Source organism: Nocardia sp. 852002-51101_SCH5132738 (assembly GCF_001665695.1).
Taxonomy (GTDB): Bacteria; Actinomycetota; Actinomycetes; order Mycobacteriales; family Mycobacteriaceae; genus Nocardia; species Nocardia nova.
This window is the reverse complement of sequence record NZ_LZML01000210.1, coordinates 56,984-108,175: the sequence shown is the minus strand read 5'-3', so window position 1 is coordinate 108,175 and position 51,192 is coordinate 56,984. Positions and strand designations below refer to the sequence as shown.

The 51,192-nt window shown below is 68.1% G+C and carries 54 protein-coding genes and 1 pseudogene (1 of these 55 running past the window's edge); 31 read left to right on the top strand and 24 right to left on the bottom strand.

The genetic code is table 11. The features are described 5' to 3' along the window. The 3 genes from A5789_RS33450 to A5789_RS33440 all read left to right on the top strand — a co-directional run. Nucleotides 1-894, top strand: an 894-nt coding sequence (locus A5789_RS33450) for a methylmalonyl-CoA mutase family protein (protein ID WP_231956671.1), incomplete at its 5' end; no start/stop codon positions are given. A gap of 84 nt (nt 895-978) precedes the next feature. Next, the gene (locus tag A5789_RS33445) at nt 979-2,064 is read left to right on the top strand and encodes an amidohydrolase (RefSeq protein WP_064905662.1); all 1,086 of its coding nucleotides are present in this window, start codon (nt 979-981) and stop codon (nt 2,062-2,064) included. A gap of 93 nt (nt 2,065-2,157) precedes the next feature. Then, complete coding sequence (locus A5789_RS33440) at nt 2,158-3,672, top strand: NAD(P)/FAD-dependent oxidoreductase (RefSeq protein ID WP_063015865.1); 1,515 nt, start codon at nt 2,158-2,160, stop codon at nt 3,670-3,672. Here the strand turns inward: A5789_RS33440 and A5789_RS33435 are convergent. The 3 genes from A5789_RS33435 to A5789_RS33425 are packed head-to-tail and all read right to left on the bottom strand — an operon-like array spanning nt 3,645 to nt 8,078. Continuing rightward, on the bottom strand, nt 3,645-4,418 hold the full coding sequence (locus A5789_RS33435; protein ID WP_064905664.1) for a helical backbone metal receptor: 774 nt from the start codon (nt 4,416-4,418) through the stop codon (nt 3,645-3,647). The two genes, A5789_RS33440 and A5789_RS33435, sit on opposite strands and share 28 nt — an antisense overlap. 16 nt (nt 4,419-4,434) lie before the next feature. Continuing rightward, on the bottom strand, nt 4,435-5,223 hold the full coding sequence (locus A5789_RS33430; protein WP_063015867.1) for an SWIM zinc finger family protein: 789 nt from the start codon (nt 5,221-5,223) through the stop codon (nt 4,435-4,437). After that, nucleotides 5,220-8,078: a DEAD/DEAH box helicase gene (locus A5789_RS33425; protein WP_064923017.1), complete on the bottom strand. Its 2,859-nt coding sequence runs from the start codon at nt 8,076-8,078 to the stop codon at nt 5,220-5,222. Before A5789_RS33425 ends, A5789_RS33430 begins: the two co-directional genes overlap by 4 nt. Before the next feature lie 188 nt (nt 8,079-8,266). Here A5789_RS33425 and A5789_RS33420 point away from each other — a divergent pair, with 188 nt between their 5' ends. Beyond that, nucleotides 8,267-8,968, top strand: a complete 702-nt coding sequence (locus tag A5789_RS33420) for an HNH endonuclease family protein (RefSeq protein WP_063015869.1) — start codon at nt 8,267-8,269, stop codon at nt 8,966-8,968. Between the two features lie 53 nt (nt 8,969-9,021). Here the strand turns inward: A5789_RS33420 and A5789_RS33415 are convergent, their stop codons facing one another. Further along, entirely contained in the window at nt 9,022-9,690 is a 669-nt protein-coding gene (locus A5789_RS33415) for a TetR/AcrR family transcriptional regulator (protein WP_064905668.1), read from the bottom strand. 217 nt (nt 9,691-9,907) lie between these two features. Here A5789_RS33415 and A5789_RS33410 point away from each other — a divergent pair, with 217 nt between their 5' ends. The 5 genes from A5789_RS33410 to atzF are packed head-to-tail and all read left to right on the top strand — an operon-like array spanning nt 9,908 to nt 16,457. Beyond that, on the top strand, nt 9,908-11,431 hold the full coding sequence (locus A5789_RS33410; RefSeq protein ID WP_063015871.1) for an amino acid permease: 1,524 nt from the start codon (nt 9,908-9,910) through the stop codon (nt 11,429-11,431). A gap of 32 nt (nt 11,432-11,463) precedes the next feature. Then, entirely contained in the window at nt 11,464-12,216 is a 753-nt protein-coding gene (locus tag A5789_RS33405) for a DUF1989 domain-containing protein (protein ID WP_064905670.1), read from the top strand. Beyond that, on the top strand, nt 12,213-12,833 hold the full coding sequence (locus A5789_RS33400; RefSeq protein ID WP_030513661.1) for an urea amidolyase associated protein UAAP2: 621 nt from the start codon (nt 12,213-12,215) through the stop codon (nt 12,831-12,833). Before A5789_RS33405 ends, A5789_RS33400 begins: the two co-directional genes overlap by 4 nt. Next, nucleotides 12,830-14,851: a 5-oxoprolinase/urea amidolyase family protein gene (locus tag A5789_RS33395; RefSeq protein ID WP_082941128.1), complete on the top strand. Its 2,022-nt coding sequence runs from the start codon at nt 12,830-12,832 to the stop codon at nt 14,849-14,851. Before A5789_RS33400 ends, A5789_RS33395 begins: the two co-directional genes overlap by 4 nt. Before the next feature lie 10 nt (nt 14,852-14,861). After that, a complete protein-coding gene (gene atzF, locus A5789_RS33390; protein WP_064905672.1) occupies nt 14,862-16,457 on the top strand; it encodes an allophanate hydrolase in 1,596 nt (531 codons plus the stop codon). On the opposite strand, the gene A5789_RS33385 is transcribed toward atzF, so the two are convergent. The 3 genes and pseudogenes from A5789_RS33385 to A5789_RS33375 all read right to left on the bottom strand — a co-directional run. Then, nucleotides 16,458-17,273, bottom strand: a complete 816-nt coding sequence (locus tag A5789_RS33385; protein WP_063015879.1) for a sulfurtransferase — start codon at nt 17,271-17,273, stop codon at nt 16,458-16,460. A 62-nt stretch (nt 17,274-17,335) separates the two neighbouring features. Next, nucleotides 17,336-18,547, bottom strand: a complete 1,212-nt coding sequence (locus A5789_RS33380; protein WP_064905747.1) for a benzoate/H(+) symporter BenE family transporter — start codon at nt 18,545-18,547, stop codon at nt 17,336-17,338. A gap of 188 nt (nt 18,548-18,735) precedes the next feature. Next, nucleotides 18,736-19,218: pseudogene (locus A5789_RS33375) on the bottom strand (Lrp/AsnC family transcriptional regulator); the annotation flags it as partial. A gap of 186 nt (nt 19,219-19,404) precedes the next feature. Between A5789_RS33375 and pdhA the strand changes: the two are divergent. Genes pdhA through A5789_RS33360 form a run of 3 tightly spaced genes read left to right on the top strand, consistent with a single transcriptional unit; the run spans nt 19,405 to nt 22,955 of the window. Continuing rightward, the gene (pdhA, locus tag A5789_RS33370) at nt 19,405-20,535 is read left to right on the top strand and encodes a pyruvate dehydrogenase (acetyl-transferring) E1 component subunit alpha (RefSeq protein ID WP_064905674.1); all 1,131 of its coding nucleotides are present in this window, start codon (nt 19,405-19,407) and stop codon (nt 20,533-20,535) included. Beyond that, on the top strand, nt 20,532-21,512 hold the full coding sequence (locus A5789_RS33365) for an alpha-ketoacid dehydrogenase subunit beta (RefSeq protein ID WP_064905676.1): 981 nt from the start codon (nt 20,532-20,534) through the stop codon (nt 21,510-21,512). The genes pdhA and A5789_RS33365 overlap by 4 nt, the downstream gene beginning before the upstream one ends. A gap of 24 nt (nt 21,513-21,536) precedes the next feature. Further along, nucleotides 21,537-22,955, top strand: a complete 1,419-nt coding sequence (locus tag A5789_RS33360) for a dihydrolipoamide acetyltransferase family protein (RefSeq protein ID WP_064905678.1) — start codon at nt 21,537-21,539, stop codon at nt 22,953-22,955. A gap of 21 nt (nt 22,956-22,976) precedes the next feature. On the opposite strand, the gene A5789_RS33355 is transcribed toward A5789_RS33360, so the two are convergent. Next, a complete protein-coding gene (locus A5789_RS33355) occupies nt 22,977-23,438 on the bottom strand; it encodes a thioesterase family protein (RefSeq protein WP_082857200.1) in 462 nt (153 codons plus the stop codon). Nucleotides 23,439-23,792: 354 nt separating this feature from the next. Here A5789_RS33355 and A5789_RS33350 point away from each other — a divergent pair, with 354 nt between their 5' ends. The 7 genes from A5789_RS33350 (at nt 23,793) to A5789_RS33320 (ending at nt 29,119) form a co-directional block, all read left to right on the top strand. After that, nucleotides 23,793-25,133, top strand: a complete 1,341-nt coding sequence (locus tag A5789_RS33350) for an MFS transporter (RefSeq protein ID WP_064905749.1) — start codon at nt 23,793-23,795, stop codon at nt 25,131-25,133. 9 nt (nt 25,134-25,142) lie between these two features. Further along, the gene (locus A5789_RS33345; protein ID WP_064905680.1) at nt 25,143-25,718 is read left to right on the top strand and encodes a TetR/AcrR family transcriptional regulator; all 576 of its coding nucleotides are present in this window, start codon (nt 25,143-25,145) and stop codon (nt 25,716-25,718) included. Nucleotides 25,719-25,789: 71 nt separating this feature from the next. Then, nucleotides 25,790-26,578, top strand: coding sequence for an oxidoreductase (locus A5789_RS33340; protein ID WP_064905682.1), 789 nt, complete (start codon nt 25,790-25,792; stop codon nt 26,576-26,578). Nucleotides 26,579-26,774: 196 nt separating this feature from the next. Then, entirely contained in the window at nt 26,775-27,095 is a 321-nt protein-coding gene (locus A5789_RS33335; protein ID WP_063015962.1) for a hypothetical protein, read from the top strand. A 5-nt stretch (nt 27,096-27,100) separates the two neighbouring features. Beyond that, on the top strand, nt 27,101-28,522 hold the full coding sequence (locus tag A5789_RS33330; RefSeq protein ID WP_063910849.1) for a hypothetical protein: 1,422 nt from the start codon (nt 27,101-27,103) through the stop codon (nt 28,520-28,522). After that, nucleotides 28,523-28,825, top strand: coding sequence for a hypothetical protein (locus A5789_RS33325; RefSeq protein ID WP_063015960.1), 303 nt, complete (start codon nt 28,523-28,525; stop codon nt 28,823-28,825). Nucleotides 28,826-28,909: 84 nt separating this feature from the next. Further along, nucleotides 28,910-29,119, top strand: a complete 210-nt coding sequence (locus A5789_RS33320; RefSeq protein WP_063015959.1) for a hypothetical protein — start codon at nt 28,910-28,912, stop codon at nt 29,117-29,119. A 69-nt stretch (nt 29,120-29,188) separates the two neighbouring features. Here the strand turns inward: A5789_RS33320 and A5789_RS33315 are convergent, their stop codons facing one another. Beyond that, entirely contained in the window at nt 29,189-30,625 is a 1,437-nt protein-coding gene (locus A5789_RS33315) for an MFS transporter (RefSeq protein ID WP_063015958.1), read from the bottom strand. 59 nt (nt 30,626-30,684) lie between these two features. On the opposite strand from A5789_RS33315, the gene A5789_RS33310 reads away from it, so the two are divergent. Continuing rightward, the gene (locus A5789_RS33310; RefSeq protein ID WP_063015957.1) at nt 30,685-31,191 is read left to right on the top strand and encodes a MarR family winged helix-turn-helix transcriptional regulator; all 507 of its coding nucleotides are present in this window, start codon (nt 30,685-30,687) and stop codon (nt 31,189-31,191) included. 6 nt (nt 31,192-31,197) lie between these two features. Here A5789_RS33310 and A5789_RS33305 read toward each other — a convergent pair whose 3' ends face one another. The 4 genes from A5789_RS33305 to A5789_RS33290 all read right to left on the bottom strand — a co-directional run bounded on the left by A5789_RS33305 (nt 31,198) and on the right by A5789_RS33290 (nt 34,546). Continuing rightward, a complete protein-coding gene (locus A5789_RS33305; protein ID WP_063015956.1) occupies nt 31,198-31,515 on the bottom strand; it encodes a hypothetical protein in 318 nt (105 codons plus the stop codon). A 185-nt stretch (nt 31,516-31,700) separates the two neighbouring features. Continuing rightward, nucleotides 31,701-33,113, bottom strand: a complete 1,413-nt coding sequence (locus A5789_RS33300) for an NAD(P)(+) transhydrogenase (Re/Si-specific) subunit beta (RefSeq protein WP_063015955.1) — start codon at nt 33,111-33,113, stop codon at nt 31,701-31,703. 3 nt (nt 33,114-33,116) lie between these two features. Beyond that, nucleotides 33,117-33,458 (bottom strand): NAD(P) transhydrogenase subunit alpha, encoded by a 342-nt coding sequence (locus tag A5789_RS33295; protein ID WP_063011164.1) that lies wholly within the window; start codon nt 33,456-33,458, stop codon nt 33,117-33,119. Further along, on the bottom strand, nt 33,458-34,546 hold the full coding sequence (locus A5789_RS33290) for a Re/Si-specific NAD(P)(+) transhydrogenase subunit alpha (protein ID WP_064905752.1): 1,089 nt from the start codon (nt 34,544-34,546) through the stop codon (nt 33,458-33,460). The genes A5789_RS33295 and A5789_RS33290 overlap by 1 nt, the downstream gene beginning before the upstream one ends. A gap of 326 nt (nt 34,547-34,872) precedes the next feature. Here A5789_RS33290 and A5789_RS33285 point away from each other — a divergent pair, with 326 nt between their 5' ends. From A5789_RS33285 to A5789_RS33275, 3 genes are read left to right on the top strand one after another with little or no spacing between them, the layout of a single operon-like run. Beyond that, the gene (locus A5789_RS33285) at nt 34,873-35,343 is read left to right on the top strand and encodes an HIT family protein (protein WP_064905684.1); all 471 of its coding nucleotides are present in this window, start codon (nt 34,873-34,875) and stop codon (nt 35,341-35,343) included. Further along, on the top strand, nt 35,340-36,179 hold the full coding sequence (locus A5789_RS33280) for a maleylpyruvate isomerase family mycothiol-dependent enzyme (RefSeq protein ID WP_063015954.1): 840 nt from the start codon (nt 35,340-35,342) through the stop codon (nt 36,177-36,179). The genes A5789_RS33285 and A5789_RS33280 overlap by 4 nt, the downstream gene beginning before the upstream one ends. Nucleotides 36,180-36,185: 6 nt before the next feature. Beyond that, nucleotides 36,186-36,836: a Type 1 glutamine amidotransferase-like domain-containing protein gene (locus tag A5789_RS33275; protein ID WP_064905686.1), complete on the top strand. Its 651-nt coding sequence runs from the start codon at nt 36,186-36,188 to the stop codon at nt 36,834-36,836. A 27-nt stretch (nt 36,837-36,863) separates the two neighbouring features. Here A5789_RS33275 and A5789_RS33270 read toward each other — a convergent pair whose 3' ends face one another. Further along, nucleotides 36,864-37,196: a helix-turn-helix domain-containing protein gene (locus A5789_RS33270; RefSeq protein ID WP_030513638.1), complete on the bottom strand. Its 333-nt coding sequence runs from the start codon at nt 37,194-37,196 to the stop codon at nt 36,864-36,866. Nucleotides 37,197-37,254: 58 nt separating this feature from the next. Between A5789_RS33270 and A5789_RS33265 the strand changes: the two genes are divergently transcribed. Both A5789_RS33265 and A5789_RS33260 read left to right on the top strand, forming a co-directional pair. Further along, a complete protein-coding gene (locus tag A5789_RS33265) occupies nt 37,255-37,590 on the top strand; it encodes a hypothetical protein (RefSeq protein ID WP_227462898.1) in 336 nt (111 codons plus the stop codon). Nucleotides 37,591-37,597: 7 nt separating this feature from the next. After that, complete coding sequence (locus A5789_RS33260) at nt 37,598-38,242, top strand: cysteine hydrolase (RefSeq protein WP_030513636.1); 645 nt, start codon at nt 37,598-37,600, stop codon at nt 38,240-38,242. 12 nt (nt 38,243-38,254) lie between these two features. Here the strand turns inward: A5789_RS33260 and A5789_RS33255 are convergent, their stop codons facing one another. Then, nucleotides 38,255-38,842 carry a TetR/AcrR family transcriptional regulator gene (locus tag A5789_RS33255; protein ID WP_063015951.1) on the bottom strand — a complete coding sequence of 196 codons (588 nt, stop codon included), beginning with the start codon at nt 38,840-38,842 and terminating at the stop codon, nt 38,255-38,257. Between the two features lie 158 nt (nt 38,843-39,000). On the opposite strand from A5789_RS33255, the gene A5789_RS33250 reads away from it, so the two are divergent. Next, nucleotides 39,001-40,464, top strand: coding sequence for an MFS transporter (locus A5789_RS33250; protein ID WP_218400007.1), 1,464 nt, complete (start codon nt 39,001-39,003; stop codon nt 40,462-40,464). A gap of 47 nt (nt 40,465-40,511) precedes the next feature. Here A5789_RS33250 and A5789_RS33245 read toward each other — a convergent pair whose 3' ends face one another. Further along, on the bottom strand, nt 40,512-40,832 hold the full coding sequence (locus tag A5789_RS33245; protein WP_030513633.1) for a co-chaperone GroES: 321 nt from the start codon (nt 40,830-40,832) through the stop codon (nt 40,512-40,514). A 50-nt stretch (nt 40,833-40,882) separates the two neighbouring features. On the opposite strand from A5789_RS33245, the gene A5789_RS33240 reads away from it, so the two are divergent. Both A5789_RS33240 and A5789_RS33235 read left to right on the top strand, forming a co-directional pair. Beyond that, nucleotides 40,883-42,241, top strand: a complete 1,359-nt coding sequence (locus A5789_RS33240; RefSeq protein WP_064905688.1) for an FAD-binding oxidoreductase — start codon at nt 40,883-40,885, stop codon at nt 42,239-42,241. Nucleotides 42,242-42,378: 137 nt separating this feature from the next. Next, on the top strand, nt 42,379-42,669 hold the full coding sequence (locus A5789_RS33235) for a GNAT family N-acetyltransferase (RefSeq protein WP_064905690.1): 291 nt from the start codon (nt 42,379-42,381) through the stop codon (nt 42,667-42,669). 30 nt (nt 42,670-42,699) lie between these two features. Here A5789_RS33235 and A5789_RS33230 read toward each other — a convergent pair whose 3' ends face one another. From A5789_RS33230 to A5789_RS33220, 3 genes are all read right to left on the bottom strand, one after another. Then, nucleotides 42,700-43,008 (bottom strand): hypothetical protein, encoded by a 309-nt coding sequence (locus A5789_RS33230; RefSeq protein WP_030513629.1) that lies wholly within the window; start codon nt 43,006-43,008, stop codon nt 42,700-42,702. A gap of 301 nt (nt 43,009-43,309) precedes the next feature. Continuing rightward, nucleotides 43,310-44,467 carry an acyl-CoA dehydrogenase gene (locus tag A5789_RS33225; RefSeq protein WP_063015949.1) on the bottom strand — a complete coding sequence of 386 codons (1,158 nt, stop codon included), beginning with the start codon at nt 44,465-44,467 and terminating at the stop codon, nt 43,310-43,312. Between the two features lie 182 nt (nt 44,468-44,649). Next, entirely contained in the window at nt 44,650-45,330 is a 681-nt protein-coding gene (locus A5789_RS33220; protein WP_063015948.1) for a TetR family transcriptional regulator, read from the bottom strand. A 107-nt stretch (nt 45,331-45,437) separates the two neighbouring features. Here A5789_RS33220 and A5789_RS33215 point away from each other — a divergent pair, with 107 nt between their 5' ends. Both A5789_RS33215 and A5789_RS33210 read left to right on the top strand, forming a co-directional pair. Further along, nucleotides 45,438-45,890 (top strand): helix-turn-helix domain-containing protein, encoded by a 453-nt coding sequence (locus A5789_RS33215; RefSeq protein ID WP_063015971.1) that lies wholly within the window; start codon nt 45,438-45,440, stop codon nt 45,888-45,890. A 1-nt stretch (nt 45,891) separates the two neighbouring features. Next, on the top strand, nt 45,892-46,458 hold the full coding sequence (locus A5789_RS33210; RefSeq protein ID WP_063015947.1) for a PIN domain-containing protein: 567 nt from the start codon (nt 45,892-45,894) through the stop codon (nt 46,456-46,458). Nucleotides 46,459-46,465: 7 nt separating this feature from the next. Here the strand turns inward: A5789_RS33210 and purE are convergent, their stop codons facing one another. Further along, the gene (purE, locus tag A5789_RS33205; protein ID WP_063015946.1) at nt 46,466-46,969 is read right to left on the bottom strand and encodes a 5-(carboxyamino)imidazole ribonucleotide mutase; all 504 of its coding nucleotides are present in this window, start codon (nt 46,967-46,969) and stop codon (nt 46,466-46,468) included. Beyond that, nucleotides 46,962-48,164 (bottom strand): 5-(carboxyamino)imidazole ribonucleotide synthase, encoded by a 1,203-nt coding sequence (locus A5789_RS33200; protein WP_064905756.1) that lies wholly within the window; start codon nt 48,162-48,164, stop codon nt 46,962-46,964. The genes purE and A5789_RS33200 overlap by 8 nt, the downstream gene beginning before the upstream one ends. A gap of 151 nt (nt 48,165-48,315) precedes the next feature. On the opposite strand from A5789_RS33200, the gene A5789_RS33195 reads away from it, so the two are divergent. Continuing rightward, nucleotides 48,316-48,861 (top strand): GtrA family protein, encoded by a 546-nt coding sequence (locus A5789_RS33195; RefSeq protein ID WP_063011191.1) that lies wholly within the window; start codon nt 48,316-48,318, stop codon nt 48,859-48,861. A 9-nt stretch (nt 48,862-48,870) separates the two neighbouring features. Here the strand turns inward: A5789_RS33195 and A5789_RS33190 are convergent, their stop codons facing one another. The 3 genes from A5789_RS33190 to A5789_RS33180 all read right to left on the bottom strand — a co-directional run. Beyond that, on the bottom strand, nt 48,871-50,181 hold the full coding sequence (locus tag A5789_RS33190; RefSeq protein WP_064905692.1) for a HAMP domain-containing sensor histidine kinase: 1,311 nt from the start codon (nt 50,179-50,181) through the stop codon (nt 48,871-48,873). A 6-nt stretch (nt 50,182-50,187) separates the two neighbouring features. Further along, nucleotides 50,188-50,865, bottom strand: coding sequence for a response regulator transcription factor (locus A5789_RS33185; protein WP_030513615.1), 678 nt, complete (start codon nt 50,863-50,865; stop codon nt 50,188-50,190). A gap of 61 nt (nt 50,866-50,926) precedes the next feature. Then, nucleotides 50,927-51,192: the end of a PH domain-containing protein gene (locus tag A5789_RS33180; RefSeq protein WP_063015945.1), read on the bottom strand. 283 nt of this gene lie beyond the right edge of the window; only the last 266 of its 549 coding nucleotides appear in the window; the start codon falls outside the window, past its right edge — the gene reads right to left on this strand; its stop codon occupies nt 50,927-50,929.

Genomic DNA, 51,192 nt, shown 5'->3' with positions numbered 1-51,192 from the left:
CTGGCCAACGGATTCACCTATGTCGAGGCCTATCTGGCGCGTGGCATGGCCATCGACGATTTCGCACCGAATCTGTCGTTCTTCTTCTCCAACGGCATGGATCCGGAGTATTCGGTGATCGGGCGGGTGGCCCGGCGGATCTGGGCGATCACGATGCGCGACAAATACGGCGCCAACGACCGCTCGCAGAAGTTGAAGTACCACATTCAGACCTCCGGGCGTTCGCTGCACGCCCAGGAGATGAACTTCAACGATATCCGCACCACGCTGCAGGCCTTGATCGCCATCTACGACAACTGCAACAGCCTGCACACCAATGCCTACGACGAGGCGGTGACCACACCCACCGAGGAATCGGTGCGGCGCGCCCTGGCCATCCAGTTGATCATCAACAAGGAATGGGGCCTGGCGATGAACGAGAATCCGCTACAGGGCAGTTTCGTCATCGACGAACTGACCGATCTGGTGGAGGAGGCGGTGCTCGCCGAATTCGAGCGGATCAGCGAACGCGGCGGGGTGCTGGGCGCGATGGAGACCGGATATCAGCGCGGGCGCATCCAGGACGAATCGATGCGCTACGAACACCGCAAGCACGACGGCACGCTGCCCATCATCGGAGTGAACACGTTCCGCAATCCGAACGGGGAAACCCATCAAGTGCTGGAACTGGCCCGCGGTACCGAGGCCGAGAAACAATCGCAGCTGCGTCGCACCGAGGAATTCGTCACCGCGCATCGCGAGCCGGCGCAGGCCGCACTGGCCCGGCTCGAGGCCGCCGCACGCGGCGACGACAACGTCTTCGACGTGCTGATGGACGCCGCACGGGTCTGCACTCTGCAGCAGATCACCGACTGTTTCTTCACCGTCGGCGGGCAATACCGCCGCAATGTGTGACAAGGGTTCGGATGTGACCCGCCGGTGTGTACGGGCGTGTGACAATGCCGGAGAGCGGACAGTCGAACGCGACGGAAGGGCGCCATGGACCTCGCCGGTATCAGCGTTGTGGATGCGCACATCCATCAGTGGGATCCGCTGAACACCCCGCGGGATTTCAGCATGCTGGCGAAACTGTTCCGGTTCGTGCCCGTGCCGGTCGACAAGGCCGCTCGGCTCGCTCCCAAGCGGGACCGCGATTTCGTCGGCACTCCCGATGCGTATCTGCGGCCGTATCTGCCCGCGGATTACCGCGAGGACCTGGGCACGGTGCCGGTGGAGGCGCTGGTGCACATCGAGGTGGAGTGGGCCGGACGCGCGCCGGACGCCAAGGCGGACGAAACGCGGTGGGTGGCCAGCCTGCCGTTCGGGGTCGACACCCCGGCCCTGGGCGCGATCATCGGCAGCGGCGATCCGGCCGCGCCCGGATTCGCCGAACTCATCGACAAGCATCAGTCCGCGTCACCGCTGTTCCGCGGTATCCGCACCATGGTCGCTCACCATCCGGACCCCGGGGTGCGGTCGTTCTGCCGGGCCGAGGGCGCACTGACCGATTCGGCCTTCCTCGACGGCTTCGCGGTTCTGGCCGAACGCGGGCTGTCGTTCGAGGCCTGGGTCTACTCGCATCAGATCCCGCAGGTCACCGCCCTGGCCCGGCGCTATCCCGAGGTCACCATCGTGCTCAACCATCTCGGCACACCCGCGGGGATATTCGGCCCGGTCGGCAAGAGCACCGGCACCCAACCGGGCCGGCGCCGCGAACTGTTCGTACAGTGGCGCGACGATATCGCCACGCTCGCAACCCATCCGAATGTGATGGCGAAGGTCAGCGGGCTGGCCATGCCGATCCTCGGCCATCCGGTGCCGATGCGAGGCGTACCGACACCCGTCTCCGACCTACTGGACCGCACCGCGCCGCTGTTGCACCACGCCTTCGACGTCTTCGGTGCGCAGCGGCTGATCTGGGGTTCGAATTACCCTGTGGACAAACCGATTACGAGTATCGCCAACGGCGCGCAGGCGGTGATCGACGTACTGGCCGACCGCGGCGGCAGCGCCGAGGAGCTCGAGCAGGTCTTCCGCACCAACGCCCAGCGAACCTACGGCATCGACGCGGAACTGCTGGCCTGAGGCCGGACCATTGACATCCCGGCCACCGCGCGGTTAATTGGTGGCAGGTGCGGCCAGTCAGGTGCCCTGGCCGAGGACGGCACAGGAGCAGTCATGGCCATCGACCACGAAGTGATCATCGTCGGCGCCGGATTTTCCGGTATCGGGGTGGCCATCGCGTTACGGAAGGCCGGCTTCCGGGACTTCCTCATCGTCGACGACGCCGACGGCGTGGGCGGCACCTGGCATTGGAACACCTACCCCGGCATCGCCGTGGACATCCCCTCGTTCAGCTATCAGTATTCGTTCGAGCAGAGCACCCGGTGGTCGCGCGTCTACGCACCCGGCCGGGAATTGAAGGACTACGCCGAACACTGCGTGGACAAGTACGGGCTGCGACCGCGCATCCGGTTCAGCACCACCATCGCCGCCGCGGAATTCGACGAGGACGCCTCGGTGTGGACGCTGCGCACCAGCGACGGTGAGAGCTTGACCGCGCGCTACGTCGTCGGTGCGACCGGAGTGCTGACCCGGCCGAAACTGCCGGATATTCCTGGCGTGGAATCGTTTTCGGGCATCACCATGCACACCTCACGCTGGGACCACGACCGGGACCTGCGCGGAAAGCGCGTGGCGATCATCGGGACCGGAGCCTCCGCGGTGCAGGTCATTCCCTCGATCGCCCCGGAGGTCGCCGAGCTGACGGTATTCCAGCGCACGCCGATCTGGTGCCTGCCGCGGCCGGACGCCACGCTGCCCGCGCCCGCCCGCTGGGCACTGCGGTATCTGCCGGGCGGACAGGCGGTTTCGCGCCTGGCGAGCCAGGCGTTCGTCGAACTGACCTTCCCGTTGTCGGCGCACTACTATTCGAAGCTGCCCCTGGCCAAACTCGGCGAGCGCTCCGGACTGGCCCATCTGCGGCGCCAGGTGCACGACCCGGCGATCCGGGACAAACTCACCCCGCGGTATGCGCTCGGATGTAAGCGGCCCGGTTTCTCCAACGATTACCTGCCGACCTTCAATCGCGACAACGTGACGCTGGAAACCGATCCGATCGCCGAGATCACCCCCACCGGCGTGCGCACGGCGAACGGAACCGAATACCCGGCCGACGTGCTGATCCTCGCGACGGGCTTCAAGGTCATGGAATCGGGCAACATGCCGACCTTCGAGATGACCGGCGTCGGCGGCCGTGATCTCGAGAAGTGGTGGGACGAGAACCGCCTGCAGGCCTACGAGGGCGTCAGCGTGCCGGGCTTTCCGAACTTCTTCTCGATCATCGGGCCCTACGGATACAACGGCGCGTCGTATTTCACGCTGATCGAGATGCAGACCCAGCACATTGTGCGGCTGTTGCGGCACGCGCGGAGCAAGCGGGCCGGCCGCATCGAGGTCACCGCGGCGGCCAACGAGCGATACTTCCGGGAAATGCTCGAACGCCGCGACGGACAGGTGTTCTGGCAGGACAGCTGCGCGGTCTCGAACAGCTACTACTTCGACAAACACGGCGATGTGCCGCTGAAACCGATGAGCACCGTCGAAGCGGCCTGGCGCGCTGCGCATTTCGATCTGCGCGACTACAGCTTCGAACGGATCCCGGCTCAGCTGCCGACCACCCGGGCCAGCTGAGCGGTCAGCCGCTCGCGCGCCTCGACCAGCGACGGGCCGTACCAGGTGAGATCGCGGCCGCTCACCAGGGCGACCGGGATGCCCGGAAACGCCTCCGGGCCGTCGGTCGCGGTGAACACGTACGGCTCGTCCGGCAGCACCGCCAGCCGAACACCCTGTACCAGTTCGGATTCCGTCACCGTGGGATAGCGCTCGGGACCCGTGGCGTGCACCAGGTTCAGCCCCAGGCGTCCGGCCAGGTCCGCGGTGAACGTATCGCGACCGACCACCATCCACGGCTTGCGCCAGATCGGGATCACCGCATCGATCGGCGGATGCGGCGCGGGCGCGAACCAGACCGCGCGGGCCCGGGTCAGCCACGACGGCACCGCGCCGCCCAGGGCGATACCGAACAGTCGCGTCATCGAGGTGAACGCCTCGTCCACGGTGCGAATCCTGGTGACCCACACCGGAATTCCCGCCTCGCGCATCCGCTCGACATCGAGGCGGCGGTTCTCCTCCTGATTGCACACCACCAGATCCGGCGCCAGCTCGGCGATCCGGCGCAGATTCGGATTCTTCGTCCCCCGCACCCGTTCGACCGCCAGCTCCGGCGGATGGGTACACCAGTCGGTGGCGGCGAGCAGCAACTCCGGGCGGCTCGCCGCGATCGCTTCGGTCAGCGACGGAACCAGCGAGATCACCCGACGGACCGGACGCCGCAGCGCAACCGCGGCATTCAGATCGTCGACGAGATCTTCGGGCACGAGGCCAGCATAGGGGCTAGCCGGAGCTCTCGAGGGCGCGGTACAGGGCACGGAGTTCCCGCATACCGGCCTCGGCGACGGCTTCGTCCTCACTGGTCATCCGCAACGCCTGCCGCAGGGGAATCGGATCGAGGTCCTCGATCGCCGCACGGAACTGCGGTGCCGGCAGCTCGGGCAGCGCGACGTTCTCGCCGTAGAGGTCGTCGGAGATCGTCGGGCCGCTGTCCTCCTGCACCCCGCGAATCAGAGTGTCGAGATCGAGGCCACGCAGGGTCAGCATGATGGCCGGGGACTCGTCGAGGCGTTCGGCCACGATGTAGCACAGCGCGGCGACGTGCTTGCACGGCCAGCCGTCGTCCGGGCAGGTGCAGGAGAAATCGAGTTCGGCGGCGGTGCCGGGCAGCAACAGCGGACCGAGCTCCTGCGGCAGGGCGCCGGAGGCGAGCTGGGCGAGCATGCCCGGTGTGCCGCGGACCTGCTCGACCAGCTCGTCCAGCCGGTCGTCGCGCAACACCCGCAGCGTCAGCACAGAGGTGAACGGCCGCGGTTGACTGCCCTGGACCTCGGCGGCCACCGCCCCGGGCTCGATGTGGTAGCTGACCACCTGCCCCGAGCGGGCGTAGGTGCGCCCCCGGGAGAGCCGGCCCGCATCCGCGACCTCCTCCACAGCTTCCAGAAAGGCCCGGCCCCACCAGGTTCGCGCGAAAGACCCACGGCGGCTGCGTGGTTCGACGCCGCCGCGCACCGGGCGGCGCTTCCCGTAGACGCTGAAATCGGGGACCGGGAAATCGGGTGCCGGACTCATTCGCCGACCGCCTCGGCGCCGAGCGCGAACAGATCGCGCAATTCGTCGGTACTCAGTTCGGTGATCCAGTTCTCCCCGGTGCCGACGGTGAGATTCGCCAATTCCTGTTTGCCGGTGAGCATATCGTCGATGCGCTCCTCGATGGTGTCGACACAGACCAGTTTGCGCACCTGCACATCGCGGCGCTGACCGATGCGGAAGGCGCGGTCGGTGGCCTGATTCTCCACCGCCGGATTCCACCAGCGGTCCAGGTGCACCACGTGATTGGCGGCCGTGAGATTGAGGCCCGTACCACCGGCCTTCAGGGACAGAACCATGATGGGCGGTCCGTCGGACTCGGCGAAGCGTTCCACCATCCCGTCGCGGCGCTTCTTGGCGACACCGCCGTGCAGGAACGGGATCGCGGTGCCGAACCGCTCGCTCAGATACGGCGTGATCAGATCGCCGAATTCCCGGAACTGGGTGAACAGCAGCGCCCGCTCCCCCTCGGCCAGCACCGACTCCAGCACATCCTCGACCAGGGCCAGCTTGCCGGAGCGGTGGCGCCCCCGCCGCAGCAGCGCCGATCCGTCGCCGAGGTAGTGCGCGGGATGGTTGCACACCTGTTTCAGCCTGGTGAGCGCGGCCAGGACTGCACCCCGGCGAGCCATGTTCACCGCGCTGGAGCCGGTACCCCGGGAAGCCTTTAGCTGCGCGAGCATGTCGTCGACCACCGCCTGATACAGCGCGGCCTGCTCGACCGTGAGGTTGGCGCGCACCGTCATCTCGAACTTCTCCGGCAGATCCGAGATGACCGAGGGATCGGTTTTCACTCGGCGCAGGACGAACGGTGCGGTGACGGCGCGCAGGCGGCTGACGGCGTTCTCGTCGTGTTCGCGTTCGATCGGCACCGCGAAGCGGGCGTGGAATTCCGACGGTTTGCCCAGCACGTTCGGCGCCGCGAAATCGAGAATCGACCGCAATTCCTCGAGCCGGTTCTCCACCGGAGTGCCGGTCAGCGCCAGCCGATGCCGGGCCGGAATCGCGCGGGCGGCGCGAGCCTGACGGGTCGCGGCGTTCTTGATGTGCTGCGCCTCGTCGAGGACGACACGCTCCCAGGGCTGGCGCTTCAACTCCTCCACATCGCGCGCCAGCAGCGCGTAGGTGGTCAGCACCAGGTCGGAATCGGTCACGGCCGCGTCCAGCTCCGGACCGGAGCGTCGTGACGAGCCGTGATGCACCAGCACCCGCAGCCCGGGGGCGAAGCGTTCGGTTTCGCGTTGCCAATTGCCGACCACCGACATCGGGCACACCAGCAGAGTCGGCCCCGGGACGGAATCGGTTGCGGGACTTTCGTTCTCGTGCAGAAGTAGCGCGAGCACCTGCACCGTCTTGCCGAGGCCCATATCGTCGGCGAGGATGGCGCCGCAACCGAGACGATTCATCGTCGCGAGCCAAGACAGTCCGCGCAGCTGGTAGGGGCGCAGCTGCGCCTTCAAGCCGGCGGGCGGGTCGACCGGATCGCCGGAGTGGACACCGTCGAACAGTTCGCGAACCCAGCCGGTCGCCGTGACCTCCTCGATCGGCACCTGGCGCACCTGCGTGGCGGCGATCTCGCCCAGAAGCTGGGTCAGGGTCGCCGGGCGTTCGTCGACCTTGCCCTCCAGATAGGCGGCCGCGGCGGCCAGGCTGCGCTGATCGGCCTGCACCCAGTGGCCGCGCAGCCGCACCAGATCCGATTTGGCCTGGATGAGCCGGCTCATTTCCGCCGGCGTGAGGACGGTATCGCCCAGGGCCAGTTCCCAGCGGTAGGAGACCAATCCACTGAGTCCGACCGCGGTTTCGGTCGCGGCCGGGGACTGCACCCGCAGCCGCATACTCGGCGAGACGATGCGCCATGCGCGCGGCAGCATCAGATGCACACCGGCCGAACGCAATTCGTGCGCACCGTGGGCGACCAGCTCCTGCACGACCGGCGTCGGGAGCAGGAAATCCATTCCGTACGGATCGCGCGGGACCTGCTGCAGCCGCGGGTAGGCCTGGATCGCGGCCGCCACCTTCTCCCCGGCGAGCCGGATCAACGCCGGGTCGCCCTGGATCGGAACCGGTTGCGGCGCTTCGCCTTCCGAGCGGAGACAGACTTCGAGCCGCCACAGGGCGTCGACCGCCTGCGGGTCGTCGTCGGGATCGTCGTCCGGTTCGAGTAGGCGCAGCACCAGTTCGGGCTCGCCGGCGGTGAGGCTCGCGCGCCACTCGTCGAGCACCGAGGCCACCCGATGCGATCCCGATTCCAGCGGGACCTCCGCGACCAGCGCTGCCGTCAGCGGATGCGACGGTTCCCGGACACTCAGCTCGAGCCGGACGAGCGGGTCGGCGAGTTCGGCGACGAAATCCTCGAGGATCGAGGACGCGGACCGGGCATCGGGCACCCGCAGCGCGGGCGGCATCGCCGCGGCCAGTTCGGCCAGCCAGGCCCGTTGCCGCCGGCCGCCGACCAGCCGCCACCGCACCCACCACTCGCCGTCGGCGCGATGCAGTTCGGGCACGATCCGCCCCGCCCGGACCCAGCGCCGCAGTCCCCGGGCCGCATGCGCGAGAAACCGCAGATCCGCCGCCACCGCCGTGTCGGGCAGCGGCTGAGTGAGGACGCGGGCGGCCACCTCCGGCGCCAGGGCATGCCCTCGCACCTCGACGACCTCCGGCCCGGAATCTCCCGCCACCAGGACCCGCACCCGATGCCGAAACCGCGCAGTCCGCGCGACCGTCCCCAGCGGATCGGGCAGCTCACCCCCGGCGTCCGCGGCCGGCTGCGCCGCCGACCCGGGCAGGCGCCAGAGCACCAACCCCGATCCGGGCGACCACAAACCGTGCAGCATGTCCCCATCCAATCAGCCACCACCGACACGCCCGTCCGTGGCCGGTGCGGAGGCGAGCAGTGCACAGACCGCGCATGACGGTACTGCCCGGCTGTACCGCAGCGCGCCATCCGGACGTATCGAACGAACGCACCCCGTGCGTGACTTCCGGTGCGGAAGTTGTCGGGCGGGGTCGGTAGATCTGCGTTATGCGGTGGGGACGAGGTTTCGGATGGGCGGCGGGGATCGTCGTGCTGGTGACGGTGGCGGGGTGTGGGGTGATCGGAGGGCCCGAACCCGCGCCGGGGAGCCCGAGCCGGGCCCGGATCGAGCAGTTGCTGGGGGCGGTGGCCGTGGTGGCCCGGCGTCCGCACCCGGGCGGGTACGACCGGGACTGCGGGACGGGGCACGGATGCGTGTTCGGACCGGCATGGTCGGACGACCAGGACGGGCCGGGCGGGCACGACGGGTGCGATTCGCGCAACGGAGTGCTGGCACGGCAGCTGCGCGAGGTGCGATTCCGGCCGGGTACCGACGATTGTGTGGTGCTCGCGGGCACGCTGCGGGATCCGTACACCGGCCGCGCGATCACCTTCGACAAGGCGCGGGCCCGGGAGGTGCAGATCGACCACGTCTACCCGCTGGCCGCCGCCTGGGATCTGGGTGCGGCGGCCTGGTCGCCCGAACAGCGGATGCGCTTCGCCAACGACATCGAATTCAATCTGCTGGCCGTCGACGGCCCGGCCAATATGGACAAGGGCGACCGCACACCCGCCGACTGGCTTCCCCCCGCCGGCGCCTATCACTGCTTCTACGCCGGCAAATATCTCACCACCGCGGCGCAGTACCGATTGCCGATCACCGCCGCCGACCACGCCGCGCTCGCCCGCATCGCACGGCAATGCCCCTGATGCGACGATCGGCTCGGCCGATACTCGCGAACCGTTTGCCGGCCCGGTCGAACTTATTCGCCCGCATCCAGTCGCCGGAGCAGCCGCTGGGCGGCGGCGCGCAGCGCGGCCGGGTCGCCGGTGACACCGAGTACCCGCAGCGCGGCGTCGGGGATGGCGGTTTCCGCGTAGTCGGGGGCGGTGCCCTCGTCGGAGCGAATGTTGATAACCGTTTCCACCATCCGGAAGGGCAGGACATGCGCGCCGGGGACGCCGGCGGGTGCGGCCTCGATCGCCGCCGCCGCCAGTTCCTCGTAGTGGCGGCGCAACCGGGCTCGGCGGCTGCGGAAGTCGGCGAATCGGTCGCTGCGCAGTTCGGGCAGCAGATACAGCGCGCCGAGATTCCATTTGGCGGCGCACAGCTGGCGCACGTCGGCCCGGGCCAGTGCGTACAGCCGCACCGCGGCCGGATCGGGTTCGGCACGCAACCGCTCGGCCAATTCCAAAGGGCCGGTGATGGTTTCGGCGAGCAGCGCGTCCAGGATGTCGTCCTTGGCGGCGAAATGGTGATAGAGCGACGCCTGCCGGATACCGACCGCGTCGGCGATACCGCGCGTGGACGTGCTGCCGTACCCGTTGGCCGTGAACAATTCCGCTGCGGCGTCGAGGATCTCGGCGCGCGGTGTCCGCCCGCGACGGCTGCGCTGATCGACGCGAGGACGGCCCGGACCCAGGTGTGTCACCGTCTCATCCTGCCATCGCCACCGCCGCGCGGACCGGCTCTACGCCGCGCACCACGTCCCACCTGCGGTTGTGAAATATCTGTCACTCGACAGAAATACCGGCAACGCAGACGTTACGCGGGTTACCGCAAGCGATACACAGCCGTCACCGAAAGCGCGATCCGGCCCGCAAAACTGTCATCTGATAGATATTGGCCGCGACGCCGAAGGACAGCCCATGGCCATCACGCTCGATCCCCCCTCGCAATCCCCGATCGGTGACAGCGCCGATCTCGAACGTTTCGGATATCAGCCGGTGCTGCATCGCAAACTCGGCCGTTACGCCTCGTTCGCCGCGGGATTCTCCTTCGTCTCGATCCTCACCACCATCTTCCAATTCTTCGGATTCGGTTACGGTTTCGGCGGCGGCGCGTTCTTCTGGACCTGGCCGATCGTGTTCGCCGGCCAGTTCCTCGTCGCGCTGAATTTCGCGGAACTCGCCGCGCGCTATCCCATCTCGGGCTGCATCTACCAGTGGTCGCGCCGGCTCGCCGGTGAGGTGGTCGGCTGGTTCGCGGGCTGGATGATGATCATCGCCCAGATCGTCACCGCCGCCGCGGCCGCCATCGCGCTACAGGTGGTCCTGCCCTCGATCTGGAGCGGCTTCCAACTGGTCGGCACCGATACCGCCCTCACCTCCACCGACGGCGCGGCGAACGCGGTCCTGCTGGGCAGCGTGCTGCTCGTGATCACGACGGTGATCAATGTGATCGGCATCGATCTGATGGCCCGGATCAATTCGATCGGCGTCACCGTCGAAATCGTGGGTGTGCTCGCCGTCATCGCCCTGTTCTTCACCCATACCGAACGCGGCGCCGATGTGGTCCTGCAGACCGACCAGGCGGCGCCCGGCCCGTACTGGGCGGCGTTTCTGGTCTCCGGCTTGATGGCCGCCTACGTGATGGTCGGATTCGATTCCGCCGGAGAGCTTTCCGAGGAGACCAAGAATCCGCGCCGGGTCGCACCGCGCACCATCCTGCTGGCGCTCGCCGCCTCCGCCCTCGGCGGCGGCCTGCTCCTGCTGGGCGCGTTGATGGCCGCACCGAGCGTCAGCGACGGTCACCTGGCCACCGACGGACTGGCCTACGTGATCACCGCCAAACTCGACAGTCCGGCGGGCACCGTGCTGCTGAGCTGTGTCGCGGTGGCGATCACGGTGTGCACCTTGGCCATTCAGACCGCGGGTTCACGGCTGATCTTCTCGATGGCCCGCGACGGCCGCCTGCCGTTCGCGTCTCGGCTGGCCGCCGTGCACCCGCGCTTCGGCACCCCGATCCTGCCCGCGGTGATCATCGGCGTGCTCGCCGTGGCGCTGCTGGTGGTGAATCTCGGCAACGCCGCGCTGTTCGCGACGCTGGCCAGCGTCTGCATCGTGACGCTGTATGTGGCATATCTGCTGGTCACCGTGCCGCTGCTGATCCGGCGGCTGCGCGGGCTGCCCGCCGCCGAGCCCGGCCTGTTCTCGCTGGGTCGCTACGGCATCGCGGTGAACGTCGCCGCGGTGGTGTGGGGCATCGCGATGGCGGTGAATCTGGCCTGGCCGCGCGCCGAGGTGTACACGCCCGCCGGTGGCGGCTGGTGGATGCTCTGGGCCGCACCGCTGTTCCTGCTCCTGACCGTCGCGGTGGGCGCGGTCGTGCACCGCATCGTCACACCCCGCGCCGCGGCGGCCGAGGCCCGGCCCGCGCCGCAACCCGCCTGAGGAACCTTTCCATCCGACTGCGAGGAGACACCATGTCCGCAACCGCCTCCACCGTGGGCGCCCGCGACCACGCGCGAGCGCAAGCCGCGGCCGCCACCGTCGCCGGCCCCGACCTGCCGGACGGCCTCGACACCACGAAAGTGACCTTCGCCCAACGGGTTCCGGGCAACGGATACACCACCGCGGTGCTCGCCCGCGGCACCCGGCTCCGGCTGGCCGATCCGGACGGCGCCGCCGGTGCCCACCTGCTGCTCCTGCGGGCCGAGGCACCGTGGGAACGGTTGAACGTCGCCGACACGATCAAGGTTCCGTGGCAGGCCTACCCGGGCCCGGGCCATCCGCTGCTCTCGGATCAGGGGCGCGTCCTCGCCACGATCGTCGCCGACACGTCCGGCCGGCACGACACGCTGTGCGGCCCGACCCCCGAGGTACGGCGAACGCTGCGGGTCGCGGGAGCGAAACACGGTCTCACACCGCGCGATATCGGCCCTTCGGTCGCACTGTTCCGCGGTGTGCGGGTCGGCGCGGACGGCACCCTCACGGCCACCGGCAGCGCCGGCCCGGGCAGCTCGGTCGAATTGCTGATCCACCTGTCGCTGACGGTCCTGATCGCCAACGGCACGCATCCGCTCGACGACCGGCCCGCCACGCCGCTGGACGTCGTCGCCTGGCGCGGCGCCGGGGAGCCGGACGGCACCGAAGACACCGAGCCGGAATGTCGCCGGGCCGTGCAGAACACCGAACAGGCCTGGCTGGCCGCACACGATCCGGAGGCGATCGCATGACCACCGTGACCGAACGCACCGTCGTCCTGGACGAGACCGTGGCCGCCTGCGCGCCGTGGTCGACCGTGGTCCGGGCGGGCCAGCAGTGGCAGATCATCGACCTGTACGGAAACCAGGCGGTGGACTGCCTGCTCTACTCGGCCGCCGACCACGCCGACCGCTACAGCGCCCAAGCGACCGTCGCCGCCCAGCGCAACATCTTCCTGACTACCGGCAGCGTGCTCCGTGCCGAATCCGGCACGGCACTGATGACCGTGGTCGCCGACGAGGTCGGCAACCACGACACCATCGCCGGCGCGTGCTCGCAGGAATCCAACACCCTGCGCTACGGCCACCACACGCGCCATCAGCACGCCTGCGTGGAGAACTTCCTCACCGAGGCGCTGCGATGGGGGCTCGGCAAACGCGATCTGGTCTCGAATATCAACTGGTTCATGAACGTTCCGGTCGAGGCCGACGGCACCCTCGGTATCGTCGACGGGCTCTCCGCACCGGGCAAGTCGGTGACGCTGCGTGCCGAGATCGACACCCTCGTCCTGATCTCCAATTGCCCGCAGATCAACAACCCCTGCAACGGATTCGACCCGACGCCGGTACGCATGGTGGTGACGCAATGACGACAGCGACCGAAATCGAGTTCGGCACAACGACTCCGGACACAGAAGCCGCCGACATCGAGGTAGTGCGCCCGGGCATGCTCACCACCGTGCAGGACTGGCCGGGCCGTGTCGGCTACTGGCACGTCGGTGTCCCGCCGTCGGGACCGATGGACGACCTGTCGTTCCGGCTCGGCAACCGCGCGCTGGGCAACGACGAGGGCGCCGCCGGACTCGAATGCACCCTCGCCGGGCCGGCGCTGCGATTCCGCACCGCGACCCGGGTGTGCGTGACCGGTGCGCCCGCGACGGTGACCGTCGACGGCGAGCGCGTACGGCAATGGCGCACCGTCGAGGTCCCGGCGGGCGGCACGCTGGATATAGGCGCTGTGCAGGGGCCGGGGATGCGGACCTACGTGCTGTTCGCCGGCGGTCTGGCTCTGCCCGACTATCTCGGCAGCGCAGCCACTTTCACGCTCGGCAGGTTCGGCGGCGGCACCGGCGCCGCCCTTCGGGACGGCGACCGGTTACCCCTGGGCGAGGCGACCGGCCCCATCGGGGCCGGGGTGCCGATGGCCGAGCAGCCGGTGCTGACGCGACGATGGGAACTCGCGGTCACCGAGGGTCCGCACGGCGCACCGGAATTCTTCACCCGGGCCGATATCGACACCATCCTCGGCACCGACTACGAGGTGCATTTCAACTCCGATCGAACCGGAGTGCGGCTGATCGGGCCGAAACCGCACTGGGCGCGCAGCGACGGCGGCGAGGCCGGACTGCATCCCTCGAACATCCACGACACCGCCTATTCGGTCGGCGCCCTGGACTTCACCGGTGATACGCCGATCCTGCTGGGGCCGGACGGTCCCAGCCTCGGCGGATTCGTCTGTCCCGTCACGGTTGTCGCGGCGGAGCGCTGGAAACTCGGCCAGCTCTGCCCCGGTGACACCGTGCGCTTCGTTCCGGTGCGCGCCGACCGGGCCGCCTCGATCCGCGCCCTGGGCCCGGCCCGGCGCGCCGACTGGCCGATCGTACTGTCCGACGGCGGTGACAGCGACGACGGCATCCTGGCCCGCGCCGACGCCGACGACACCACCGCCGTCACCTATCGCCGCGCCGGCGACGACGGTGTACTCGTCGAATACGGTGATATGACACTGGATCTCGGGCTGCGCGCCCGCGTCCACGCCCTGCACCGGCATCTGCTCGAATACGCCGAGCCGGGGATCACCGAACTGACACCCGGAATCCGTTCGCTGCAGGTGCGTTTCGATCCGGACCGGCTGGCCACGCCGAAACTGTTGCGACTGCTGCGCGAGGCCGAATCCGCCCTGCCCTCGGCCGCGGAACTGGTGGTGCCCAGCCGCACGGTGCACCTGCCGCTCTCGTGGGACGATCCGGCCACACGGGAGGCCATCATCCGCTATATGCACGGCGTGCGGGCCGATGCGCCGTGGTGCCCGTGGAATATCGAGTTCATTCGCCGGATGAACGGATTGGGCACGGTCGCAGAAGTTTTCGATACCGTCTTCGCCGCCGAGTACCTCGTGCTCGGGCTCGGCGACGTGTACCTCGGCGCGCCGGTCGCCACGCCGACCGATCCGCGCCATCGCCTGGTCACCACCAAATACAATCCGGCCCGCACCTGGACGCCGGAGAATGCGGTCGGCATCGGCGGCGCCTACCTGTGCATCTACGGCATGGAGGGGCCCGGCGGATATCAATTCGTCGGCCGGACCACGCAGGTGTGGAACCACCGGTCCACCGGCGAGGCCGAAGATCCTTGGCTACTGCGGTATTTCGATCGCATCCGCTGGTATCCGGTATCCGCGGAGGAACTGCTGGACCTGCGGGCCGACGTCGGCCGCGGCCGTGGCGTACTGCGTGCGGAGGAGGGCGAATTCCGTCTCGCCGAATACCGCGATTTCCTGTCCGCCAACGCCGAATCCATCGCCGCCTTCCGTGCGGTTCAGGCGGAAGCCTTTGCCGCCGAGCGTGCTTCGTGGCAGGCGGCGGGCGAATTGCACGAACGAGGATGAGGACACCGACGTGAGCATCTGGATTCACCGCTGTGCCGACGATCCGGGCCCGCACGGCCCGGGACCGTTGGCAGGCCTGCGGGTGGCCGTCAAGGACAACGTCGACGTGGCCGGCCTGCCGACGACCGCAGGCTGCCCGGACTACGCCTATCTACCCGACCGCGACGCGCCCGCGGTCGCGGCCCTGCGCGCCGCGGGTGCGGTGGTGGCCGGCAAGACCAATATGGATCAATTCGCGACCGGTCTGGTCGGCACCCGCTCGCCCTACGGTCCGGTCTCCGATTCGCGGCGGCCCGAATTCATCTCGGGCGGTTCGAGTTCCGGGTCGGCGGTGGCCGTCGCGACCGGTGCGGCCGATATCGCCATCGGCACCGATACCGCGGGTTCCGGGCGCGTTCCGGCGGCGCTGCAGGGCATCGTCGGCATCAAACCGACCGTAGGAGTCGTCTCCACCGAGGGGGTCGTCCCGGCCTGCCGTTCCTACGATTGCGTGACGATCTTCGCCGCCGACCCGGCACGTGCCGACCAGGCGATGGGAGTGATGGCCGCCGAGGCGCCCGGACGTGCCTGGCCCGCCGATACCAGGCTGGCGGCGCCGCCGCGCCCGACCGTCGCGATCTTCGCCGACCTGCCGGAACTCGACCCGGTGTGGCGGGCGGCCTTCGAGCGGGCCGTCGCCGTGTTACGGCAGCGCGGCGCGACCATCGTGGAGATCGCCCCGGAGCCGTTCCTGGCCGCGGCCCGGCTGCTCTACGACGGTGCGCTGGTCGCCGAAAGATACGCCGCGGTCGGCGAATTCGTCGAGTCGCGCCCCGACGCCGTCGACCCCACCGTCGCGAGCATCATCCGCGCCGCGGGCGCGATTCCGGCGCATCGGCTGGTCGCCGATCGCGCCGAACTCGAGCGCTTGCGCGCCCTCGCGATGGACAGTCTGGGTGACGCCGACGCCCTGCTCGCGCCGACCGCCCCGATGCATCCCACCATCGCGCAGGTCGAGACGGATCCGATCGGGATCAACTCCCGCATGGGCACCTACACCAACTTCTGCAATCTGTTCGATCTGTGCGCGGTGGCCGTTCCGGCCGGCACGGCGGGCGAATCCTGTTTCGGCGTCACGGTTTTCGCTCGGCCGTTCGAGGATGCGGTGGCCTTGGACATCGCCGTGGCGGTCACCGGTGATGCGGAGATCACGCGGCCGTGGCCCCTGGCGGTGGCGCCGGTGTGCGAGCTGATCGTGTTCGGGGCACATCTGCGCGGCCAGCCGTTGGAACACCAGTTGCATGCGCTCGGCGCGCGCTGGGCCGGGCCGGTACGCACGGCCGCGGCCTATCGCCTCGCCGCCCTGGACACCACCCCACCGAAACCCGCGGTGACCCGCTGCGAGGGCGGTGTGTCCGTCGGGGGCGAACGCTGGTTGCTCTCCCCCGCCGCTCTCGGCCGCTTCCTCGCCGCATTACCGGCGCCGATGCAGCTGGGCGCCGTCGAACTCGACGACGGCACCTGGCACACCGCATTCGGATGTGACGGGACCGCCGCGGCGGAAGGGAAGGACATCAGCGAATACGGTGACTGGCGCGCGGCCCTCGCGGCCGGGGCCGTGGGCTGATCAATCCAGGGCCGTGGCGACCGGACGCTCCGGATCCGACGACCACTGCGACCACGAACCCGGGTACAGCGCGGCCGACACTCCGACGACCGACAACGCCGCGATCTGGTGCGCTGCGGTCACCCCGGAACCGCAGTAGACCGCCACCGGACCGGAGACGAGATCGGAGAACCGCGCCCGCAACTGGTCCGGAGTTTTGAAAGTGCCCTCGGACGTGAGGTTTTCCACGGTCGGCACGCTCACCGCGCCGGGAATGTGGCCGGCGCGCGGGTCGATCGGCTCGACCTGCCCGCGATAGCGTTCCCCGGCTCGCGCGTCCAGCAGCGCGCCCGGCCAGCCCGCGACCTCGTCGGCATCCACCACCGGCATATTGCCGGGGGTGAGCACGACGTCGCCGGGCGCCGGGTCGGGTTCGGTGCCGACGGCCAGATCGCCGCCGCCGCGTTCCCACGCGGGCAGGCCGCCGTCGAGAATGCGCACGTCGCGCAGGCCCGCCCAGCGCAGCAGCCACCACGCCCGGGCGGCGGCCATGCCGCCGGTGGCGTCGTAGACGACCGTCGGCTCCCCGGTGCGCAGTCCCCAGCTGCGCGCGCATTTCTGCAGGTGAGTGAGCGTCGGCAACGGGTGGCGGCCGTGCGCCGGGGAGGGCGGGGCGGCCAGCTCGGTCTCCAGATCGACGAAGATCGCACCGGGAATGTGGCCGGCGAGATAGTGCTGGGGACCGTCGGGATCGCCCAGCGCCCAGCGCACATCCAGCAGATGCGTCCGGCTCTCGCTGTCCGCCAGCGATTTCCGGAGTTCTTCGGGGGAGATCAGTACGGCGGTCAAGCCCGGCTCCTCAGTCAACAGATGTACCCGTGACGCGAACACGTGTCAGCCTACGACACGGGCGCGTCCCGGCGAGTCAGCATCCACCGCACGACCAGGCCCGCGACCACCGCCCAGAACGCGGCACCGATGCCGAACACCGCGATCCCGGAGGCCGAGACCAGGAAGGTCACCGTGGCCGCGACGCGATGTTCGGCCACCCCGAGCGCCGCGGTGAGGGCGGCGGCGAAGGTGCCGAGGAGGGCAAGTCCGGCAACGGTTTCCAGCACACCGGCGGGCGCGGCGGCGGCGAGCGCGACCAGCGCCGCGGCGGCCGGGGCCAGCACGAGATAGGACGCCCCGGCGGCCATGGTGGCCGCCCAGCGCCGGCGCGGATCGGGATGGGCCGAGGGCGCGGCCGCCAACGCCGCGCTGATCGCGGCCAGGTTGATCGCATGCCCGCCCGCCGGAGCGCCCACGATGGTTCCCAGGCCGGTGACGGTCATCGACGCCCGCCACGGCACCCGATAGCCGAACGAGCTCAAGACCGCCACGCCGGGTATGTTCTGCGCGGCCATCGTGACCACGTACAGCGGAATCGCGATGCCGATGACGGCCTGCCAACTCCAGTGCGGCACAGTGATTTCCAGTTTCGGAATCAGATCGGCGACCGGAATCGAGCGATGTCCGGCGATCATCGAGATTCCCGCCCCGGCCACCGCGGTGGCGAAGGCGCCGGGCACCGCCCACCGCTGCGCGTACCGCTGCAGCACCACCCACACCACCAGCACGGGCGCCACCACTGCCGCACTCGAGGTGGTCAGGGCCCGCAGCGGCGCGAGGCAGAGCGGCAGCAGGACACCGGCGAGCATGGCCTGCGCGATCTCGACCGGGATCGCGGTGATCAGCCGGCCCAGCCGTGACCAGCAGCCGGTGAGAACGATCAATAAGCCGGTGACCGCGAACGCCCCCACCGCCGCGGGCCAGCCGCCGGTTACCGCGCCGGCGCCGGCCAGCAGCGCCGCACCGGGAGTCGACCAGGCGAGGGTGATCGGCATGCGATAGCGCCGGCTCAGGATCCACATGCCCAGTGCCTGGGTGACACAGACGGCCAGCAGGCCCGAGGCGGCCTGCGCCGGTGTCGCGCCGACCGCGGTCAGTCCCGCCAGCACGACGGCGAACGAACTGGTGAAACCGACCAGCGCCGCGATGATCCCGGCGCCGACCGCTTGTCCGGTACCGCCGGGCCCGTGTTCGCCCTCGACCGCCGCTCGGAGGCCCATCTGCCCCTCGGCGACATCGGGCGGGCGGGAGGCGGAATCGGTGGCAGTCACCGAGCTATCTTCGCGGGCGGCTGGCCCCGCCGTCAGCGGCCAGTACGCCGGAACTGGACCGAATTCTCGCCGGCATCGGATCGCCCTGCGTCGTTTCGTCCGGCATCCTGTCGCGATGCTGCCGCCTCGTCGGCTCCGGCCAGTCGCTGTAGCAGCGGCGCGGTGCGCGGCCCGACCAACTGCTGCATGACCAGCGCCATATTGGTGCGCTGCACGCCCGCGATCTTCAGGATCGCGCCGGTGATCCGATACAGATCGTCGGCGTCGCGCGCGACCACGCGAACGGTCAGATCCGTCTGCCCGGTGGTGCCGCACACCTCGGTGACCTCGGGGATCTCGGCGAGTTCGGCCACCACGTCGGCGAGCCGATGCTGATCGACCACCACCGCGACGAAGGCCGCGAGCCGGTAACCGAGTGCGCGCGGGTCCACCCGCCGCTCGAATCCGGCCAGCACACCGGCGGCCTCCCATCGGGCGAGCCGGGCCTGCACGGTGTTACGGGACAGCCCCAGCCGCGTGGCCAGTTCCACCCCGGTGGCACGAGGGTTGGCAACCAGTTCCAGCAGCAGCCGGGCGTCGGTGGCGTCGATAGTCGCCGGGGCGGGTTCGGCACTGGGCATGTTACGCAGTATGACAGCTCCTACCCGGTCGGGATCGAGCATTCTGCACAGTTCGCGTGTCGCCACTTGCGCATCCCGCTCAATCGTGGATGCTGTGAAGTACAGCACACAGCTGGCGAAGAGCAGTCCGCCGGATCGCGAGGGACGGAAGACCCCGTCGTACGCGGCAACGAGGAGGTGACGGCTGTGCACAACACCACCGCGCACAACACCACAACCAGGCACGACACCGGGACGAACCCCTATCCCGTGCAACTGGTCCAGCCCGACGGGCGCCGCGTTCTCGACCGCGAGCACGCGGCCCTGATCGCGGATATCGGTCCGGCCGAACTGCGCGAACTGTACGAGGACCTGGTCGTCACCCGCCGCATCGACGTCGAGGCCACCGCATTGCAGCGGCAGGGCCAGCTCGGCCTGTGGGCCCCGCTGCTCGGGCAGGAGGCATCGCAGATCGGCTCGGCTCGCGCACTGCACGACGACGACTATGTCTTCTGCAGCTACCGCGAGGCGGGTGTCGCCTACTGCCGCGGCGTGGATCCCACTCTCATCACCCGGCTGTGGCGGGGCGTCGCACATTCGTGCTGGGACCCGGACGAGATCAATATGACCAATCCGGCCATCGTCGTCGGCTCTCAGGGCCTGCACGCCACCGGCTACGCCTACGCCGCACACCTGGAAGGTGCGGAGATCGCGGTGCTGACCTACTTCGGTGACGGCGCCAGCAGTCAGGGCGATATCGCCGAGGCGCTCGGCTTCGCCGCCACCTGGAGTGCGCCGGTGGTGTTCTTCTGCCAGAACAACCACTGGGCGATCAGCGAACCGGTAGAGGTGCAGAGCCAGACGCCGATCGTCCGGCGCGCCTACGGGTACGGCATACCGGGTGTCCAGGTCGACGGCAACGACGTGCTGGCGGTGCTGGCGGTGACCCGCCAGGCCGTCGCCCGCGCCCGCGCCGGCGGCGGCCCCTCGTTCATCGAGGCCATTACCTATCGGATGGGCCCGCACACCACCGCCGACGATCCCACCCGCTACCGTTCGGCCGCGGAAACCGAACTGTGGAAGCGCCGCGACCCGATCGACCGCATGCGACGGCTGCTCGAGCGAGAGGGTTTGTGGGACAGCGACTTCGAGCGGCGGGTCACCGAACGCGCCGACGCGGTCGGTGCCGCGGTCCGCACCGCGACCATCGACATGCCCGATCCGGATCCGATGCAGCTGTTCGAGCACGTCTACACCACCCCGCATCCCCTGATCGCCGCCGAGCGCGACGAGTACTCCGGATACCTGGCGGATTTCGAGGAAGGAGTACGGGCATGATCACCACCTTCGCGAACGCGCTGAACACGGGGATGCGCCGGGCCTTGGAGGACGATCCGAAGGTCGTGCTGATGGGTGAGGACATCGGGCGGCTCGGCGGCGTATTCCGGGTGACCGACACGCTGCAGAAGGACTTCGGCAACAATCGCGTCATCGACACGCCGCTGGCCGAATCCGGCATCATCGGAACAGCTTTCGGAATGGCACTGCGCGGTCTGCGGCCGGTGTGCGAGATCCAGTTCGACGGATTCGTCTACCCGGCCTTCGACCAGATCGTTTCGCAGGTCGCCAAGATCCACTACCGCACGCAGGGCAAGGTCCGCGCCCCGATCACCATCCGGATTCCCTTCGGCGGCGGAATCGGTTCGGTCGAACATCATTCGGAGTCACCGGAGGCGTATTTCGCGCATACCGCCGGACTGCGCGTGGTGTCGCCGAGCACGCCCGAGGACGCGTATCGACTGTTGCGCCAATCGATCGCGTGCGACGACCCGGTCGTCTTCTTCGAACCGAAGCGACGCTACTGGGACAAGGCCGATCTCGATTTCACCGCTCTGGACGCCGATCCGCTGCCCATGGACCGGGCACACATCCGCCGGTCGGGCCACGACGCCACCCTCGTCGCCTACGGCGGGATGGTCGCCACCGCCCTGACGGCGGCCGAAATCGCGGCCGGAGAGGGACATTCACTCGAGGTGATCGATCTGCGCAGCCTGTCGCCGATCGACTTCGACACCATCGAGGAATCGGTGCGCCGGACCGGCCGGCTGATCGTCACACACGAGGCGCCCGTCTTCGCCGGACTCGGTGCCGAGATCGCCGCGCGCGTCGCCGAACGGTGTTTCTACTACCTCGAGGCGCCGGTCCTGCGCGTCGGTGGCTTCGACATCCCCTATCCCCCGGCTAAGCTCGAACGGCACCACATGCCAGACCCGGACCGCATTCTCGACGCGGTCGATCGAACCTTCGCCGCCTGATAACTGTTCGGACAGAGGTGCCCGTTGGAAGACCGTGCTGTGGACGACAACAATCACATACTCGAGTTCCGGCTGCCCGATCTCGGGGAGGGATTGACCGAGGCCGAACTGATCTCCTGGTCGGTGGCCGTCGGCGATACCGTCGAGCTCAATCAGACCATCGCCGAGGTGGAGACCGCCAAGGCGCAGGTGGAACTACCGTGTCCGTTCGCCGGGCAGGTCGCCGAGCTGCTGGCCCGGCCCGGTGAAACGGTGGCGGTCGGCGCACCGCTGATCAGAGTGCGCGCCGATGCCGGCGAAGCTTCCACGACGGCAGCCGCGGCTTCCGGGGCTACCGGCGAAGCTTCCGGGGCCGCCGAGGGCCGTACGTCGGTGCTCGTCGGTTACGGCCCCGGGGCCGAAGCGCCCACCCGGCGTCGCTCCGCGAAAAACGGTGCGGCGAAGCCGCATTCGGCCGCGCCCGCACGCGGCGAGGAGATTCCGCCGGAGTTCCCGGGCCGCCCGCCCGCCACTCCGGCCGCCCGCCAGCTGGCTCGCGAACTCGGTATCAATATCGCCTTCGTGGCCGGCTCCGGTCCGGGTGGGGCGGTGACGGTCGAGGATGTGCGCCACGCGGTGCCGGTATCGCAGCCGCCGCGCCGAGTGCGGACCGAGGAGGAGGCCGCCGACGCGCCCCGTCCGGCCGCCCCGCCGGTGCCGACCATGCGGCCCGACGGCGGCGTCATCCGGCCGACGCCGAGCGAACGCGAAACCCGCACCCCGGTCAGCGGCGTCCGCAAGCGCATCGCCGCGGCCATGACCACCAGCGCCCGCACCATCCCGCAGGCCAGCGCGTTCGTCACCACCGATTTCACCGCCTCGATGGAACTGCTCGACCACCTGCGCAGCACCGACTCCTTCACCGGCCTGTCGCTCACTCCGCTGGCGCTGGTCGCGAAGGCGACGCTGGCGGCGATCGCCGAATTCCCGGGGATCAACTCCTATTGGGACGCCGAGGCCGATCAGATCGTCACCAAGCATTACGTCAATCTCGGCATCGCCGTGGCCACCGAACGCGGCCTGCTCGTCCCCAACATCAAGGAGGCGCAGTCGCTGAGCCTGCGCGAACTGTGCCGGGAGATCGGCTGGCTCGCCGATGTGGCGCGCGCCGGCTCGGCGACCCCAGCCGATCTGCGCGGCGGCACCTTCACCATCAGCAATGTGGGTGTCTTCGGTGTGGACACCGGTGTGCCGCTGGTCAACCCGGGCGAAGGCGCGATTCTGTGCCTGGGTTCGATCCGGAAACGCCCCTGGGTGTACCGCGACGAACCGGCGATCCGGTGGATCACCACGCTGGGTGTGAGCTTCGATCACCGCATGATCGACGGTGAGCTCGGCGCGCGGTTCCTGTCGACGGTGGCCTCACTGCTCGAGGATCCGCTGACCCTGCTGGGCCGGGTCTGAGGTCCCCCGGGGCGCCGGCGCCTAGGTCTCGTCGGTCACCAGCGCGGCGGCGGCGCTGCGGATGATCGCCGGGATCTCGACCGATTTGCGAGTCTCGTTGTCCACGTAGACGTGCACGAAGGTGCCGGTGGCGGCCAACTCCAGATCTTCCCCTGTGGTGTCGGCGGCGGTGCCGGCGTCCAGGACTCGGAAGATCGCCAGATCGTAGGTGATGCTGGAGCGACCGAGGCGGCTGATTCGCAGCCCCACCCGCAGTTGGTCGGGAAAACTCAGCGAGCCCAGATACTGGCACGAGGTCTGGGCGACCACGCCGATCGCGGGCAGTTCCCGGATGTCGGTGCCGGTCGCGGCCATCAACCAGGCGTTGACCGCGGTGTCGAAGTACGAGTAGTAGGTCACGTTGTTGACGTGGCCGTAGTGGTCGTTGTCGGCCCATCGGGTCGGCACCGGCCAGAGCACCGGGTAGTCCTGCTGTGTGGTCACCGCCCCGACAATAGTGACGCGACCTCAGCGACGCGGGCGGAGGCGGCGGTGAACCCGGCGCGCCGCCGAAACGTGTCGGTGGTAGGTCATACACTCGAATCGAAACCGGTTACATCCGGGGCCCGTGCGGTGACGTCGACGATGCCGTGATCGTTCGGGAGACGGGGAGCCGCCGACCGCGGTCGGCGCCGCCGAATCAACGACGCTTCGACGCACTCCTCCGCTCCGGAGTCGTACCCGCGGGGCAGGCGCTTCGGGTGTTGGGCCCCAAGGGGATCCACGTGCCGGGCCGCCCGGTCCGGCACGGCCTCTCGTGCGGTGAACAATCGGTGCGCGCCCGGTACCGTCGAATCGATGCATTCATCGGTGGAGACGACACGGCGCGGGACGGTTGCTCCGGCCGCTCGCCGCGCGCGGGCAGCGGTGTTCGCGACTTTCGCGCTCAACGGGTTCCTGGCCGCGATGTGGGTGGTGCACATTCCGGTCATCACCGATCGCACCGGGGTATCGCACGGAACCCTGGGATTACTGATTCTGGTGATGGCCGGCAGCGGCATCGTCGGTATGCAGGCGGCGGGTCCGCTCGCCGACCGCTTCGGCAGCCGGGCTCTGGTCGCCGCCGCCGTCAGCTGGCTGATCGTGGCGGTGAGCGGGCCGGCGTGGGCGACCGGGCCGATCCAGCTCGGCCTTGCGCTCGCGATCTTCGGTTTCGGCAACGGCGCGCTCGACGTGTCGATGAACGCCCAAGCCGTGCAGGTCGAGCGGGTTTACGGCCGGCCGATCATGGCCGCGTTCCACGCACTCTTCTCCTGCGGCGGCCTGGTCGGTTCGCTCGCCGGCGCGGCGGCCATGCACGCCGGCGCCGATATCCGGGTGAGTTTCGCGGTCGCGGCGGTGCTGGGCCTGCTGGTGATGCTGGCCAGTGCGCCGAGTCTGCTCCCCCGCCCGCACACGACCTCGCACGTCGAACCGAGCGCCGCCGAATACGCCGCGCCGGCCGCCGACCACGCGGGCACCGCTGCCGCGGTGGCTCGCGAATCGGACGTGAAATCCGCCGTGGCATCGCAGGATTCCCGCACCCGACACGGCGAATCCGTGCGGCGGCGCATCCGGCGTCTGCTCCCGCCGAAGGTACTGGCCTTGGCCGCCATCGCTTTCGCCCTGCTGATGGCCGAGGGCGTGGCCAACGACTGGAGCGCCCTGCAGACGCACGAACACCTGGGGGTCGGCGACGCCACCGCCGCACTGTCGTTCGGCGCGTTCTCCATCGCGATGACCGTCGGCCGTTTCACCGCGGACCGGGTCAGCGAACGCTTCGGCCGCGTCGCCGTCGTCCGCTGGGGTTCGGTCCTCGGCGCTGCCGGCCTCGCCGTCATCATGGTCTCGCCGTGGCTGCCGCTGAGCCTCACGGGCTGGATCCTCGCCGGCCTCGGCCTCGCCGGCGGCGTCCCCCAAATCTTCACCGCCGCAGGCAATCTGGGCACCACCACCGCCGCCACCGACATGTCCAAGGTCTTCGGCGTCGGCTACCTCGGCTTCCTCGCCGGCCCCTCGGTCATCGGCTGGCTCGCCCAACTCACCTCCCTCACCCTCGCCTTCACCTTCCCCCTGATAGCCGTCCTGCTCTGCGCCTGGTTCGCCGGGACCGTCGGGGACGCACACCGAGTTGTTGACCTGGAGGACAAAAACTCGTAGGGTTGCGGTATGGGCAGGCCGCGCAACTTCGAGACCGAGACCGTGGTGGATCGGGCGATGGATGCGTTCTGGACTCATGGGTATGCGAATACTTCGCCGGCGCAGCTGGCCGAGGCGACCGGGATCGGGAAGGGGAGTTTGTACAACACGTTCGGCAGTAAGCGGGAGCTGTTCGAGCGGGTGCTGAACCGCTACGACCGGATGGGGTCGGAAGTAGTCGGCGAGTTCATGGCGCGGCCGGGGACGGCACGGGAGTGCATCGGCGCGTTCATCCGGTTTCTGGTGGATTCCGATGTGGCGCAGCCTGTTCGGCGTGGCTGCCTGGCGGTGAACACCGCTACCGAATTCTCCGCGCGGGATGCCGAGATCACGAAGGCGGTCCGGACCATGCAGGAGCACACCATGTCCGCCCTGGCCGAGCGGATCGATCAGGGTCGCCGCGACGGCGACGTGGCACAGGACGCCGATCCGCGAGCCGCCGCCGAATTCCTGATGAACACCATCGTGGGACTGCGCGTCATGGCCAAGACCAGCGATGCGGAGGCCCTGCACCGCATCATCGACACCGCACTGACCACATTCTGATATCCGGGCCGCGGTCGCGGCCCTTTTTCCTACCTGAATTTTTGACCTTAAGTTCAAGAAAGGGAATCCTCATGGACCTCGAACTGACCGGCAAGACCGCCGTCGTCACCGGCGCGAGCCGAGGCATCGGACTGGCGATCGCCGAGGCGCTGACCGCCGAGGGCGCGCTGGTGGTCGGCGCGGCGCGCACCGTCACACCGGAGCTCGAAAAGGCAAGCATCGCAGCCTATTCGGTCGACCTCGGCACCTCCGAGGGCGCCACCACGCTGATCGATTCGGCACTGCGCGAACTCGGCGGCATCGACATCCTCGTCAACAATGTCGGCGGCGGCGACGCCGACCGGCTCGGGCTGGGCGCATTCACCGACATCACCGACGAGCAGTGGCGAACCCTGTTCGACCTCAACCTGTTCAGCGCCGTCTGGACCACACGCGCGGCGCTGCCCAGCCTGCTGGAACGCCGCGGTTCGATCGTGAACATCTCCTCGATCAATTCGCGTCTGCCCGCGGCCGGACCGATCGGCTACAGCGAGGCCAAGGCCGCGCTCACCTCGCTGAGCAAACGCCTCAGTGAGGAATTGGCCCCGCGCGGCGTGCGCGTCAACACCGTGTCCCCCGGTGTCGTGGGCACGCCGCTCTGGCGCGACCCGAACCGATTCGGCGGGAAACTCGCTGCGGCGCAGGGCATCTCGCACGATGATCTACTCGCGGGAATCAGCGAGAGTTTCGGCATCGCCTCGGGGCGGATCTCGGAGCCCGAGGAGGTGGCCGCGCTGGTCACCTTCCTCGTCTCAGCCCGGGCCGGCAATATCGTCGGCGCCGACTACATCATCGACGGCGGAACCTTGAAAGTCGCCTGACCCCTACCGCTCGCGCTTGTGCCGCAGGCCGTTGCCCAGGGCGACGGCCGCGGCCGGCCACGCCCCGACACTCAGCACCGCAAAGCTGATCACGTAGGCGTGCAGCGACGGCACCCCGGTGTGCGCGCTCGGTCGTCGCAGTCGTCATCCACCGCGAGACCCGCTTCCCTGCTCTATGCTGACACGAGGAGGGGAAATGACATTTCAAGTCGATCCGGACGGACTGCGGGCCGCGGCCGGGGAGTTGGCGCTACTACCGACCGAGGTCGACAATGCGCCGAAACTCGACGCCGATCCGGTGGCGAAATTGCTCGCGGGTTTGTCGGTAGGGACCGAACTCGGCAAGTCCAATGCGGCGAGTACGCAAGCCAAAGACGTTCTGAAGGCGCGTTTCGACGAGTTCTCAGCCCTGTTGGTGACGTGTGCAGACAGCTTTCACGGCAACGACCAAGACGCCGCTCAGCGCCTCGCCGCTGTCGCGGATCTGAATTCCGGCGATCCGCACGCGGGTCGGTAGCCATCATGCCGACTCCGAAAGAAGTACTGGCCATGGATACCTCGGGCCTGCAGGGCGTCGCCGACCGGGCCGGCCAGATTGCCGACGCCATCGTCAAAGTAGCGGGCACGCTCCACAAGACCATCCACGACGATCTGGCGTGGCAAGGCGCGGCGGCCCGAGCCGCCGAAGACAAAGCCGACCGTGAACAGACTCAGATGCGAGCGATTGCCACCGCATACGATGACCTCAGTGCCGCCTGCGCCGGCGCAGCTCGCGACCTTCAGTACCCGATAGCGGAAATCAAGACGATCTTTCAGCATTACGTCGTCCCGCCGGTTGCCGTCGCTGACGACTGGAGCGCAACCGGAATACAAGATCCGAATTCCGAAGCGGGCGTGCAGCTTTCTCGCCTGCCGGGACTGGTCGCCAGCCTCCGAACCGCCGATGCGCAATGGAGCGCCGCCATTGCCACGGCCAACGACGAACTGACGAGGCTGGCATCGACGACTACCTTGACGGCGATCAAGGTGGCCGATCAGAGCTTCAAATCGATGGATTCCCGCGCCGATCCGGATCGGATCCGTACCTCGGCCGCGGCGTTCCAGCAGTTGTTCGGGCGTCCGCCGACAACCGCATCCGACTGGAGTACAGCCGAGGTCCTGAACCCGAACAGCTATACCCCGGAGTTCAAGGGGGTCGGGCCCGAGATCCGTGTCGTCAAGATCACGCCCGTTCCTGGGCAGGGGGTGGTCCGATCGTCTCAGTACATCGAGCAACGTGACGTCTCCGACCCGGACCCCAACCCGCTCAATCTCAATCCCGGCGCTCGCGACTTGGGCAACAATCGAACGGCCGACCCGAACTTCGATCCCGAACATACGAAGGTCACTACGTATGTCGACTACGAGAACGGCATCGTCGTCATGCGCCAGAACCCGTCTGTCCGCGAGAACGACGACGGCAGCCCGGGCGAGGTCAAAGTTGGTGCGCCGGAAGGGAAAGTGTGGCAGAACCCAGACGGGTCGGTACGCATCCAATACGACGCGGGTAACCCACTGCCGCCCTCTTGGATGACCAAACCTCCCGGCCTGGATGGCCACGATGTCACGGTCAACGGCGATTTGGTGTTCCAGCCCGGTCCGAACGGGGTCCAAGTGAACGGGACGCGCACCGATTACCCATCATTGGAGGTGTATCAAGACACCCCCGACGGTCGCACGCAAACGATCGCGCTGGATCCGGCTCGATCCGGGAGCTCACTCGGCCCGGCTCTGAATCTGCCGTTTCACCATGACATCGGCGTGGGAGGTGCGGCCTTCGGTCCGTTCACCGAGTGGAACGATCGCTATGATGTGCCAGGCAATCCGAAGCCGTCGACATCGTTCGGTCCGGTCACGGCGCCGCCTACCGCCCCAGTGCAGCGGATACCCGCAGGGACGGCCTGAATGACGCCCTCTTCGTCGGAAGATGCGCGGTTCTGGCGCCTCGCCACATGGGGCGTCGCGGGTTTCTTCCTGCTGCAGTTGGTGGTCATGATCATCGCGGCGCGCGCGATGCACTCGGACACCGACGGCACGATCTTCGGTTCGTTTCTCGCCGCCTCGGTGGTAGGTACCCTGATCGCCTCGCTCCTTCGATGGAAGGCGCGGGGGCCCGCCCGCGGCGTAGCTCTTGCCGCAGTGACCACCGCGGGCATATGGCTCGGGTCGTCTGTCATCATCGGATGCCTCTATTTCGCGACCAGGTAGGAGCGTCCTGTGACCCGAGAACACTCCGCTCCGCAGCACAGGCGCGAAACCTGGTTCGGCCCACTGTCATTCAGAGGGGCTGCAGTGTGCCTCACGCTGAACGTGATTCCGTTCTTCATCAACGGTTACCTGATCTTCGCGCTCGTCCTGCTGTACGCGATCGAATTGATCGCCGCTGCTGTGCTCTGCGCTCGCGGAGGGGGCGCGCGACAGCTTGGCACAGGCATCGCGGTGGCGTTGGTCGGCACTGCCGGCTGCTTTGTGCTGCTCCCCGCACTGGGACGGTTGTCCTGACGGTCATCCGCGTTCTCGATCCGCCAGAAATGTGGGATCCCGGTTACGGCATACGATAACCGCTGACCGCTACCGTTCGTGCTTGTGCCGCAGGCCGTTGCCCAGCGCCACGGCCGCGGCCAGCCACGCCCCGACACTCAGCACCGCAAAGCTGATCACGTAGGCGTGCAGCGACGGCACCCCGGTGTGACCGATGGTGAGAGCGCTCAGGATCGAGGCCGTGATGGCGCCGGCGATACTGCCGCCCGCCGTACGCACCAGTGAGTTGATCCCGCTGGCGATTCCGCTCTCGCTCATCGGAACATGCTGGACGGCAAGGGTTCCCAGCGCCGCATAGCCAATCCCGAAGCCTATGCCCTGCAGCGTATTCGAGATGACCATGTCGTAGCCGTGCGCATTCGACAGCGCCAGCCATCCGGTCGCCGCGCCGGCGAAGGCCGCGCCGATGGCAAGGGTGAAGGCGGGTCCGATGCGCGCGACGATGCGCCCGGTCCGGAAGGAGAAGAAGGTCATCAGCACCGAGCTGGGAATGCCGTAGAGACCCACGGCCAGCACCGAGCCGGACAGACCGTAGCCGACCTTGTCGGCGGGGGTCTGCACGAAATTCGAGATCAGGGTGAAGGAGCCGAACATCGCGAAGCCCAGCAGCGCAGACGCCATATTGGCCGACAGCGAGCGCGGGCCGACCAGCAGGGGCAAGCGCACCAGCGGCTGCGCGACCTTGCGCTCCACCAGCACCCACACCACCGCCAGCACGGCGGCCGCGGCGAACAGCCCGATCACGCTGGTCTCTCCCCAGCCCCAGCGCGGTCCCTCGCTGATGGCCAGCAGCAGGCACACCAGCAGACCGGCGAGCAGGACCGCGCCGAGATAGTCCGGCTGCCCGCCGTGGCGCTGCCCGACATCCTTGGCGCTCACCCCGACCAGCACTGTGGCGATCACGGCCAGCACCGCGGTCATCCAGAACACCGGATGCGGATTGGTGGTCTTGTCCGCGATGACGCCGGTCACCAGCATGCCGATGGTGCCGCCGACACCCATGGTGCCGCTGATGACGCCGATGGCGGTGGTGAGCCGCTCGCGCGGGAAGGTGTCGCGAATGATGCCGATGCCCAGGGGAATCAACGCCGACGACGTGCCCTGCAGCGCCCGGCCGACGATGTAGACCCCCAGCGAAGTCGCCACCGCGCAGACCACCGAACCGGCGATCAGCAGTCCCATACAGAACATCACCATGCGCTTCTTGCCGTACATGTCGCCGAAACGCGAAAGCAGCGGCGTGGCAACGGCTCCGGTGAGTAACGCGGCGGTGAACAACCACGTCACACCCGCGACGTCGGTGTGAAGTTGCCCGATCAGCCTGGGCAGCAACGGAATTACCACGGTCTGCTGCAGCGAGACCACGAGTCCTGCCGCGCACAGCGCCAGCAGCGTGACGACCAGGTGCGCCGGCGCACCGGTTTCGGAATCGGTTCCGGTGGATCGGCCGGTGACGGTCGACGTCATCTGAGTTCCCTATCTTTATACTTACCTAACTTAAGTAAGTTGGGTAGTAGGATAACCCTGTGCCGCGTTCCGAAGGAAGTCCCGAATCGGTGGTCGACGCCGACTACATCGTGGAACTCGAGCGCGCCCTGACCCGGATCGCGCACCTGCTCACCCGGGCCAGACGGCACGATCGCACCGTGGCCGCGGCCGGGGTGAATCTCGACCGCGCGAACGTGCCGCTGCTGCGGATGCTCGCCGACGCCGCGGAGCCCATGCGCATGGGTGAGCTCGCGGCCTGCCTGGATGTGGAGGCGCCGCATGTCACGCGTCAGATCCAGCGCCTGGAACGAGCCGGCTACGTCGATCGGGTGACCGATCCGGAGGACCGCCGGGCACAGCGGGTGCGCATCACCGACGAGGGCCGGGCCACCGTCGACGCGATCCGCGCGGTGAGCCGACGTCATATGCGCGACGCGCTGGCGGACTGGTCGACCGAGGACCTGCGTCAGCTCGCGGCGCTCAACCACCGCATGGTCGACGCGTTTCTCGACAGTGCCGAGCGCACCGACGCCTGGCGGCGATGACCCTCCTCAGCGCTCCTTGCGGTCGATCCGGATCCTGACGTCCGGCCATGGCGGATTCCGCACGACCGCGATCAAGGACAGCGTCGTCGCCACCAAGCCGACGAAGATGCCCAGCAGCGCGATGGCGGTGTCGTCGGTGACGGCATGCCAGCCGGTGTTCCCGTCCTGGATTACGAAGACGCCCAGCGGTCGCGCACGCCGGAATTTTCCGCCGGGGCGCGTCACCGGGATGACCGTGGCGCCCTCGGGGGTCTGATAGGGCGTCCCGTAGACCGCCGAATCATCGCCCACCGCAGGCAGATCGAATCGCTCCCGAACCGTCATGTCGACCCCTTCCGGCTGTTGTGCGACGCTCCCGGCACCACCGCGCTCTGCGGGCCACTCTAGTCCGCCCCGCGCTGCCGGAAGGCACCGTGCACGCGAGGAAGCGGCCCGCAGCAGATGTGCTGCGGGCCGTTTCGGGTCCGAACCTGCGCCGCCACCGATGCGGTGGTGACGCGCCTCGATCGCTACAGCGCCTTGAGTTCCTCGGTGACGGCTCCGACGGATTTCTTGGCGTCGCCGAACAGCATGGAGGTGTGGTCGGCGTAGAACAGCGGATTGTCGATGCCGGCGAAGCCGGAGTTCATCGACCGCTTCAGCACGATCACGCTCTTGGCCTGATCGACGTTGAGCACCGGCATGCCGTAGATCGGGCTGGAGGAGTCCTCGCGCGCGGCGGGGTTGGTGACGTCGTTGGCGCCGATCACCAAAGCCACGTCGGTGCGCGAGAATTCGCCGTTGATGTCGTCCATTTCCTTGAGCGCGTCGTAGGGGACCTCGGCCTCGGCCAGCAGCACGTTCATGTGGCCGGGCATGCGACCCGCGACCGGGTGGATGGCGTATTTGACCTCGACACCCTTGGCCTCCAGCAGCGAGGCCATCTCCTTCACCGCGTGCTGGGCCTGGGCGACGGCCATACCGTAGCCGGGCACCACGATCACCTGGTTGGCGTAGGCCATCTGGATCGCGGCATCGGCGGCCGAGGTGGCCTTGGCCTGCTTCTGCTCACCGCCACCGGCCGCGGCGGCACCGCCGCCACCACCGAAACCACCCGCGACGATGGCCGGGATGGACCGGTTCATGGCCTTGGCCATGAGGTTGGTCAGGATGGTGCCGGACGCGCCGACGATCATGCCGGCCACGATCATCGCGGTGTTGTTCAATGCCAGACCCGCGGCCGCCGCGGACAGACCGGTCAGCGCGTTGAGCAGCGAGATGACCACCGGCATGTCCGCGCCGCCGATCGGCAGCACGACCATCAGACCGAGCACCGCGGCCAGCACCAGCAGCAGCACCATCCACCACCACGGCGCGCCGTCCTTGGTCGCGCCGATACCGATGACCACCGCGGAGGCGATCGCGCCCAGGGCCAGCAGCAGGTTGACCGGCTGCTGCAGTTTCCCGAGCCCGATCGGGCGGCCGGGCAGGATCTCCTGCAGCTTGCCGAACGCGATCAGCGAGCCCCAGAACGAGATCGAACCGATGATCGCCGCGAACAGCGAACCGATGATGATGTGAACGGTGGGCTGCTCGTGCAGCGACGAAAAGCCGTCGCTGTTGAGGAATTCCGACCACGCGATCAACGCGACCGTGCCACCACCGACACCGTTGAACGCCGCCACCAGCTGCGGCATCGCCGTCATCTTGGTGAACTTCGCCGGCGGAACACCCAGCGCCACACCGACAACCAGGCCCGCGATGATGATGATCCAGTTCGAGGTGTCCCGGATGGAGATGAACGTCGCGATCACCGCGATGCCCATACCGACCGCCGCGATCCAGTTACCACGCACCGCGGTCTTCGGACCGGTCAAGCCCATCAGGCCATAAATGAACAGCGAGAACGCGACGATATAAAGGATGTTGACCAGATTGTCCATGAGTCAGCGGCCCGCCTTCTCGGTATTTCCAGGGCGCTCCGCGCCCGACGCAGCGGGCTTCTTGCCCTTGAACATCCCCAGCATCCGGTCGGTCACCACGAAACCACCGACCACGTTCAGCGTTCCGAACACCACCGCGACGAACAGAATGATCTGCGTGATCACCGACGGGTGCTCGACCTTGCCGAGGGTGACCAGCGCACCCAGCACCACGATGCCGTGAATGGCGTTGGTGCCCGACATCAGCGGGGTGTGCAAGGTGTTGGGCACCTTGGAGATCACCGCGAAACCCACGAATCCGGACAGCACCAGAATCGCGATATTGGCCAAAAGCTCGGTATACATCAGCCCTGCTCCTCGGAATCGGCGGGACGGCTCGGCGCACCGGCCACACAGGAATCGGCGAGCACCTGGTCGCCGAAATCGGGCTCGAGCTCGCCGTCTTTCAGCATCAGCTCCAGCAGCGCCGCAATATTCTTCGAGTACAGCTCCGAGGCGTGCTCGGGCATCGTCGCCGGCAGATTCAGCGGCGAGCAGATCGTGACACCGTGCTTGACCACCGTCTTACCGGGCTCGGTCAGCTCGCAGTTGCCGCCGGTCTCCCCCGCCAGGTCGACGATCACACTGCCGGGCTTCATCCCCTCCACCGCCGCGGCGGTCACCAGACGCGGCGCGGGGCGACCCGGCACCAGCGCGGTGGTCACCACCACGTCGAAACCCTTGATGGCATCTTCCAAAGCCTGCTGCTGCTGGGCCTTTTCGTCCTCGGTCAGCTCGCGGGCGTAACCACCCTCGCCGGCCGCATCGATACCCAGATCCAGCCACTGCGCACCCACCGACCGCACCTGGTCGGCCACCTCGGGCCGCACGTCGTATCCGGTGGTGCGCGCACCGAGACGCTTGGCGGTCGCCAGGGCCTGCAGACCCGCGACACCCACACCGAGCACCAGCACCGTCGCCGGCTTCACCGTGCCCGCCGCGGTGGTCAGCATCGGGAAGAAGCGCGTCGACTCCGACGCCGCCAGCAACACCGCCTTGTACCCGGCGACATTGGCCTGCGAGGAGAGCGCGTCCATCACCTGCGCACGCGAGATGCGCGGGATCGCCTCCACGGCGAATGCGCGCACGCCCGCGTTCTGCAGCGCCCCGATCTTGTTGTCGGCGTTGCGCGGAGCGAGGAATCCGATCAGCGTCTGGCCCTCGGACAGTTTGGCGATCTCGGCGTCGTTGGGCGGGGCCACCTTCACCACGACCTCGGCCTGCCACGGATCACCGATCGTCGCGCCCGCGGCCTCGTAGACTTCGTCCGGAATCAATGCCCCGACACCCGCGCCGGCTTCGACGACGACCTGTACACCCTGCTTCACCAGGCTCGGGATGATCTTCGGCACCAACGCGACGCGTCGTTCGTCGGCATTGGTCTCACGAACCACACCGACACGCGTGCGGTGCGACGCGCGACTGTCGTCGCCGGGCTGCGCGCCCTCGTTCGCGCCCTGCGTTGTCTCCACTGGTCAACTTCCTAACTTGTGACGGCAAGCTGGCCCCCTGATGTCCAGGTGGGCCGCCTGTTGGGTCTGGCCGAGCGGAACTTACTTTTCAGTAAGGTCCGAAATAATTCTCGCAACTGTACCCGGCAGGCCGGTGAGATTAGTTGAGATCAACATCACATCACACCACGGCTTTTCCCTCGATTGCCGCTTCACGCAGCGCAGAAGCGGGCTATGCCGGGTGCGCCTTACGCCGTAATGTCTGCGTGGTGAGTGGCTGTATCTTCTGCCGGATCGTCGCGGGCGACGCGCCGGCGACGCGGATCTACGAGGACGAGCGCGTGTACGCCTTCCTCGACATCCGGCCGATCACCCGGGGACACACCCTGGTGATTCCGAAAAGCCATGCCGCCCACCTCGACGAACTCGACGCCGAACTGGGCGCGGACCTGTTCCGCGTGGGCCATCGCATCGCAAAGGCGTTGCGGCGCAGCGATCTCGGCGCCGACGGCGCGAATCTCGTACTCAACGACGGTAAAGCGGCCTTCCAGACGGTGCATCACGTCCACCTGCACGTGGTGCCGCGCCGCGGTGGTGATCTGTTCACCTTCGCCCGCGGCTTCCTGCTGCGACGGCCGCACGATCCGACGGCCACCGCGGCCGCGCTCCGCACCGGGCTCGACCGGCTCGGCGCGGAACCGGACCGACTCGACCCGACCGACAGGGAGACTCGTTCATGAGCACAGCCTCACTCGACCGCGCCGAACTGACCAGTGCGCTCTCCGGCCAGTGGGATGTGCTGGCGGAACTGACCGCCGGATTGGACGAGGACCGCTGGCGGCTGCCGTCACCGCTGCCGGGGTGGACGATCTTCGATGTGCTCGCCCATGTCGTCGGCACCGAATCGATGCTGCTCGGCGAGTCGCTACCACAGGTGGACCGTGACGTTCACGCCTTCGACCACGTCCGCAACGACACCGGAGCGCTGAACGAGATGTGGCTGGAATCGCTGCGACCGCTGCGCGGCGACGAACTGCTGCGGCGGTTCACCGAGGTGACCGACCGGCGCCGCGCCGCGCTGGCGGCCGTCGACGAGGCCGCCTGGACCGCCGATATCCAGTCCCCGATCGGGGTGGTGCCGTACGGCAGGTTCATGCGGGTGCGGTTGTTCGACTGCTGGATGCATCAACTCGACATCACCGACGCGCTCGGCGGCGATGCGAAAGCCCTGGGTATGGACGAGGGCGGCCGGCGCGCCGAGATCGCACTGGACGAGATCGAACCCTTCCTCGGGCGCGTGGTGGTCAAGCGGGGCGGCGCGCCCGACGGATCCCGCATCACGATCGAGACCACCGGTCCCGTCGCCCGGACCGTCCACATCCGCGTCGACGGGCGCGCGGACGTCGTCGCGACCCTCGATCGTCCGGCCGACACCGTCGTTCGGCTGAGTTCGAGCCTGTTCGCCCGCCTGTGCGGCGGACGCACCGCCGCCGCGGATCATCGCGACGAGATCGAGGTCGACGGCGACCGCGCACTGGGTGAGCGGATCGCCGCGAATCTCGCCTTCACCATCTGACTCGCCGTGCGACTCTTCCTGTCCAGCTACCGATTCGGCGCCCATTACGACCGGTTCGCCGAGCTGGTCGGCGGTCCGGGGCCGATCGCGGTCGTTCCGAACGCCTGCGATGCGTGGCCGTCCGCGTGGTCCGGCGCGGTGACCAGCGATCTGGTTCCCCTGCGGCGCAGCGGTTTTCGGCCCGAGGTGGTCGATCTGCGCGATTACATCGGTCGTCGCGCCGAATTGGAGCGGGTGCTGCGCGGATATCCGGCGCTGTGGGTTCGCGGCGGCAACACCTTCGTCCTCCGGGCCCAGTTCGCCCGCAGCGCGGCCGATCTCGTTCTGCGTGACCTGTTGGCCGAGGACGCGCTGGCCTACACCGGGTACAGCGCGGGCGCCTGCCTGCTCACTCCCGACCTGCACGGCCTGGAGGACGCCGACGATCCGGCCGAGGTGCGGCTCGCCTGTGGTATCGATCCGCGCTGGGACGGACTGGGGCTGGTGGACCGGGCGATCGTCCCGCATGTGGATTCGCCGGCCACCGATCCGGACGGCCACGGCACCCGCCTGGCCGCCCGTTTACGCGCGGCGGGAACGCCGCACTGGGCGCTGACCGACGACGATGCCGTCGTGGTCGACGGTGCACGCACCGAGGTGCTGACCGCAGCCGGCTGACCCGGCACGGTCCGGCCGCGATCGTGCTCACCCGAGGGTGATACCCGTTCGCTCACACCGTTTTTCGCCCCATTCGTACAGCGCGGTCAACACCGGAACCAGGCTGCGCCCCTCGGCGGTCAGATCGTATTCCACCTGCGGCGGGACGGTATCGAATACGGTCCGGCTGACGAGACCGTCGGCCTCGAGCTCGCGCAGTTGCTGCACCAGCATCTTCTCGCTGGTCGAGGGCATGGCCCGGCGCAGGTGACCGTAGCGCCGCACCCCCTCCTTCAAATGCGCGAGGATCACCGGTTTCCACTTCCCACCGATCAGGTCGACAGTGACCTCGACCGGGCAGTAATACCGCCGCTGCGACATCGCGCTCACCTACTTACCGAAAAGTGCGCTCTTGTAACACTGTAATCACGGGACTTGCATGGATCTCATGAAAGTTATCGCCTTCGACCGCTTCAAACCCGGGGTCACGCTCGAGACCATCACACCGTATCTGCCCGAGGAGGTCGCGAATGTGTGGCGCCTCTGGAAGGCCGGAATCGTCCGGGAGAACTACGCCCGTGCGGACGAATCGGGTGTGGTGATCGTCTTCGAGGTGGACAGTGTCGCGGAGGCCCGGCGATATGTGGACGATTTCCCGTTGTCCAAGAAGGGCTTTCTGGAATGGACCTACGTTCCGGTGACCGCCCCACTCCCGCTCGAGGCGCTCATGGACGCGTCGGTCGACACGGCCGAACCCTACGATCGGACCAGGTGAGCAGTATATGCGGCATGCATTCGGACTCGACATCGCCCTGACCGTGGCGGACGCGTGCGATCCGGCTCGGACCGCGGTGCTGATCTACGACATGCAGGTCGGCATCGTCGGTCAGATCGCCGCCGGGCAGCAGATCGTCGATGCCTGCGTCCGGCTTCGTGATACGGCTCGAGCCAACGGTTTTCGCGTGTTCTACACCCGGCACATGTCACTGCCGCCGGCCGCGGCCGGGGTGGCGCAGCTGCGGACGGCCATGGCGTGGCAGCGCGTGGACGATCCGAGCCGGGTGCGGTCGATGTTCCCGCAGGGCTCACCGCAGTATCACCTGGTTCCGGAGCTGACCCCCGGCCCGGACGAGGTGGTTTTCGACAAGATCACCATGTCGGCCTTCGCGGGCACACCCCTGGATATCGCCCTGCGTGACCTGCGCATCGATACCGTCGTGATCGCGGGGATCGCCCTCGAGGTCGGTATCGAGCCGACGGTGCGGCATGCCATCGATCTGGGTTATCTGCCGATCACGGTGACCGACGCCTGTGGCGCCGGACATGCCGATGCGGCCGAACGGTCATATGCCGCAATGGCTTTCGCCGGCGGATCGCTGACCACCGACCTGGCCACCCTCGAGACGGAGATCGCCGCGCGGCGTTAGCGGGTGTAAGGCTCAGGATTCCTCGCGCGGCGCCACGATCCGGCGCGCGGCGTCACGCACCCAGTTGCGCAGCTCCGCCGGATCGTCGGGGCCGCCGACGACGAACCGCCGGGATTGCGGGAGCGCCTGCTGATAGTTGATCAGCCCGGTCAGCAGGGTGAGCAGATAGCCGGGCGGCATATCGTCGCGCAGCAGTCCCCGCCGTTGTGCGGCCTCGACCTTCTCGATCTTGTCCCGGTAGCGGCGCGCGCGGGCCTCGCCGGCGGTCACTCGGTCCGGCGCGAGTTCCAACGCCTCCCACATCTGCAACCGGAGGAATTCCGGATGTTCGCGGTGGTAGGCGATATGGGCGTCCACCCAGGCATCGATATCGTCGATATCGGTCGAGACCGCCGCGGCCACATCGAGCATCGCCTTCTCCAGCACCTGTTCGAACAGGTGTTGTTTGTCGCCGAAGTAGGCGTAGATCAGCTGCTTGTTGGCCTTGGCGTTGCGGGCGATGCGATCCACGCGGGCACCGGCGATCCCGTGGGCGGCGAACTCCTCGGTCGCCGCCTCGAAGATGCGGGCCTTGGTGGCCTCGGGATCGCGCGGGGGCATGCCATCGATGCTAACCAACCAATTGGTTGACACGACGTCGCGGGCGCTGGAATAGTTCTAACCAACCGGTTAGTTACATCCCGTGCGGAGACCGATCCGCATCCCGCGGCGCAGCGCGGCGCCGTCGATACTCTCGACCGATTCCGGGGAGTCCGATATTGCCCACCCTCGAAACACCCACCGCCCCACCACTTCTGCGTACGCCGCCGGCCGAGCCCGTGCCCTACCCGGCGCGCTGGCGGGTGCTGCCGGTGGTGCTGAGTGCCATGTTCATGGCGATGTTCGACTGGTTCGTCGTCAATGTCGCCGCCTCCTCGCTACAACACGATCTGAACGCCGGCGAAGCGGCGCTGGAACTGATCGTCGGCGGCTACGGCTTCGCCTACGCCTCGGGCCTGATCACGGGCGGCCGGCTCGGCGACCTGTTCGGCCATCGGCGCCTGTTCGTCGTCGGCATGCTGGCCTTCACGGTGGCGTCGCTACTCTGCGGCCTCGCACCGAATGCTTGGGCGCTGGTCGGCGCGCGCGTCCTGCAGGGCGGCACCGCGGCGCTGATGGTGCCGCAGATGCTGGCACTGATCAACACCCTGTTCCCGCCGCTCGAACGGCCCCGGGCGATGGCCGCGTTCGGCGCCACCATCGGCCTCGGCGCGGTCGCGGGCCAGGTGCTCGGCGGCGTCCTGCTCGACGCCGATCTGTTCGGCTGGGGCTGGCGGACCATTTTCTACATCAACGTGCCGATCGGACTGGTCGCGGCCGCCCTGGCCGCACGCTGGCTGCCCCGCACCGGCAGCACTCGCCGGGCGCGGCTGGATCCCGTTGGCGCCGTGGGCATTTCCGCGGCACTGGCACTGCTGCTGATTCCGATCACACTGGGCCGGCCGGAGGGCTGGCCGCTGTGGACCTGGGTGTCGATGGCGGCCGCGGCGCCGGTGCTGCTGGCGACCCTGCGTTACGAGAACCGGCTGGCACGCCGCGGCGGGGAACCGGTCCTCGACACCGCCATGGTTCGCGAACGCGGCTTCAGCCTCGGCCTCGTGATCGCGGGCGGCTATCTGACCTTCTTCGCCGGATTCATGCTCTGCCTGACGCTGATGCTGCAGGGCGGCCTCGGATTGTCGCCGCTGCGTGCGGGTTCGGCGTTCGCGCCGCTGGGACTCTGCTTCGCGGGCAGTTCGCTGTTCCTGGCACCGCGGGTCGCCAACCGGTTCGGCAACCGGGTCATGGTGATCGGAACCTGCACCAGCCTGACCGGCCTGGGAATCACCCTGGCGGTGCTGGTCGGCATGGGCACGCAGGTGAGCGCCCTCGCGTTGATTCCGGGCATGATGGTCGTCGGCCTCGGCAACGGGATGACGATCCCGTCGGTGGTCTCGGCCGTGCTGTCCTCGGGCATCCCCGCACCGCAGGCCGGGATGGCGGCCGGCGTGCTCACCACCGCGCAGCAGTTCGGAAACGCCATCGGCGCAACCGTTCTCGGCGTCATCTTCTTCTCGGCGCTGGGCGCGGTGCACAGCACCGGCAGCTATGTGACCGCCATGGAGATGGCCGCGGTAGCCGGGATCGCGGTCCTCGCCGTGGTGCTCGCCGCCGCGCTGGCGCTACCGCGGCACACCCGCTGATGCGCTCGATGCCCCTGGCTACCCGGCCGGGGGCATCGCCGTGCCGGTTACAGGTACAGGCCGGTGCCGTGTTCGGGGCGTTCGCTCGCCACCGCGTGCAGATCGCGCTCGCGCAGCACCAGGTAGGCCTGACCCTGCACCTCCACCTCGAACTGGTCCTCGGCGCTGAACAGCACACGGTCGCCGACGCCCACGCTGCGCACATGCGAACCCACCCCGCTGACCTCACCCCAGGTCAGCCGCTTCGCCACCTGCGCGGTGGCGGGAATCAGAATGCCGCCGCTGCTGCGTCGTTCGCCCTCCTCCTGGGAGACGCGAACCATGATCCGGTCGTGGAGCATCTGGATCTCTAGCTTGGCATCGGACACCGCGGCAGTGTACTGCGCACGGATCCCGCGCGAGCACGTAGGTTCGGGATGTGGACATCGCAACACTCGCAGACCTGCTTCCCGACGGCACGGTCGTCACCGATCCCGACATCCTCGCCGGGTACCGCCACGACCGCGCGCTCGATCCACAGGCCGGAATGCCGGCGGCACTGGTCCGGCCGCTGACCACCGAACAGGTCGCGACCGTGGTCGGCTGGGCGCACGAACATCGGGTCCCGCTGGTGCCGCGCGGCGCCGGAACCGGACTGTCCGGCGGCGCGACCGCGCAGGACGGCGCCCTGCTGGTGAGTACCGAACGCATGCGGGAGATCACGGTCGATCCGGTCACCCGCACCGCCGTCACCCAGCCCGGACTGCTGAACGCCGAGGTCAAACGGGCGGCGGCCGAACACGGACTGTGGTATCCGCCGGATCCGTCATCGTTCGAGATCTGCTCGATCGGCGGCAACGCGGCCACCAACGCCGGCGGGCTGTGCTGCGTGAAATACGGCGTCACCACCGACTACATCCTGGGTATGGAGGTGGTGCTCGCCGACGGCACGGTGGTGCGGCTGGGCGGGCCGCGACTCAAGGATTCCGCCGGGCTGTCGCTGACCAAACTGTTCGTCGGCAGCGAGGGCACCCTCGGCATCATCACCGAGCTGACGCTGCGGTTGCTGCCCGCGCAGCCGCAGCAGAGCACCGTGGTCGCCACGTTTTCCACCCTCACCGCGGCTACCGCGGCGATCGAGGCGATCGCGGCCCGGCTGCGTCCCTCGATGCTGGAATTCATGGACTCGGTGGCGATCAACGCCGTCGAGGACGAGATGCGGATGGGACTCGATCGCGAGGCCGCAGCCATGCTGGTGGCCCGCTCGGACGCTCCCGGCGAATACCGGGCCCGGGAGGCCGCGATCATCGCCGAGGCCTGCGAAAGCGCCGGAGCCGCCGAGGTTTTCCGGACCGAGGACCCCGAGGAGGGCGAAGCGTTCTGCGCCGCACGGCGATTCGCCATCCCCGCGGTGGAACGCAAGGGTCCGCTCCTGCTCGAGGACGTCGGCGTGCCGCTCCCGCGCCTGGGCGAGCTGGTCACGGGTATCGCCGAGATCGCCGCGCGGCGGGAGGTGCTGATCTCGGTGATCGCGCACGCCGGTGACGGCAACACCCACCCGCTGATCGTCTACAACCCCGCCGATGCGGACGAGACCGCACGCGCGCATCAGGCCTTCGGCGAGATCATGGACCTGGCCATCGCGCTGGGCGGCACGATCACCGGCGAACACGGCGTCGGCCGGTTGAAGAAGGCGTGGCTACCGGATCAGGTCGGTCCGGAGGTGATGGATCTGACCCGGCGCATCAAGGAAGCCCTGGATCCGCACGGCATCCTCAATCCGGGCGCGGTGCTCTGAACTCGGACCGGCCGGAAAAATCTCGCAAATCGGACAGTCGACGGCTAGGCTGCGAAATGTCGGACGAGCTGAATCGAGTCTGCGGGAGCTGACCCGCGCGCGGAACAAATCGTGGCGACGACGGAGTTCTACCTGATATGACGACCAGGCTCGAGCACAATACGGCCGCCGGCCGCTACGAGATCTACATCGACGACACTCTCGCCGGCTACGCGGATTACGCGGAGAACAGCGTGGGCGACAAGCCGATTCGCGATCTCAACCACACCCTCACCTTCCCGGAGTTCCGCGGGCGCGGGGTGGCGGCGCAACTGGTGGAATACGCGCTCACCGACTGCCGCGACAACGGCTTCGCCGTCGTGCCGACCTGCTGGTACGTGGAGCAGTACATCGACGACCATCGCGAATACGCCGATCTGGTCGCCTAGCGGTCCTCCTGCGGCGCCGCGGTCTCCGCGTCAGATGCGGCGCCGCCAGACCAGGAACTGGCGGTCGCCGACCGTCCCCATCGCCTCGATCACGGCGGCGTTGTCGAAGCCCGGTAGTTTCTGCAGGCGGGCCAGGAACTCGGTGTCGGCAGCGGAATGCGGGACCACGCAACCGTTCCCGCGCACACCGATCAGTACGAAGAACACGTCGTCGGCGAAGGGACCGTCGGCGGTGGTGATGATGCGCACCTCGGTCAGCTCCAGCCAGGTGACCTCTTCGATTCGCCCGTTGTCCAGGGTGCGGCGGACGAACCTGTCGGTGATCTCCACGCCTGCCATGCATCAATAGTGCGCTGCGAAAGCCGTTGGGACAATTCCGAATTCGCCCGATTGCGATTGAACGAACATTTGAAATTGCATCTGAAAGTACTTCGCAGAGATTTTCGTGGCACTACCGTTCTACCAGCGAAAATTGCCGGTAATTCACTGAATTCGGCGCTTCGATACCGTAACGCGTCCTGACAACTCACCGTGCGCGACGCGCCACGAGGCAGTGCTGCTTCGGTTCGATGTCACAAGCGAACGCGGGCGGCGCCGAGTCGTTCCCCGGCGCCGCGCGCGTCGTCGATCGGGCCTGCGATCAGCGCAGCAGCTGGCGCGACATGACCAGACGCTGAATCTGGTTGGTGCCCTCGTAGATCTGGGTGATCTTGGCATCGCGCATCATCCGCTCCACCGGGAAATCGGTGGTGTAGCCGGCGCCGCCGAACAGCTGCACGGCGTTGGTGGTGACCTCCATCGCCACATCGGAGGCGAAGCACTTGGAGGCGGCGGAGATGAAGCCCAGGTTCTTCTCACCACGCTCGGCGCGTGCGGCGGAGGTGTAGACCATCAGGCGCGCGGCCTCGACCTTCATCGCCATATCGGCGAGCATGAACTGGGTGTTCTGGAAATCGGCGATGGCCTTGCCGAACTGCTTGCGGTCCTTGGTGTAGGCGATCGCGGCGTCCAGCGCACCCTGGGCCAGGCCGACGGCCTGCGCGCCGATGGTGGGCCGGGTGTGGTCGAGGGTCTGCAGCGCGGTCTTGAAACCGGTGCCCTCGGCGCCGATGATCCGGTCACCCGGGATGCGGCAGTTCTCGAAGTACAATTCGGCGGTCGGCGAACCCTTGATGCCCAGCTTGTGCTCGAGCGGGCCGACCACGAAACCCTCGTCGTCCTTGTGGACCATGAACGCGGAGATGCCGTTGGCGCCCTTCTCCGGATCGGTCACCGCCATCACGGTGTACCAGGTGGACTGGCCGCCGTTGGTGATCCAGCACTTGGAGCCGTTGATCACCCAGTCGTCACCGTCGCGCTTGGCGCGGGTGCGCATGGAGGCGGCGTCCGAACCGGCCTCGCGCTCGGACAGGCAGTAGGAGGCCATCTTGCCCTCGACGAGGTCGGGCAGCACCTTCTGCTTCAGCTCCTCCGAACCCTGCAGGATCAGGCCCATCGTGCCGAGCTTGTTCACCGCCGGGATCAGCGAGGACGAACCACAGACGCGGGCGACCTCCTCGATGACGATGCAGGTGGCGACCGAGTCGGCGCCCTGGCCGCCGTAGGCCTCGGGGACGTGGACCGCGTTGAAGCCCGCGGCGTTCAGCGCGTCCAGGGCCTCCTGCGGGAACCGGGCGTTGCCGTCGACATCCTTGGCGTGCGGGGCGATCTCCTTCTCGGCCAGGCCGCGAATCGCCGCGCGCAACTCGTCGTGGATGTCGTCCAACTTGAACAGTTCGAAATCGGGGTTGCCCGCCATGGGTTCACTCCTGGTCGTGGGGTTTCGATTCGCCTGGTCCGCGAATCCCGGCACTACACTGGCGCACCTCGGCACTCAGTGCCAGTCGGGTTCGACTATACGCCGTCCGAGGGCGACGACGTGAGGGGATGGCCGGAATCCGGCGTGGCACTCAGTGCCAAATCCTGGATTCGGTGCCCGATTCACAGATTATCGAGGCGGTCGGCCAGGAGGTCGGCGACCTGCCGTGCGGGCATCTCGCGCGGGAAGACCGCGACCACCATCTCACCCGGCTCCGGGGCCGCACCGGGGGGCGCGATCGCCCGGACCGCCGCGCGCAGATCGGCCGCGCTCGCCTCGGACCGACCCCGCACCATGCGGCGCAGCAGATAGTTGTGGGTGGCGGTGACGGCCGCACTGAACTGGATCAGCGCGAGATCGGGCACCTCCGGCAGCCGATCGCGCAGATAGTCGGTGAACAGCCGTTCGTACCGGAAGACGGTCACGATCTCACGGTCGCGCAGTGCCGAGGCCTGCCGGACCACCCGGTACCGGCGCGCGGCCAGTTCCCTGGTCTCGGTGAACCGCTCGAAGATCCCGACCACCGCCTCCCGCACGGCATCCCACGGATCCCCCTGCGCCGCAGCCAGATACGCCTTCGCCCGGGCGAGCTGCTCCTCGTGGTCGGCGAAGACCACATCCTCCTTCGACCGGAACTGCCGAAAGAACGTCCGCCGCGAAATCCCCGCCGCCTCCGCGATCTCGTCCACCGTCGTCGCCTCGTACCCCTGCTCGGCAAACAGCCGCAACGCATGATCGACCACAGCCAGCCGAAACTCCGCGGCGTCGGCAGCACGAACGGGGGTCGAATTGTCGCTGGGCACGTCTAAACGGTAGCGAGATGCCACGGCGACCCCCCCAGTGAACCGGTGACCGTTTCGAATATTGCGAATATTGCGTATAGTTCGAATAGGAAGGAGTGGTGACCACGATGGGGATGCAGACAGCCAAACGGACGGAACCCGGCGCCATCGATCCGGAGGTAGCCGCGCGCGCCATGCGTCGGATCAAGGACTACCTCATGCGCCACCCGGACGAACAAACCATCGTCGCTTCCGGTGAGACCGGCCGCGACGCTTTGATACTCCCGCGCGAGGCCGTGAGTCTGCTGGCGTTCATCCTCGCCCAGGCAGCAGAAGGCCGGGGGGTGTCCGTCGTTCCTTCCAATGCGGAACTGACCACACAGCAGGCAGCCGACATGCTGAACGTGTCGCGGCCGTATCTGGTCAACCTCCTCGAATCCGGCGAGATTCCGTTCCGCCTCGTCGGTCGCCACCGCCGAGTCCGGTTCGACGACCTGAAGGCATACCAGCAACGCACCGAAGTCCTCAGCAGGTCCGCAGCCGACGAGCTCGGCGCCCTCGGGCAGGAATTGGGCATCTGACGTGGCATTCGTAGTGCTCTACGACGCCAACGTTCTCTACGGAAATACACTGCGGGACATGATGGTCCGGCTCGCGCGGTCGGGCATAGTGCAGGCGAAATGGTCGGCCCGCATTCTCGACGAAACCTTCGACAACCTGTCCGCCAAACGGCCCGACATCGCACCCGACAAGTTCGTGCGGCTTCGACAGCTGCTCATCAGGGCTGTACCCGACTGCCTGGTCGAGGGCTACGAACCGCTCATCGAGGGCCTGAAACTACCCGACATGGACGACCGCCACGTGCTCGCCGCGGCGATCAAGGCCGGTGCGCGAGTCATCGTCACCGCCAACCTCGACGACTTCCCGAACGAGTACCTCGCACAGTGGCACATCGAGGCGAAAAGCCCCGACGAGTTCATTCTCGACCAGATGTCGCTGGACGATCGCATCGTCTGGGCGTGCACACAGTCGATTGCCGATTCACGGAACAATCCTCCGGAGACCGTCGAAGATGTCCTCGACGCACTCGAACGCGCGGGCCTCATCGAATCGATCGCCGCCCTGCGTGCGGGTCGGGCCGTGGAATGAATCGGTCCTAACCCAGCAAGCGGGTGCGCAGGGCTTCGTCCTTGTCGAGGACCAGTTTTTCCAGGTCGGCCTGGAACTGTTCCATGCGGGTGCGCAGCTGGGGGTCGGTGGCGGCGAGGATGCGGACGGCGAGCAGGCCCGCGTTGCGGGCGCCGCCGATGGAGACCGTGGCGACGGGGACGCCGGCGGGCATCTGCACGATCGACAGCAGGGAGTCCATGCCGTCGAGATATTTCAGCGGCACCGGAACGCCGATCACCGGCAGCGGGGTGGCCGAGGCGACCATGCCGGGCAGGTGGGCGGCGCCACCGGCACCGGCGATGATCACCTTCACGCCGCGACCGGCGGCCTCGCGGGCGTAGTCGAGCATGCGCTGCGGCGTGCGATGCGCCGAGACGACACCGACCTCGAAGCGAATCCCGAACTCCGCCAACGCTTCCGCGGCGGCTTCCATCGTGGGCCAGTCGGAATCGCTGCCCATGATCAGGCCGACCTGTGCTCCGTCACTCATGGGGATCCCATCCATCGGTCCACACCGCGTGCGACATCCAGTGCGCCGCCCGTTCGGCCTTCTCCCGCACCTCGGCCACGTCGTCACCGAGGATGTTCACATGCCCGATCTTGCGCTTCGGGCGTTCGCCCTTGCCGTAGAGATGCACCCTCGCCTCCGGCATCCGCGCGAACAGGTGGTGCAGCCGCTCGTCCATCGACATCGCCGGCGCCTCGGCCGCGCCGAGGATGTTCGCCATCACCGTCACCGGCGCCAGCGGCGTGGTGGCACCGAGCGGATAGTCGAGAACCGCGCGCAGATGCTGTTCGAACTGCCCGGTGACGGCACCGTCCATCCCCCAGTGCCCGGAATTGTGCGGGCGCATGGCCAGTTCGTTGACCAGCAGTTCACCGGCGTGGGTTTCGAACAGCTCCACGGCCATCGCACCGGTGACGCCGAGCTCGGCGGCCAGCCGCAGAGCCAGCGATTCGGCCTCGGTCGCGGCCTCGTCCGACAGCTGCGGCGCGGGCGCGATCACCACGGCACACTGGCCCTCGCGCTGCACGGTCTCCACCACCGGCCAGGCCGCGGCCTGCCCGAACGGCGAGCGCGCCACCATCGCGGAGAGCTCACGCTTCAGATCCACCCGCTGCTCGGCGAGCAAGATCACACCGTGCCCGAGCTGGTCTGTGACGATGCGCTCGGCCTCGGCGGCGTCGTCGATCATCCACACGCCGCGCCCGTCGTAGCCGCCGCGCACCGCCTTCAGCACGAACGGACCGTGTTCGGCGAGGAAACCGGTGGCATCCGCGACGTTCTCGACCGCGGTGAACGCCGGGACCGGCGCGCCCATCTCGGCCAGTTTGCGCCGCATCGCGAGCTTGTCCTGGGCGTAGACCAGCGCGGCCGGCGGCGGCTGCACGTTCACGCCCTCGGCCACCAGCGCCAGCAGATGTTCGGTCGGCACATGTTCATGATCGAAGGTCACCGCGTGCGTACCGACGGCAACCTTGCGCAGGGCCGCCAGGTCGGTATGCGATCCGAGGACCAGCTCGGGGCTGACCTGGGCCGCCGGATCGTCGGGGCGCTCGGCCAGGACCCGCAGGCACTGCCCCAGCGCCACGGCGGCCTGATGCGTCATTCGCGCCAGCTGCCCGCCGCCGATCATCGCGACGGTCGGCATTCCACCACCTTCGAAACTGCGCGAAACCGGCATCGGTTCACCCTCGGCAACCTCTTGCACCCCGGTGGAGGGGTCCATCGATGGCCCACTACGCTCGCTCACAGCCCACCATGTTGTCATGCGCCCACACGCGGGGATGAGTGCGGGTTGATTGCCCAGCGCGGGACGGACGTAGACTCACCGGGTGCCATTTGTCGACGATGTGGTCAACATCCTCCCCAAAACACTACGGGACCTCGCTATTCGTCATCACGAGCTGATCAAGTTCGCGATTGTCGGAGCGACCACTTTCGTCATCGACAGCGGTATCTTCTACATCCTCAAATTGACGGTTCTCGAGTCGAAACCGATCACTGCCAAGATCATTTCCGGAGTAATCGCGGTCATCGCGTCCTACATCCTGAACCGGGAATGGTCGTTCAAGGGTCGCGGCGGTCGTGAGAAACACCACGAAGCCCTGTTGTTCTTCGTGGTCAGCGCCATCGGTGTGCTGCTGTCGAATCTCCCGCTGTGGGTTTCGCGGTATTTCTTCCATCTGCACGTTCCCGATGTCAGCTTGACCGTGGAGAACATCGCCGACTTCGTCAGCGCCTTCATCATCGGCAACATCCTGCAGATGGTGTTCCGATTCTGGGCGATGAAGCGCTGGGTGTTCCCCGACGAAATCGACGCACTGGTCGAAGAATTCGAAGAACTGTACGAGGAAGAGAAACCGCTCGGCTTCAGCTGAACCCACCGTTCAGCGGGGCTCCCCGATGACGCCGTTACCCGACCGCCCCACGGTCGGCTTACCGAGGAATACCGCGAACAGCGCCGGACGCCGTCGCTGTAGTTCCAACCGGCCGCCATCGGCTTCGATCAGCGCGCGCGCCAGCGCCAGCCCCACCCCGGTCGATCCGGCGCCGGAGAAGCCGCGGTCGAAGATGTGCGGTGCCAGTTCGTCGCTGACCCCCTCGCCCTCGTCGGCCACCTCGACCGCCACCAGCGGTTCGCGGTCGGGCCCGCCGTAGACGGTGCGCACCGACACCGAGCAGTCTCCGCCGCCGTGCACCAGCGCGTTGTCGACCAGTACGGCCACCGCCTCGCGCAACCGCGGTCCGGTCACCGGCGCGCGCAGGGCCGGATCGCCGGACAGCACGAGTTTGCGGCCGGCCTCGGCGAAGGGATGCCGCCATTCGGCGACAACCCCGCGCAATTCCGCGACCACCGGGACCGGTTCGTGATCGGCGGCGTCCTGGTCGCGGGAATCGCGAACCAACTCGTCGATCGCCTCGGTGAGCCGATCGACCTGCGCCATCGCCTCCTCCGATTCCTGGACGACCGCCGGGTCCGGATGCGCCGACAATTCGTCGAGGCGCAGCCGCACCGCCGTCAAGCGGCTGCGCAACTGATGGGACACGTCGGCGACCAGCGCGTGCTCGCGCTGCAGCCGGCCCGCGATCTCGACCGTGGCCGAATCGAGCACATCCGAGACCCGGTCGAGTTCGGTGATGCCGTGCCGGCGCGGGTCCGGCCGGAAATCGCCCTTCGCCAACCGCGCGGCACGGGCGGCCACATCCCGCAGCGGATCGGCGACCCGCCGCGCGGTCACCACCGCCACCGCGGCGCCCGCGGCCAGCGAGGCCAGCGCCACCAACGCCACCGCGCCCACCGCTTGCCGCTGCATCGAATGCATGGGGGCGGCCGGCACCTCGAGTCGCAGCGAGCCCGACGTGCCCATCGACAGCGATTCCACCACCGGGTTGTCGACCTCCGGCGCCCCGGCGTCCACGCGCAGCGCGGCGTCCTCGGGAGTCGGATAGATGATTGTGAGACGTCCGCCGGACGGAATCAGCGGCCGCACCGAGCGCAGGTCGAGCACGCCGTGGACCAACCCGTCCTCACGCTCCTGGCCGACGATCTCCACCGACATGCGATCCAGGCGGGCCCGCAGATCGCTGCGGGTGATATCGGCCACCCACTGCCAGGCGGTGAACGCCAGGGGGATACCCAGCACCACGGTGGTGAGGGTCAGGGCCGCCAGCATGGACAGCAGAATTCGGCGCCGCATCGGCGATCAATCGGTGTTGAAGCGGAAACCGACACCGCGCACGGTGACGATGCGCCGCTCCGCGACCGGGCCCTCGTCGCCGATCTTGCGGCGCAGCCAGGACATGTGCATGTCGAGGGTTTTGGAGCCGCGCAGATCGGCATCGCCCCACACCTCGCGCAGAATCGTCTCGCGCGGCACGACCTGCCCGGCCCGGTCGATGAGCACCTTGAGCAGTTCGTACTCCTTGTTGGCCAGATTCACTTCGTGGCCGTTGACCAGCACCCGACGTGCGGCGGGTTCGAGCCGCACTCCGCCGATCTCCACCGCCTCGTCGCCGATGCCACTGCGCCGCAACAGGGCTCGCACGCGGGCCAGTAGTTCGGCGAGACGGAACGGTTTACCGACATAGTCGTCGGCGCCGGCGTCCAGACCCACCACGAAATCGACCTCGTCGGTGCGGGCGGTCAGCATCAGCACCGCGAGATCGGCGCCGCGGGCACGGACCTGGCGGCACACCTCCAGGCCGTCCATACCGGGCAGCCCTAGATCGAGGATGAGCAGATCGTGTTCACCCTCCAGCGCCCGGCGCAGCACGGCGGGGCCGAAGCTCTCGACGGTTACCGAATAGCCTTCGCGCCCCAGCGCTCGCGACAGCGGAGCGGCGATGGCCTCATCGTCCTCGGCCAGCAGTACGGCGGTCACAGCACAAGATTACTGGCGAACCGGGCCGATCGGGCGTGCGCCACCGAACCGCGGCCCGCCGCTACCGACGGCCGCCGTAGCGAGGGTCCTGATACTGCTCGTGGCCCGGATCGCCGTGCGGGTTGTCGAAGACCTGGTGGTACAGCAACGAATGCACCTTCTGCACGTTCGGAATGTCGTCGTACTCCAACGGATCACCCGAGGCGGCGTCGATGATCAGGGTGCCCGTGCCGAGCAACCGGTCCGACAACCCGTGGCGGAACTGCACACTGGAGATGCGGTTCATCGGAATGTCGATGCCGGTGTGGGTGAGCACGCCCTCGCGCA

Coding starts and splice junctions, on each gene's coding strand:
- A5789_RS33445 (WP_064905662.1), top strand. CDS start 979: ATGGACCTCGCCGGTATCAGCGTTGTGGATGCGCACATCCATCAGTGG.
- A5789_RS33440 (WP_063015865.1), top strand. CDS start 2,158: ATGGCCATCGACCACGAAGTGATCATCGTCGGCGCCGGATTTTCCGGT.
- A5789_RS33430 (WP_063015867.1), bottom strand. CDS start 5,223: ATGAGTCCGGCACCCGATTTCCCGGTCCCCGATTTCAGCGTCTACGGG.
- A5789_RS33425 (WP_064923017.1), bottom strand. CDS start 8,078: ATGCTGCACGGTTTGTGGTCGCCCGGATCGGGGTTGGTGCTCTGGCGC.
- A5789_RS33420 (WP_063015869.1), top strand. CDS start 8,267: ATGCGGTGGGGACGAGGTTTCGGATGGGCGGCGGGGATCGTCGTGCTG.
- A5789_RS33410 (WP_063015871.1), top strand. CDS start 9,908: ATGGCCATCACGCTCGATCCCCCCTCGCAATCCCCGATCGGTGACAGC.
- A5789_RS33405 (WP_064905670.1), top strand. CDS start 11,464: ATGTCCGCAACCGCCTCCACCGTGGGCGCCCGCGACCACGCGCGAGCG.
- A5789_RS33400 (WP_030513661.1), top strand. CDS start 12,213: ATGACCACCGTGACCGAACGCACCGTCGTCCTGGACGAGACCGTGGCC.
- A5789_RS33395 (WP_082941128.1), top strand. CDS start 12,830: ATGACGACAGCGACCGAAATCGAGTTCGGCACAACGACTCCGGACACA.
- A5789_RS33380 (WP_064905747.1), bottom strand. CDS start 18,547: ATGGGCCTCCGAGCGGCGGTCGAGGGCGAACACGGGCCCGGCGGTACC.
- A5789_RS33365 (WP_064905676.1), top strand. CDS start 20,532: ATGATCACCACCTTCGCGAACGCGCTGAACACGGGGATGCGCCGGGCC.
- A5789_RS33350 (WP_064905749.1), top strand. CDS start 23,793: ATGCATTCATCGGTGGAGACGACACGGCGCGGGACGGTTGCTCCGGCC.
- A5789_RS33345 (WP_064905680.1), top strand. CDS start 25,143: ATGGGCAGGCCGCGCAACTTCGAGACCGAGACCGTGGTGGATCGGGCG.
- A5789_RS33340 (WP_064905682.1), top strand. CDS start 25,790: ATGGACCTCGAACTGACCGGCAAGACCGCCGTCGTCACCGGCGCGAGC.
- A5789_RS33335 (WP_063015962.1), top strand. CDS start 26,775: ATGACATTTCAAGTCGATCCGGACGGACTGCGGGCCGCGGCCGGGGAG.
- A5789_RS33330 (WP_063910849.1), top strand. CDS start 27,101: ATGCCGACTCCGAAAGAAGTACTGGCCATGGATACCTCGGGCCTGCAG.
- A5789_RS33325 (WP_063015960.1), top strand. CDS start 28,523: ATGACGCCCTCTTCGTCGGAAGATGCGCGGTTCTGGCGCCTCGCCACA.
- A5789_RS33315 (WP_063015958.1), bottom strand. CDS start 30,625: ATGACGTCGACCGTCACCGGCCGATCCACCGGAACCGATTCCGAAACC.
- A5789_RS33305 (WP_063015956.1), bottom strand. CDS start 31,515: ATGACGGTTCGGGAGCGATTCGATCTGCCTGCGGTGGGCGATGATTCG.
- A5789_RS33300 (WP_063015955.1), bottom strand. CDS start 33,113: ATGGACAATCTGGTCAACATCCTTTATATCGTCGCGTTCTCGCTGTTC.
- A5789_RS33295 (WP_063011164.1), bottom strand. CDS start 33,458: ATGTATACCGAGCTTTTGGCCAATATCGCGATTCTGGTGCTGTCCGGA.
- A5789_RS33280 (WP_063015954.1), top strand. CDS start 35,340: ATGAGCACAGCCTCACTCGACCGCGCCGAACTGACCAGTGCGCTCTCC.
- A5789_RS33270 (WP_030513638.1), bottom strand. CDS start 37,196: ATGTCGCAGCGGCGGTATTACTGCCCGGTCGAGGTCACTGTCGACCTG.
- A5789_RS33265 (WP_227462898.1), top strand. CDS start 37,255: ATGGATCTCATGAAAGTTATCGCCTTCGACCGCTTCAAACCCGGGGTC.
- A5789_RS33260 (WP_030513636.1), top strand. CDS start 37,598: ATGCGGCATGCATTCGGACTCGACATCGCCCTGACCGTGGCGGACGCG.
- A5789_RS33255 (WP_063015951.1), bottom strand. CDS start 38,842: ATGCCCCCGCGCGATCCCGAGGCCACCAAGGCCCGCATCTTCGAGGCG.
- A5789_RS33235 (WP_064905690.1), top strand. CDS start 42,379: ATGACGACCAGGCTCGAGCACAATACGGCCGCCGGCCGCTACGAGATC.
- A5789_RS33230 (WP_030513629.1), bottom strand. CDS start 43,008: ATGGCAGGCGTGGAGATCACCGACAGGTTCGTCCGCCGCACCCTGGAC.
- A5789_RS33225 (WP_063015949.1), bottom strand. CDS start 44,467: ATGGCGGGCAACCCCGATTTCGAACTGTTCAAGTTGGACGACATCCAC.
- A5789_RS33215 (WP_063015971.1), top strand. CDS start 45,438: ATGGGGATGCAGACAGCCAAACGGACGGAACCCGGCGCCATCGATCCG.
- purE (WP_063015946.1), bottom strand. CDS start 46,969: ATGAGTGACGGAGCACAGGTCGGCCTGATCATGGGCAGCGATTCCGAC.
- A5789_RS33200 (WP_064905756.1), bottom strand. CDS start 48,164: ATGCCGGTTTCGCGCAGTTTCGAAGGTGGTGGAATGCCGACCGTCGCG.
- A5789_RS33190 (WP_064905692.1), bottom strand. CDS start 50,181: ATGCGGCGCCGAATTCTGCTGTCCATGCTGGCGGCCCTGACCCTCACC.